The sequence below is a fragment of the Cupriavidus sp. 05T41 genome (assembly GCF_056396525.1).
In genome coordinates, this window is sequence record NZ_JBFTLQ010000035.1 from 1 (window position 1) to 57,671 (window position 57,671).

The following is a 57,671-nucleotide window of genomic DNA, read 5'->3' on the forward strand; positions in this document are numbered from 1 at the left end:
GGCCCATACGCTCCCCTACCGACGCTTCGCCTACCACCTCGCGGTGGCCTGCGCACGGCTCGGGGCCGATGTGGCTCGCTATTCCTTCATCGTAGTGGACTTGCACCACCAACTCCTTGCCGGTCTCCCGGCGCACTCAGTATATAAATGCGGTCATGACACCCGTCGACAGCCTCTGGCTCACCAATCCCACCCTCGCCTACGCCGATTGGCAGCGCCGCGAGGCGTCGGGCGCGGACCGGCGCCCTTTCGCGGCCCGCTCGATCATCCAGCATCAGGCCATGTTCGAGCATTTTCGGCGCCATCTGCTCGACGTCGACACCACCGTGGCCACGTTCGGCCCAGACCATATCGATACCTTCTGGCAAGCGCCCGACCCGCGCGGCTACAGTCCCGCCACGCGCATGCGCTACTTGAAACTGCTGGACCGCTTGTGTCGCCACCTGGTTGCCATCGGTGTGCGCAAGAGCAATCCAGCCCGCCAATTGGTCCGCGACGGTCATTGGCCGAAGGCCGAGCCGGACCCCATCTACTTGCCAGAGGAGGCGGACGCCCGCCTGCAGGCGTGGGTGCAGCCCCACGCCGGGGATGACCTGGCGGCCTTGCGCAACCGCGCCATCGTGGCACTCTTCCTCGGCACCGGCGTCACGGCATTGGAAGGCCGCACGGCCCGCCGGGAGGACCTGCAGCCCGATGTTGCCCCGCCCTACCTGCGCGTGCCAGCCCACGGCGCGCGTGATACCCGCACGATCCCTCTCGCCGCATTCGCGGTGCCGATCCTGACCAAGTGGTGCATTCGCCGGCAGACCCTTCCGGTCCTTGGCGACCTCGTGTTCTCACTCCGGGCCAGCGGCGAGCCGATCACGGATATGAGTCTTGGCAAGATCGTGCGAGCGGCGCTCGTCGCGATCGACTTCGAAGCGCAAGACATGAGCCCGCGGGTGCTGCGCAACACCTACTGCCGCCGGCGGCTACTTGCCGGGCGCGACCGCAATGAAGTCAGCAAGCTGCTTGGGCTGGCCAGCACGCGAACCTGTGACCGGATCAGGGCTACCATCGGCGCGCAGTTGTAATCGTTGGTTTCACGCACTCGCACACACCGCATGGAATTTGCTATTCTCGCGGACGCCTCTACGGCAACATATCAACGAGCAACCACGAAAGAATCCATGGCAACCAAAGCAAAAGCTGTCGTAAAGACCCCGGCCAAACCTGCCGCCACGAAGGCAGCAGCGCCCACCAAGAAGGCGGCGGCCGCACCGGCGAAGAAAACCACAGCGGCTGCACCGGTGGCAAAGCCGCTGAAGGAAACCTTCACCAAGGCGAGCTTGCTGGCCCACCTGGTCGCCCAGACCGAGCTGGACGCCAAGACCGTCAAGACCGTGCTGGCCCACCTGGAAAACACGGTCCTGAGCGCCGTGCACAAGAAGGGCGCGGGCGAATTCACGCTCCCAGGCCTGCTCAAGGTCGTGGCCACTCAGGTGCCTGCCACGAAGAAGCGTTTTGGCAAGAACCCGTTCACCGGCGAGGATCAGTGGTTCGCAGCAAAGCCCGCCACCGTCAAGGTGAAGGTCCGCCCACTGAAGAAACTGAAGGACGCCGCCCTGTAAGGCGTACCAGCCTGCTGAACGAATGGAGCCCGCGAGGCTCCATTTTTATGGATGCCCGGCAGGGAAAAGAATAGGCCCTTACGTGGCGGGGCGAAGGGTGGGCGCAGGGTGGACAAACGCAGCAGACGGCTGAGGCCGGCCATTAGCGGCCTTTCGAACAGTTACTCGAAAGCGGTCACTGACCGAAACAATTTGTCCCTGCACAGATACCCATGCGAAATATTGTTCGCCGCCTTTGGTATACTGACGCAGGCTCCGGCAGATTAACGCTGTGTACGGGTTTCAGTGATATAGCCTGACGCTGCTCACGCAAGAGTTGAATAAACTCTGCATCGATCTTACTCGTTTATCTGCAAACGCATGACGCCGGGCCAATCTTTTCGTAGCGCCTTGTGCATAAATCAACGCAAGTCAGTTGACTTAATACGTCAGACCAATTTTAAATGTCATGGCATTTGAAAAAACCGTAAAAGACCAAATTTCCCAATACATTGGCGCGCATATCGCCGATGAGGCTTGGCATATATCCTACTTTGACTTCATTGGTGAAGCTAACTTAGCCAAGCGGCTCGGTGAAGAGTTCATCTCAACGAGATATATTTATAAGCTCTTAGAAGGTTTGGAAGCAAATGATTGGCTTTTGCGAGCACAAATCAGGAATCAAGTTTTGTCTTACGCGTCGATCTATGAAGCAGTAATCCATCACATCCTGTTCGATGTTCTTTCAACAGAACCTTCAGTGATCGGTCTTACTGAGTTCCCGACGAAGAAGCGAATATCAATACCTCCCGCAAGTATGACAATCCTTGAGAAGCATCTCGAGCACGACGGAAAGAAGATTATCCCGACGTACGACGCCATAGGTCGAACAGACGAGTCGAAAGTCCGCTTCGATAAAAAGGCAGAGTGTGCGGAAACACTTGGCCTGATAGATCCATGGCTAAAAGATGAGTTGATTGAATTCTACGAGGCACGCAACGCGATTCACATTCACGCCGAAATTCGCAAGTCTCTCGATTATCAGCTTGATCTTTCCAAGCGCGCCTACATGCGCATGCAGCCATTCAAAGAGCAACTTACGGCGGGATTGGCGAATCGTGGACTAGTGGTCTAAGTTTCGGTTCAATCAACGCAACATTGGCGATGGCTTCGCCATTTTCCTCTCCAGCGTTGGCGCTCTCTGCGCTTCTCGCTCCCGCGCCGGCTATGGGCGCTTAGATCCGCATTTCCTTCTGACCAACGGAAACTATCCCTTGCGCCAGCGGCACGCCGCTGGCTTGCCAGCGCCGGAGCCCGACCAAACAACGGTCGTCCGCTGACCTAGCGGCATCAGCATCAGTTTGTGAATAATATTAATTCGGACGACCAAGGCATATATTCATTGTTGGATTAATCAGGAGGATCCTTGATCTACTATTGTGACCACTGTGAAAAGCATACCAACTTCCATCCATTGCAAGTGAATATTCTTCCCGAAGAAGGCCCTTCTGAATAACATACGTTCGCAAAGTGTGATGTTTGCAATAAGCCAGCGATATTTCTCCGTGAAGACGTAGGCGATGGATTCGAGAACGACTTTTACTATCGGCTATATCCGTCACATGACCGTCATATAGGCTTTCTGCTCCCACATGTTGTGCGTACTTCGTACGAGGAGGCAGTCAAATGCGAAGGGGGGCGGTCTCAAGAGTCAAGTGCAACGTTTAGCAAATCCAGCGATTTCCAATTCCTTGGCCATCGCTTCCTCGGGTGTATCCCAGCCAAGCGTCTGACGAGGCCGGCCGTTGAGCAATTTGGCAATGTCGTTGAGCTGGGTCTGTGTGACTGCCGATAGGTCGATGCCTTTGGGCAGAAACTGGCGCAGCAAACCGTTGGTGTTCTCGTTGCTGCCGCGCTGCCAAGGCGCATGCGGATCAGCAAACCAGATATCTAAACTCAGCCGCCTGGAGAGTTCGACATGGCAGGTCATTTCCGTTCCGCGATCGTAGGTCAAGCTCTCGCGCAGAAAGGCCGGCAGCTTCTTCATTTGGCGCGTGAAGCCCTCCAGGGCGTCCTGGGCCGTGCAGCCGTCCATACGGCACAGCACCACGAAGCGCGTCTTGCGCTCAACCAGCGTGCCCACGGCGGAACGATTGAACGCGCCCTTGATGAGGTCGCCTTCCCAATGCCCCGGCAACTGCCGCAGTTCAATCTCCTCGGGCCGGTGAACGATGCGCAGGGCCTCGGGCACGAATCCGCCGCCAGCAAGCGTGGTGCGTCGGCGTCCACGCACGGGCTTTTCCTGGCGCAATGCTTCGATCATCGCCTGCTTGAGTCCACCTCGCGGATGGGCGTATATCGCGGCGTAAATCGTTTCGTGGCTGACGCGTTGGTCGGGATCGTCGGGATACATACAGCGAAGTCTGGCAGCAATCTGCTGCGGCGACCAGCGCCAGTAGACCAACCGGTCATGCACATGCTGATACAGCGCGTTGCCGGCAAGCAGCTTGCGGCGACGCCCGCAACCTCGACGACGAACACGGTACGCCGACGCCGCACGCGTCGCATCATAGTGCGGTACAGCCGTATCGCGGTTGCGCGCCAGTTCACGCGAAACAGTCGAGGCACTTCGCCCAAGCAGTCGTGCGATCACTCTTGTGCCGCTGCCTTTCCGATGCTCGATCATGATGACCGCGCGTTCCTCTGCGCTCAGATGCTTGTACTTCGTCATCGCAACACCTTACTTGATTCAAGGTGTTGCACTTGAAGCTAGTGTAGCGTTCTGTAGCTTGCAGCCTGCCTCTGCGCTTTAATCGTTCAATCAGCCGTTGGGCCCGACAGGACGGGCCCAACTCGGAAGCACCGGTCACGAGCGCTCTAAAATTCCACGCCGTGGGAAAGGTGGGAGCGTTTCCCTCAGGGCTGTCGCAGGCTCCTTCGTTCCGTCGGTGTCAGCTGGCTGAGCGCCGCCTCATCGAGATTCATCTGCCCAAGTACCTGCACGGCAGCCTTGTAGTCGTAGGCCGGTGACTGCAGGCTGGCGCCTTCCCTGGGCCGGGCAGTCCCCTCCGCAGGCTCGTTGCCGGTGGACAGCACGCGCACCGTGAATACCGATGGCATGGCCTGACGCGCGGCCGACCGCTCGCGCTGCACCGCCTCCTGCGCCGCGCTCGCAGCCTGCGAAGCCGCGGCGCTGGCGTTGGTCAGCGCGCCCACGTTGACAGCGGCCACCACGGGGATGCCGGTGGCCTTGCCCTGCACCTGGATGTTCTCGGCGTTCACCACGCGCAAGGCGGCCAGGTTGACGTTGCCCGAGACGCGGATGCCCGCTTCGCCCGCGTCGATGGTGCCCAGCGGCGCGATCAGGTCGATGTCGCCGGGCGGCACCTCGGCGATCGGGTTCAGCGTAGCGATACCGGCGCCGGTGTTCGGCGTGGTCGGAGACAGCGTCACGCGGCCATAGTCGTCGTAGATGCGACGCTGCGACGTGTAGACCACGGTGGACTTCGAACCGCGGCCCGCGTTGATGTCGCCCTGCGCCGACCAGCCCAGGATATTGCCCCCGAACGTGGTGAAGATACGACTCTGGCCCAGCAGGATGCTGTCCCGCGCATACATCTGGATCTCGCCCGAACCCTGCGTGAGCACGCCCGAGCCATCGCCCGGCACAAACCCGCCATCCACCCCCACCAGCGTGCGGCCTCCCGGCGTGAGGATGCTGATGTCGCCGCCGAAGTCGGTGTGGATGCCCGAGTCGAGCACGTCGTAGTAGTGCACGCCCGCAGGATTGCCGAGCGCCACCCACTGGGGCCGGCTCACATAGGTCACGCCGGCCGCGGGCCTGGTGGTGACCGCCGGCTCGGAGCTGCCGGGCAGGTAGCGATAGTACTTCGCGCTGCTGAACATGGTCAGGTCGCCGTCGTAGTCCGGCTGGCCGCCCTGCCCACCTTGGCCATCCCGCGCCGGCAACAGCGTGGCAATCGCCTCGCGGCCGCGCAGGTAGCTGCCGGCGCGCGGGCCATTGGTGTCGTTGTACTCGCGCCCCGACGCCTTGAGTTCGGCGTAGTAGACGTTGCGCAGATACGCCCGCTGCTGCTCGGGCGGCAAGGCGGCAAAGAACGCACGCGCATCGGTCGTGGCGGCATCGAAATGCAGGCCCAGCCCGTTGCGGCCGCCGAATCGGTCGGTCAGCCAGTTCACCAGATAAAGCTGGCTGGCCAGCCCGTACTCGCGTTGCAGGTCGCGGTTGGCCATGTTGGTACCCGTGGCCTGCGTCTGCTGCCGTGCGCGATCGATATCGGCCTGGCGCGCGGCCAGGAATGCCGGTGCGCCGGCCTCGTCGCCGTGGTAGCCGAATTCCATGCGCAGCCAGTCGCTCAAGGTCAGGCTGCCGCCATAGATCGTCACGGCCTTGCCTGGCTGGCTGGCCAGCGCGCGGCCCGGATCTGCCTGGTTGGCCGGATCGAGGTAGCGCGCGGCAAACGCCTGGAAGCCCAGCCCGTCGAGCCCGCGCGCCCCCACGCCTGCGGCCACCGCGATGCTGGCGCCGCTGGAGCGGTCGCCCGCCTGCACATTGACCACCGGGCCGAGGCTCTTGAGTTCGCCCTTGTCGGCCAGGTAGAGGTCGCGTCCTGCCGTGATTTCCAGCAGGCCCGGGCCTGCCACGTAGAACGTGCTGCCCAGGATGTCGCGGCCTGCCGAGATCACGGAGACGTCGTCGGCGTTGTTGTGCACGATCAGGTTGCCGCGCACGGTGCCGGCGCTGTACCGCATGGGGCGCAGCGGCGAATTGGGCTGGCTGCTGTAGAACTGACCGAACCAGCCGAGTGCCTGCTCGGGAACCAGCTCGGTTGAGCCGAGTTCCGTGCCTGCGTTGACGATGTCGCGTCCTGCCCGGATGGCCACGGGGCCGCCACCTTCGTACCACGTCGGCAGGATGCCGCCCGCAGAGGTGATTGTGCCGCGACTCAAGATCGCACCGGTACGCAGGCCCACGATATCGCCTTCGTTGGCGTAGAAGCGCGCGGGCGGTTGTCCGGTCCTCGCATAGCCCGAAACCGTGGGCGCGGTCAGGCTGAACATCGGGAAGACCTGGCTGGGGCCAAGGCCTGCCCCGAACAGCACGCTGGGCGCCAGCCCATTCACGCTGACATTGTTGGCCGTGTAGCCGCCAAACCATGCCTGGCCCACCACGCCGGCAAAGCCGGGGTTGAACGGACTCGGCAGCGCCGTCGGATCGGCACCCGATTGCGTGACCGAATAGCCGCCGGCATAGATCGAGTCGCCGGCCAGCAACTCCAGCGCGCCGGTGCCCGTCACCGCGAAGTGCGGGCTGACCGGGGAAGGCGCCATCACCAGCCCCACCGGCGATTGCACCGGCTTCTGGGTTGTCGAATCCCTCGTGCCGGAACTTGATCCGCCGTAGTAGAGACTGCCGTTCGGTGCGGCGGCGCGCAGGATCGATGGCATCACGAAGCGGCCATCGGTGGCGCTGTGGTTGCCGCCGCGGAAATCCATCCACGCCATCGACGGCGTCAGGTTGCCGCCGGCGCTGAGCAGGTCGATGGCTGTGGACGGCGTCCACAGCGAGAACCAGCTCCAGCCTTCACCGGCATAGGACGCGCCATCGAGCGTGAATGGCGTGCCGTTATGCACCTGCGTCACGCGGCCCGGGTCGGCAACGCCGCCCACGGCCACATCACCGCGCGCATCGATGCGCACGCCCGCGTCGCCCGGCACCAGCACCGGCCCGCCGCCGGCGATGGCCGAGGTCGACACATACGGCTGGTACGCGCGCGATTCCTTGCCGTCCGATACGTCATAGCGCAGTTCGATGCCGCCCAGCGAGCCGGTGGCCACACGCATGGCACCGCGCAGGTTCGTCATGACGCCGGTCAGGTTCAGCCGCGCATTGTCGTAGCGGGTCTGTGGCGTCTCCCCGTCCGGCGTGTCCCTCGGCGAACGCACTTCCGCCACGGGGTTCAGCCCCCCGCCAATGCGGATGTCGAGGTCGCCGCCGCCGGTCAGGGTGAGCTGGCTGCCATCGGCCGATACACGGCCCGTGCTGGCCACCGCCAGGTTCAGGCCCTGGCTGCGCGACAGGATGCCGGACGCATTCCCCATGCGGGACTCCAGCATGCCCACGTCGCCACCGGCTTCGAACACCAGGTTGCCGCCACCGAGCGTGCCGATGCCGGTGAAGCCCACCAGGAACGGCGTGTCGCTGTGCTTGGCACTCCCCCCTGCAGCCACGGGGACATAGGTGCCGAAGTTGACCCACCACGCGGTCGGCAAGCCTTGGCCCGGCTGCGCGACGCTGCCCGTGCCCTGCCGCCACATCCAGTTGCCGACGGCGGACGTGTCGTTGTGGGCGCGCATCACGCCCAGTACGTCGTCGTTGCGGATCGAGTCGCCACCGCCGCCGATGGTGTCGCCCCGAACGTCGCCGCCCGCGCGCACCAGCACGTTGCCACCATGCTCCGGATACCAGGCCCGGTAAAGGCTTTGCGTGCCGCCGTTCACAAAGGGTTCGAGGAAGGCGCCCTTCGCACCCAGCACCGTGGTGCCGATGCCGTTGGTCCCGACCGAGCGGGCCTGGTTGTACGCGGCATCGACACCGATCGACTGCGTGCCCGCCGTATAGACGCCAAACGGCGACGACATCGTGAAATTGCCGGCCGACAGCACGTCGAGGTCGCCCGTGCCGGTACGCAGCACGCTGAACAATTGCTGGCGTGCCGGGGTATTCCTGTCCTCGTATTCGGGTGGCGTGCCGTCGGCGATCTTCTTTACCAGTTCGCCCAGGCCCCAGTTGTTCATGTCCAGCGCAGCGGCTTCCCCGCCCCAGACACTCAGATCGAGCAGCGTGCCGGGCTCGTAACCGAGCATCGCGGCGCCCGCCTCCGTCCAGACGAGCTGGGCTGGCAGGCCGGTACCCGGCTTCAGCACGGTATCCGGGGCCAGGCCATAGTGCGTGTCGGCCAGCAGCACGTGGCCGTTGGCACTGCGCGGCAGCAGCGCACGCGTATCGGCGGCTTCCAGGTCCGCACCCGCCACCAGCCGGATCGACCAAGATTGCGATCCCGGTGCCAGCATTGGCGCCAGCGCCCAGTTGCGGCCCTGGTTGCCATCGGCATCGGCTGCACGCATCTGCACGCTCTCCACGTCGCCGGGCAGCTTCACCACGGTTTCGCTCGGGATCATGGCGCCCTTGCGCAGCGTCAGCGCGCCGGCAAGCTGCACGCCGTTGACCGCGGCGAAGGTGTCGCCGATATCCTTGATCGCGCCATCGGGGAACGGCAGCGGCACATTGGCCGGCCACAGCATGGCCGCCACGCGGGCGGCGGTGGGCACCCGGTTGCCGGCATCGAGCTGCATGCCGCTGGCCAGCGTCAGCGCCTGCGACAGTACCGTGCCGGCGGCGTGGATCACGTTGCCGTTGCTGTCGCGTACAGCGCCACCGAGCACCGTGCCGGCCGGCAGCACCAGATCGGCGGTCAGCGTGGCCCGCGTGGCCAGCTGGGTGCCGGCGCGCAGCGTCATGGCCTGCATCGGCAGCGCATAGTTCAGCGTGTGGCCGGACTGGAAGAACGTGCCGTCGGCCAGCGTCACGGTGCCGTCGGTCGGCACGATGATGTCGCCGCCCCATGGAATGCGGCCCTTGACCAGGATCCAGCCCTGGTCGTCCGGCGTGGCCTTCAGCACCGAGCCGTCGAAGCCGTCGGTCAGGCTGCCGAAGATCTTGAGGTTGCCGCCCGCGCGCAGCACCAGCGCGCCCGCCTCGCCCGAGCCGTACACGCCCGTCATCCGCGAATGCGGGTTGACGCTCGTGTAGCGATAGCCGGACAGGTCGATATCGCCATCGATATGGAGATCGCCGCCCGGGGTGGCGCTGGCGATTTCCACGCCGGGGCGCAGATGGAACGCGTCGGCGTACTGGCGCAGGCCAGCCAGCTTGCGCGTCATCAGGTCGCCATTGGCCAGCGCGTGGCCCATGAACGCCACGCTGTCGTCGTGCAGGTCGTTCAGGTAGCCCTGCGTGATCGACTGGTAGTCGCGGCCATCGGGGGTGCCATCCTTCACCAGCGGCGCGTTGTCGTAGCGCTGGAAGGCGTTGACCGTGACGCTGCGCGCGCCATCGATCCGCACATTGCCCGAGGCGTCGATATCGACATCGCTGCCGCGCGCGCCGCCAATACGGCGGGCGCTCAGTTCCACCGTGCCCAGCGCCAGCGGCGTGCCATCGGTGCCGGCCCGTACGTCCATGCGCGCGCCATCGGCCAGCAACAGCGTGCCGTTGCGGCTGTCGATCTCGATGATGGCGCGGTTCGGCGCCTCGATGACCTGGCCGTAGCTGTCCTTGCGCAGCATGCGGCCATGCGCATCGAGCACGGCACTGCTGCCGATGGTCACGCCATCGCGCGCGGCCAGACGAATGCTGCCCACCTGTTCGCCGCTGGCATCGACCGTGCCGTTGACCAAGAGGCGACCACCATCGACCGAGACGTTGATCTCGCGCGCCTTCAGTTCGTCGCCCACGGTCAGGTCGCCCTGCTTGACCTGGAAGCTGCGGCTGCCGGTCATGTTGCCGTCGTTCAGGCGCTGGTTCAGGCCCGTGAAACCGGCAATACGCTGGCCGCGAATATCGGCGCCACCTGCCGCGAACGGCACCCATGTGCCACCTGCATCGTAACTGCCCGTGCTGCCGCCGACGAATTTGCCCTGCAGGTCGATCGTGCCCGCACCTTCGCCCAGCGCGATGGCCGTGAACCTGCCCGCGCGGTTTTCCAGCGCGGAGACGTCGATGCGCGAGCCGGCCGCCTGGCTGATATTGCCGCGCTGGCTCTCCAGCATCACATCGCCGCCCCAACTGTATTTGCTGACGTCGTAGAAGTCGAGCTTGCGTCCGGCCAGATCCAGTTGTGCACGGTCACCGAGCACGAGGTCGCCCTGCGCGGTCACCGACAGCTTGCCGCTCGGCAGCGCCACGGCGCTATCCAGCGTGACGCTGCGGCCTTCCAGCTTCAGTTCCGCGCCGAGCGCCGCCACCAGCGCCTCATTGGACAGCGCCGGCGCCGCAGCACCCTGTGGCGCGCTGACGACGATGTCGCCACCCGCGCGCAGCCGGTTCACCGAACCGGCGTGGCCGGTCAGCAGCGGCGTGTCGATGCGCAGGTTGCCGCCCGTGTACGCGTAGCCGTTGGTCGCGTCGTCCCACGCGCCACGCGACTGATAGACCGCGAGCGTCCCGCTGTTGTTGGCGGTGATGCGGTCGTTGGCCTTCAGGTTCACTTCGCTGAAGCCGAGCGCCAGCCGCTCGAAGTCGTGCACGCTGTCCACGCGCACCGACGGGGCAAAGCCAAACTCGATCTCGCGGGCATCGATGGTCAGCTTGCCCGAGCCGGTGCCAGCGCCGCCGGTGGCCACCTGGCCCGGCGCGTTGCGGGCGCCGTTCCACACCAGCACATCGGTCTCGATGCGCGCTTCGGCATTGGCGTCGCCGGCGCCATAGATGGCCGGCGTGGTCAGCACCAGGCGCTCCAGTGCAGACTTGCGGGTCACCGGGTCGAGTGTCGACAGCGTGATCGAGTCGTGGAAGTTCACCGCGTCGCGCGCAGTCAGGATCAGGTTTTTCAGCGCCGGGGCGCCGGTGCTGGTATCGCCTTGCAGCAGGCGGTTCAGCACATCCTGCGACAGCCGCAAGCCCGGCGGCAGCGCGCCACGCGTGGCGGCCGCCGCCAGCGCGGCGTCGCTGCCCACGTTGATGGCACCCACGGACAGCGACAGGTTGCGCGTACCGTAGCGCGCCGTATCGCGCAGCTCGAACGCCTGGTCCGTGACCGCGGCGATGGTGCCTTCGGAATAGAGCTGCGCCGCGCCTTTGCAGACCACGCCGGCCGGGCATGCGCCGATGTCGATCTTGCCCGGCGCGAAGCTGCCGCTGGCCGACGGCGCCAGCATGTCGATCCAGCCGTTGGACACCGCCAGTACCGAACGTTCGCCCGGATCGTAGACGTAGCCGTGGGTCGAGTCCCACGCCACCTTGCCCCGGCCCAGCGTATTGATGCCGGCGCCCTGTTCGACAACGATTCCGCCGTTCCTGTCGTTGGTGACCAGGAACACCTCGGGCGCCTTGAGTACAGCGCCGCTGCGCAGCACGATGTCGTAGGCGTTGTTGGCGAGGAAACCCAGCACATTGTTGCGCTGGCTGCCGCTGTTGTTGCCGATGACCTGCGGCAAGGCCCCGATGCCAAGGCGCGCAGCGCCGATGGCGTTCAGGTCGTCCGCATACAGCGACACCGGGATGCGGCTCGAGGCGCCCCACGGCGTGGGTTCGGCGCCCGGCCCCATGATTTCATAAGAGCCGCCGCCGGCCAGCACCAGCGCACTGCCGCCCAGCCCGCCTGCCGGCGTGTCGTACCGCGTGGTGCCGTCGAACTTCAGCGCCGGCAGGTCGCCGATCGCACCCTTGGCGTTCGCGCCGATAAAGTACAGCGCCAGCGTCTTGGCATCGCGCTCGATCAGCGAACGCGGCACGCCGCCGCGTTCCGCTGCCGCCACGGCGAAGTCCGCATAGCTGGTTTCGTTGTACTGCGAATAGCGGCGCAGCGTGTCGGCCGAGGTGATGATGGCCTGCGTCGGCAGGGCATCGCGGATGCCGGTATCGATCGTGCTCAGACGCACGCTGGCGGCATGCGAACCATTGCGCATAGCCAGCGCGCCTTGCGCCGACGGCGACGCCAGCGACGCCAGCGCCGGACTGGCCGCACCGTTGAGCTCGACGCGAAACGCGCCCGGCAGCAACGCGTACGTGGACGGCAGCAGCGTGTAGGTGCCCGGCGGCAGGCCCGGCACGCCCGCGCCGATGGTGATCTGGCGGCCGATGGCCGGATCGCCGGCACCCTTCTCCGCGATGATCGGCGCATAGCCGGCCTGCGCGCCGGGGACGATGGCATAGACGGGATTGGTGGACAGCCCCGGCAGCTTGAAGCCGCCGTTGGAGCCCACCTGGATCAGCGGATACATGCGGGCGTCGGTGGAACCGCCGCGCCCGCCCAGGAAGGCCGCGCCCGTGAGGCTGCCGCCACCGCTCATGTCCAGCACCGCGCCGTCGCGCACGTCCACCGCATGGCCAGTCAGCGTGATGGTCGGACCCGTGCCCACGAGGTCATAGGCCACGTCCTTGCCGTTGTACAGATAGCTCAGCCCGTCGAGCGTGCCGCCATACGGCATGGCCAGGCCCTTCGCACTGACCGACGTCACGCTGCCGGGCAGCAGGTTGATGGTGCCGGTCTCCCCGCCGTATTCGCTGGAACCGAAGCTGACCCGGCCCAGCGGCGCACGCACCACGCCGCTCTGATTGACGGTGGGGCCCGCCAGGCTGATCGTGCCGAAGACCGAATACGGTTGGGCAGGTTCCGCGTCGGTCGTACGCTCGATATTCAGGCTGCGGGTGAGGTCCGTACGGCGCGACAGGTTGCCCCACTCGTCGATATAACTCGTCACCCCGACCACGACCTTGCCGCTGTCGTTCGACGCGGGATAGATCTGCGAAGCGGCGAGCGTCAGGTTGCCCGGCACATACAGCTCCGCGGCGCCGGACATCCGCAGGTCGGCGCGGCTGCGCAGCGTGATGTTGTCGAACGCATTGCGCTCGACCTTGAGCGGATCGCCGTTGTTGACGACGATCTCGCCGCGTGTGCCGACCAGCATCGCGCCCGTCAGGTCGAGGAAGCCCGCGTCCACGACAAGGCTCGTGCCGTCGGCCACCAGCGGCACGCCCAGCGTGCCACCCACGCCGCTGGCGTTGCGCGAGCCAACCACGGCATTGGGCATGATGGTGTTGTCGACCTGCCGGCGCGTGGTGCCGGCAAGCTGCACGTAGGGCGCCGCCAGCGTCACGCGCGTGGCCGGATCGGCATTGGCCGCCAGGCCGATCGAGCTGGCCACCAGGCGCAGGCTCTGCTCCACGCTCAGGTCGACCGGGCCTTCGAAGCTGATCATGCCGTTGGCCAGCAATGCCACATTGCCGAAACCGCCGGCGTGGATGCGATCCACGCCGATGCGGCCCCGGCCATAGGCCAGCGCATCGGCACGCGCGCCGGCCACCAGGTCGCCGGGCAGCAGGCTGTCGCCCTGCAACCGTGCCAGGATCAGCTCGCGCGGCACGCGCACGGCATCCTCGATGTTCGCACCCTTGTACGTATTGCGGTCCACGCCCAGGTACACCGGCGTCTCCAGCGCAACGGCCAGCGTACCGCCCGCCGCACCGGCCCCGGCGCCCATCGCGCGCAGGTCGCCATCGATAAACACGCCGCGCATCGAACTGAGCGCGATAACGCCGCCATGGCCCGGCAGCGTGACGCGCCCCTGACCCGGCACATCGATATCCGCCGACGCACCGGAGGCGTCGATGCGCGCACCGGGGCGCACCACCACGAACGCGTCCGCCGCATCCACCTCGCGCGCGCCCGCCTGATAGGGCGCGCCGATCTCGATTGTGCCGCCACTCGCCGCCACGCCATGGCGCCGGCCCTGGCCGTCAAACGCCGTCACGGCGCGCCCCGCGGCATCGAGTACCGCATCGCTGCCGATCCAGATCGACTTGGCATCGGCCTTGCCGCTCGGCGTATCGGCAGCGCCCTGCCCCAGCGGGGTTTCGAGGATGGCGATCCTGCCGCCCCACGCGTTCAGCGTGCCATCGACCGTGATCTGGCCATTGCCCTGCACGGTAATGGCCTGGCCCGGATCGACCGTGACGGCGCTGCCCTTGCCGATCACCACCGGCGCGTGCGAATAGACGTTGCCGCCGGTCAGCACCAGGCCGGCGCCACGGCGCTGCGTCAGTACGCCATCCTCGGGGTGTTCCTCCCAGACTGGTGCCAGGTAGCGCTGCAGCACGTTGTCCGGCGGCGACCCCGTCGGGGCGGCATGCGCGGCCACCATGTCATGGCGCAGCACCGGCATGTTCACGTCGATCCGCGCGCCTTCGGCCACCTGCGCGCCCTGCTGTCCGATGATGTCGTAGTGACCGAAGCCGGTCTGGAACAGCTTGTCGCCCAGGACCAGCAATGGCTTGACGGCAACGTCGGTCACGAAGACGGCACCCGCCGGCAAACGGTCGCCGGCGGCGAGCGTGACCCCCTTGGAGAACGGCGTGCCGGCCTTGAACGTGGTGCTGAACTGGGCCACTGGCATGCCATTGGCGAATACGCCAGCCGGCACCACATAGCCAGGAGCCATGTCTTCCTGCGTGCTTGTCAGCACCGTGCCAGCCGGGACGGTCTGGCCCGATACGTAGAACCTGCCCGTATTGTCGTAGACCAGGAAAGACCGGAAGCCGATGCCCGGCGGCACCACCCAGTTGCCGAGCAGCGTCACGGGGTTGTCGCGCGATAGCGCGATCTTGCCCGGTGCCGCGTCGCCCGGCATGACGCGGCTCGACGTAAACGTGTAGTCCACCGGCAGCACCGTGCCGGCCGGCATGGTGAAGTCCTGCGCCAGCGTCAGCTGGATCGCCACGGACTCGCCGGCCTTGAGCACACCCTGCTCGGCCAGCAGCCCGCCACCAATGGCCACGCCGATGCCCGAATCGATCTTGAGCGTGCCGCCGCCGCGCACGCCGTAGCCGCGCAGTTCGCCGTCCATGCGCAGCGTGCCCGACCCCACGCCATCGAGGTCATACTGGTTGGCCAGCAGCGAGATATTGCCGCCGCGTCCACCAGTCAGCGAACCCTTGGGCTGCAGTGCCGCCCCGGACGAGACGTCGAGCACACTGCCTTTGCCGAGGTCGATATCGCCACGCGTGCTGATGAGGATGCTGCCGCCATTCACGTATGGCAGGCCACTGATGTCGTCGGCGTTGGTACGCAGGTTGGTCCAGACGCCGCTTGCATCGAGCGTGACGCCGTCGGCCACGCCGACCCTGGCCGGGGCCGTTGTCGAAATCGGCAGCGCAGTCCAGGCCGCTGCGTTCGGCTGGTAGGTGTCGACGATATTGCCCAGCGCGATCGTGCCGCCGCGCGCGGTCAGGTCCGCGCTGGCCGCCACGTCCGCCGCGTGCAGCGCCAGCGTGCCGCCATGGGCCACGGTCAGCGGCGCATCCACCGCAATGCCATCCTTGGCATAGACCTTCAGCGCGCCAAGCTTCTGCGTATTGAGCCACTCGCCATCAAGCCGGATACGGCCGGCCAGCGTGTCGGGCAGCGCATCGTCGAGCGACAGCCCTTGCGCAATGCGTTCCACCGTGCCGATCTCGACGCGCCTGGCCACCGCCACTGGCGAGTCGCGCAGCGTGCCCGACGCGGTGTCGTACACGGGTACCACCTTGCCGATCACCAGTGCGCCGGCCATGGGCGCGGCGAACTGCGACTGCCGGTAGCCATCGAGCCCGGCGTCGCGCGCCTGGCTCTGGCGCGCGCCCTGGTACACCGTGGCCTGGATATCGCCTTCCATCACGGCGGCGCCGGTGCCGACCACCACGCGGCCCGCATCGCGGCCCACGGTGTAGCCATTCTCCAGGCGACGATCCGGCGCGATCAGCGGGCTGTTGAACTGCTCGGCGGCCGTCTTGCCCCAGCGCTGGTGCTCGCTTTCGTAACCGCGGTACAGGCCCTTGTAGAGCACGTCGGCGGGCGCCTTGTCGAGGTTGTAGAGACGGCCATCCTCGCCGCGCAGCCAGCTCTGCCGGATGGTGCCGGTCTGCAAGTCCAGCGAACCGCCCGACACATTGACCGACGAGCCGGCCTGCGAGACCAGCGCGCCGCCATCGAACAGCACCGTGCCGCCCAGCGCGGCCCATTCGCCGATGCCATGGCCGCTGGTGCTCAGGTAGCCGCCCACTTCGAGCAGCCCCCCGCCCGTGTACCAGCGATCGGTGGTGTAGCCATTGGTGCCGGCCGCCACGCGCACCAGGTAGCGGCGGTCCACCCACATCGTGGTGTTGTTCAGGGTCTTCGAGTCGCGATTGCCGGGCGCGTCGCGCTGCTCGTTGCCCTGGACGTTGATCTCGACGTTGTTGGCGGCCATGGCCACGTTGACGCCAACCGCGCCGGCCACGTCGAGGATGGCGCGATTGGCCAGCTGCGTACGGCCCACGGCGTTGACGCTGATCTGCCCGCCCGTGGCCAGCGTCAGCGAATCGCCATCGAACAGCACGTCGCCCGCCGAGGCGATCTGCACCAGCGACTGGTCACGGCGGTTGTAGCCGCCCTCGCTGGCCGTGGCGGAGTCGCGCAGCAGCGCATCGCGCTGGACGTCGAGCGCCGTGGTCGTGCTCTCATCGAGCGCGATGACGCTGACACTGCCTGGCGCCAGCGTCACGCGGCTCTTGCCGTCGCCTTCCGCGCGCAGGTGAATGGTGCCGCGCGTATTGACCGACGTCGTACTCACCAGCACGCCCGTCTGTTCGACGGTGTGGCCCTTCAGCGTGATATCGCCGGTGGCCGCCTGGATCAGGCCGGTGTTGCTGACACGGCCCGCTTCGCTGCCCGCCAGTCGCAGCACATCGATCTCGTTGCCGCGCGTGGTGGACGTCTGGTTCGTATCGGTGCCGAAGCCGCGGCGGATGACGAAGCTGTCGCCTGCCGCCAGCGCGGTCTGGCCGCCGGGCGTCGTGATCGTGCCGTGGTTATGCGCCTCGCGCCCCACAAGCAGCACGTAGCCGCCACCTTGCGTAACGGACTCCGGCTTGCGCGTGGCAATGCGTGCGCCGGCTTCCACCACCACATCGCCGGTGGCCTTGCCGTTCGTCACGGCGGTGGGCGTGACCGACAGGTCGTTGGCGAACGTCGGCACGTAGCCAGTGCCGCGCGACTCGCTGAACAGGCCGCGGCCGAACTGGGCGTTGGTCATGCCGGCGGCGGCCGCCACGAGGTTGCGCGTATCGACCTGGCTCGTGCCGGTAAAGACGATGCCGTTGCGGTTCACGATCATGACCGTGCCGTCGGCCTTGATCTGCCCCTGGATCTTGCTGGGGCGCGCCTGCGGATCATTGACGCGGTTCAGCACCGCCCAGTCCTGCTTCTGCTGGAATTCGACCGTGGTGTTGCGGCCGACGTTGAACGTTTCCCAGTTCAGGATGGCTTTGTCGGCGGTCTGCTCGATGGTGACCTGCGTGCGGCCATCCGCCGTCTTCTGGGTCGGGTTCTTTGCGTTGAGCCAGCCGGCGGTCAGGCTGTTGGTGTCCACCTTGAGGCCGCCTTCGGCGAGACCGTCCGGCACCGGCGATTGCTGCTCGGCGGCCTGCCGTGCCGCCGCCTGCGTCGCCTGCATGGCCGCGATGCCCTGCGCGGCCTGGCCGAGATTCTGGATCGAGCGCTGCAATTGCTCGCTGGCGCGCTGCTGCTGCGCATTCGGGCTGGTCAGCGCCGCTGCGGGCGTACCGTTCGGCAGCCGGCCCGTGGCGGTTGCCGTGTCCTGCATCATGTTTTTCTGCGCCATCCACGCGCGGCTGAACGCCTGGTTGGCATGCGCGTGGCCCCAGAATCCGCCGGCCGCCACCAGCAGGGCCACGGTGCGGGCCAGCGGTCTTATCGTCGGCACCCGGGGTACCGTCATCGTGATCCTGCCTTTGTCCTGCGCCAGCAAGGTCTTCTGGTAAACGCGCTTCTGCATGGTGCCCCGATCCCGTCAAGCAAGTTTGCGGGCCAGTGCGCGTCGTCGTTCACGCGCCGCGTCGCGGCCCTGTCGTCATTGCCATCGGCGGCCCATGCCGCCGATGCTCCTGGGAACTAGACCCTTTTGCCCGTGCGGATCGGCAATGATTTCCTTGAAGATTTGGTGACAGGACCGCGACGGAATCAAGACAGCAGCACCACGCCGCCGGGCAGGTGGCGTGCGCTCAGGCCAAACGAATGCTGGATCTGCGCAATGGCCTTGTCGAGCGCATCGAGCTGGAAACGCCCGGTCACCGGACGCGTGGCCAGCTGGCTGGCCATCAGCACCAGCTTGCCGGTGCGGTAGCGATTGATTTCGTTCACCACGTCCCCGAGCGGAGTCTCCGCAAACCGCAGGAAGCCTTCGCGCCAGGCCGGCATGCGCGCGGCGTCGAGGTTGACCACGCGCGCCAGCTTGCGGTCGTCATAGGACACCTGCTGCCGCGCGGTCAGCGTCACCGAGCCGGACGGGTGCGCCACCTGTACCAGCCCCTGCACGCAGGTCACGCAGACCTGCCCGGCGACGTGGCGCACCTCGAAGCGCGCCCGCGCGCCCACCGCACGGCCGGCACCGGCCGAAACCGCGAACGGCAGCCGGGCGTCGGCCATGTCGATCGCCGTTTCGCCCGCAATCAGGTCGATGCCCGCCACCCGGCCACGCTGGCGTAGCGCGATGCTGGTGCGCGTATTCAGTTCGACGCCGACGTCGTCGCCGAGTGCCAGATGCCGCTGTTCGCCGGCCACGGTGCGATAGTCGGCACGCATCTCGCGCGCGGACGGCCACAGCCCCAGCGGCGGATAGATCATCGCGGCCGTCGTAGCGGCGACGGCACCCACGGCGCCACCCAGGAAAGCACGGCGCTGCCACTGCACGGGCGACGCCTGGATCTCCGGGCGCGACGCCAGCGGCTTCTCTGCAAGCAGCGCTTCACCGCCCTGCGCCAGCAGCTGCCATTGGCGTTGCGCCGTGGCAAATGCGGCCGCATGGGCGGGATTGGCCCGGCACCACTGGCGCAGCGCGTCGCCGTCGCGATGGGTCATCGGGCCGGCACTGATGCGCCGCACCCAGCGCATGGCCTGGCGTTCGATCCGGGTAAGGCGGCGTGGCCGTTGGAGCAGGCGGTTCATGGTGGGAGTCATGGCGTCAGGCGATGTTGCCGAGCAAGCTCGCATGACATCAAGACGGTTCTGGCACGCCGGATCGGCACGATTTCTTCGCTCATGCCTGGTCCATGTGCGCGACGCAGTACTCGTGCGCCCGCTTCAGTTCGAGACCGATCAACCGGGCGGACACGCCAAAGCGCACCGCCGCCTCCTGGTTCGACAGTTCATCGACGCGCACCGCCAGGAAGATCGCACGCCGGCGCGGCGGCATTTTCTCGATCAGCCTGGCCAGCGCCTGCACCTCGCCGCGCGCCGCCACCGTCTGCGCCGGTCCCGGCGCCGGATCGGCAATCTCCAGCATCAGCGTGTCCAACTCTTCCGCGCTCATGAAGCGACGGTCGCGCTGCAGGCGGTCCAGCGCCAGGTTCGTGGCCATGCGCATCAGGTAGGCCGCCGGGCTGGCCACCGGGCCATTGGCATCGTTGCGGTCTTCCAGATGCACCCAGGTGTCGTGCAGGGCATCGCTGGCCAGCTCCGCCGAGCCCAACCGCCACGTCAGGCGCCGCTTGAGATCGTCGTAGCGTTGCGTCAGCAGGTCGCGCAGGCTGGTGCGGATGGTCTCGCTCACTGAACGCTCCGTGGCGCATCGCAAGGCTTGGCGCAGGTCTCGCCCGGGGGGCATGCCACGGGCCGCACCAGCAGCACGAAAGGGTTCTCGGGATGCTCAGGCGCGCGGCCGATATCGGTCTGGCGCAGCGCATCGACAATCGCGGCATCGCGACGGGTGTCGCCCGTGCTGTCCAGCAAACGCGCGCGCTGCACGCGGCCGGCGCGGTCGAGGCGCACGGACAACGCAAGCCGGTAGGTGCCCAGCGCCAGCGCGGGCCGCGCGCACAGCGTCTGCCGTACCCGCGACTGCACCAGCGCGTCATAGGGTTGGCGGGGCACTGCGGCACCTTGCGCATCGGCGGTGGCCGGCGTCTCGCCCGTGGGGGTCAGCACGAAGGCGTCGCCAGCCGTGGCGCGGGCCGTCAGGCCCGTGCCTTCCAGCAACCGGTGCAGCGCCTGCGCAGGGGGCATCGCACCTTGCACCGCATGCGACCAGCGTCCATCGGCCAGTTCGGACGGGAAGAACACCGACACACTGGTCTGTGCGTCGTAGCGTGCGAGCGCCGATTTCAACGGCTGCGCCGGCAGGTCAAAGGCCATGCCAGTCTCGCCACGGGCCACGCATGGCCACGCCAGGCTGGCTGCGAGCGCGATGGCCGCGACGCGCCCCGACCTTGCGTGCGCGCGGATGGAGGCTGGCAGACATGCCATGAAGATCGAATGACCTGTTCATTGGGTGCGGGCCGGTCAGGTGCAGGGTGTGGTGTCCGGTCAGAGCCTGTGGATGCGGCCGGACCTGCCGGCGCAACACCGCTGCAGAGCGTATGAAGGTTGCGTGACATCGCCATGACAAAAAAGAGAACGGCGCGCCGAAGGGATCCCCGGCGTGCCGCCTCATCGGGTCACAATGAATGGAAAGCGTTCGGTGCCTCAAGCCTCGGCAATGGCAGTGGCAGTGGCAATGGCAGATTCAGCGGATGCAGCGGATGCAGCGGATGCCTCCGGGGTGGCCGCCGGGTTGACGTCATCCTGCCGGGCCTGCGCACGGTAGTTGCGCAGATGCAGGAAGAACTGGCCCATCACCTGGATCCAGACCTGCATGGCCACCGACAGGTAAGCCTCGGTCACGCCGCCGGTGACCATCACGTCCATCTCGAGCACGAGGAAATCACCGTGGGAGGCGATGCGCGCAAAGCGGCGGCTGCGGTGCCATTCGTTCAGCAACGCATCGGGAAGCTGGCCGCCTTCCACGCGCAGCGGGCAGCTCAGCGTGAAGTCGAGATACTGCACGTTGCTTACGCGATTGCCCCACAGCACCTGGAAGCCCACGCCATGGCTGGCGCTGTGCAGGCGCGCGGTGCCGTCTTCCTCCGCGAGGTTCACGGCGCAGCCGGCATTGCGGATGGCGTCGGCCACCTGCCCGGCGGTGACATGGGTCAGCAACGCGGGCGTTGCGCTATCGGCGGACGTGGTCTCTGGCGCGGCGTCGAGGGGGGTGGCTTCGGTCATGGGTACTCCTTGTTCGCGGATCAGGTTCGGGGAATCGGGGTTACTGCTGTTTGGGGGCGGCGTCGGACGGCACGGCGGCGGTAGCAGCCGCGGGTTGCGCCGGCGCTTCGGCGGACGGCTCCACGGCGCGGACATCGAAACGCCCCTCGTAAAGCTTGTCGCCGTAGTCCTGGGCGATCTGTTCGTAGCGCACACGGCTTTGCGCCGCGAACGGCTGACGCGCGGCCAGCACGGTGGTCATGTCCACGGTCTCGTACGCATGCAGGATGTCCTGCCCCACGCTGTAGAGGCGGGTATTGGCGCTCTCGCAACGCTTGAGCGCCGCCTGTCGCGCGCCGGCCTCGGCCACGAGGTTGCGGCGCTCGGCCTCCAGGCCCCGTGCCATGCGCAGCAGTTCGTCATAGGCCTGGCGATACTGGGCGATCTGGCTGCTGGCCTTCTCGACCACGCCCTGCGTCTGCAGCTGGGCCTGGCGCGCGCTGCCGGCCAGCTGCTCGCGTGCGCCACGCTCGGCCGCAAGCTGTGCGCGGGCGGCGTCTAGTTCCTTGCGCATGGCCGCCACGTCGCCACCACCGCCGCCACCACTGGCAGCGGCGGGGGGCTGGCCGGCCTTCAGCATCGCCAGTTCGTTCTGCGCCTGCTGCAACTGCGTGGTCGTGATGCGCAGCTGGTTGCGCAGGCGCTCTTCCATGCTGGGCGCCTGTTGCGCGTAGGCGCTGCCTGCCACCAGTGCGAGCAGCGGCAGCAGGCCCCGGATACGGCGGAAGGGGGTTGGGAACACGTCATCCTCCTCAGAAGCGCGCATTGAATTCGAACTGCAGCGTGTCGATGGCCAGCGGCGGGCCGAAGACTTCCTTGGTGGAAATCCAGCGGCCAGTCACCCATGCGTTCCTGTCCAGCGCATACGAGCCGCCCAGGTAGTAGCCGCGCGCATTGGTGCCGCCACCGTGGAACGTCGAGTCGTTGTAGCCGTCTGGCATCGCATCGGGCTCGATGCGCTTGTAGCCGGCCAGCACGTTCCAGTCGCCGCGTGCCGCAGGCGTCGGCTTGCCGAACGTGGCCTGGAACATGTAGGCATTGCCGCCGCTCTTGAAGTCTTCACGGCTGGTGCCGCCGCTGCCGCCGAAGTTGTTGACGATGCCGCCATTGGCCCGCGCCCACATCGCGCCTTCGTCATAGGCAAGGTTGCGGATGTAGTTGCCGTCCAGACGCAGCCCGTAGCCGGCCACCTTCGTATCCCAGCGCAGGTTCACGTCCATCAGCTGGAACTTCGAGGCCAGGCCGACGTACTGCGGTTGCGGCGTGTTGGCCGGGTCCAGCGGGTTGAGCGCGATATTGCGCAACAGCATCAGCGTGTTGCCCTTCTGCATGAAGGCCGGACGCGTCCAGTCCGTGTTGCAGCCATCAGCGCCCGCGTACAGCGCGCACGGCGACGACACCCGGCCGGTGACGTTGTGGAAGTCGTAGTACGCCAGCGCGCCACGCAGGCGGTTCTCGTTGTTTACCTTCCAGTCAGCGCCGAACTGCGCGCCCAGCAGGTACTTGGTCTCGCTCGACATCTTGTCCTGGCTGTTCGACGGCGCGTTGTCCTTCGAGTACTCCAGCGGGATGAAGCCCAGCGTGCCGAACAGCGTCACGTCGCGGTTCGGCAATGTCTTGTCGAACTGCGCGGCGATACCGTCGAAGTTCAGGTCGTACGAGAACAGCGTGTCGGTGGAGACGAACGGATTGCCGAAGCGGCCGCCCGTCAGCTTCATCCACTGCGTCGGCTGGTACGACAGCCATGCCTGGTCGAGCCACACATCCTTCTTGGCCAGGCCGCCGCCCAGCGTCTGGTTGGTGGAGACCGGGCTGTTGTCATTGCCCGTGGCAAGGCGCACGCCGGCCTTCACGCTGTCCGTCACGTCGGCCAGCACGCCCAGGCGGGCGCGGGCGCGCCACTGGTTCGGCCGGTTCTGGCGCGTATTGAGCAGCGGCGGCAGCGACAGGTTGGTGTTCGGGTTGACGTCGAAGCCGTTGCCCGAATTGATGGCGGCCCAGTCGATCTGGATATCGCTGTTGCCACCCGAGTAGAAGCGCGACTCGTTGCGCAGGCGCACGTCGCCCTCCACGCGGATCCGCTTGGTCCATTCCGGTGTTTCGTTCGGCGCGGCCCAGCCTTCGGCCTTGGCCTGGGCCATGACCTCGCCCTTGACCTCGTCGCGGATCTGGTCGCGCACGGTTTCGGGGATATACGGCACGCGGACTTCGCCGGGTACGGCCGCAGTCGCAACGGACCCTGCGGCGGCACCGGCTGCCACGCCCGCGGCGGGCGCGGGACGCTGCACCAGTTGCGTGGCCATGGCTTCGGTCTGGGCCTGGGCCAGCAGCGCCTCGCCGGTGTTCTTGTCCAGCGCGCCGCTCTGGATCAGGCCACGGATCAGCTTGATCATGGCGCTTTCGGACGGCGCGGCGTCCTGCGCATGGGCAGTGCCAGCCGTGGCCAGGCAGGCCATTGCGACAGCCAGCGCCAGTACATTGGCACGCACCGCATGGCGCGGGGAGTGAGCGAATGGTTTCATCGTTCTTTTCAGGATGCTGTTGGGATGAAGGCAGACATGCGCTACGGCCGCCGCCCCTTGATGGACAGCCGCATCGGGAAGCGCAGCGATGCAGGCGGCTTCTCGTCGGCACGGAAATCACGGACCATGGCCAGTACCGCGTCGTCGGAGTCGGCATTGCCCGAGCCGCCCACCAGTTGCACGCGGGTGACACGGCCATCCGTGTCGAGCCAGATTTCGATGCGGATGTCGTCGAACGCCAGCTGGCGCGTGCGTTTGTCGCGCACGAATGCCTGCTGCAGGGCGCCGGAGACATAGGCCGAGTACGAGCGGCTGCCCAGGCCGCCGCCGCTGCCCGTCATGCCGCCACCGCCGCCGGCCTGGATGCCGAACGCATCGTTGCCGGCCTGGGCGGCGCCGTCGATGGTGACGGCCTGCCCCAGGTCCTGAGACGGGCTGGGCGGGGCGTCATCCTGCGGGGCCTCGGTGGGCTCGGCGGGCTTCGGCTCGGGCTCCACCACCTCGGGCTTGACGGGCTCGGGTTCGGGCAATTTTTCCGGTTCGGGCGGCGGCGGGGGCGGCGGGGGCAACACCAGCATCGGCGTGCCGGGCACCTCGCGCCGCGTGGCGGCGGTGTCCGACAGCAGATGCCAGAACAGCAGCACCACCGCACCGAGCACCAGTGCACCAGCGCCAAACCCGCCCCAACGCCGCCACAGCAGCGCGGCACGGCCGCCGGGTGCCAGCGAGGGTTCGTGACGGTTCACGCTCATCGCTCCTCAGGCCGGCTTGCCGGTCACCAGACCGATCTGGTTGAGATCGATCCGGCGCAGCAGGTCGAGCACCTCCACCACCCTGGCGTACTGCACCGACGCATCGCCGCGCACGATCACCGGAAAGTCCGGCGTCAGCGCCTTCTCGGTACGCAGCCGCTCTTCGAGCTCGGGCAGCGACACCGGATAGGCGTCCAGGAACACCTGGCCGGCGTTGTCGATCGTGATGGCCTTGGTTTTCGGTTTTTCCAGCGCCACCGACGCGCTGGCCTTCGGCAGATCCACCTTGATGCCCGGAATGCTGGCGTTGCTGGTCAGGATGAAGATCACGAGCACCACCAGCAGCACGTCGACGAACGGCGTGATATTGATGCCGCCGCTGCGCTTGCGCACACCGAACCTGTTTGCGTTTGCCATGATCGCGGCTCCGCTTCAGGCGCGTTGCAGGACGGGCGCGTGACGGCCCTCGCCCTGCTCTTCGGCCAGGCGCGTGGCGAATTCGTCCACGAACACGGCCATGTCGGCGGCGATGGCGTCCGAGCGCGAGGCCAGCCAGTTGTAGCCGAACAGCGCGGGAATGGCCACGCCCAGGCCGGCAGCCGTACACAGCAGCGCCGCCGCCATGCCCGGTGCCACCGAGTTGATGTCCACCGCGCCGGCCATGGCCGCCACCACGAACACCAGCATGATGCCGATCACCGTACCGAACAGGCCCACATAAGGCGCGCCCTCGATCGTGGTGGACAGCCAGTTCATGCGGCTTGCCATGCGTTCGCTCTCGCGCACCATCACGCCATCCATCGATGCGCGGATGGCGCCGATCGTGGCGGCCCCCACGGCGCTGGTGTCGTAGCCCATCTGGTGACGCCGGTGCAGCTCGTCCACGGCTATTTCATAGAGACGCCACAGCGACGAATGCTGCTTGACGTCGGCCGTGACGCGGCCCGTCTTGGCCAGGTGATCGAGCGATACGCGCGAGGCTTCGCGGAACTGCGCCATGAAGGCCACGTTGGCGCGGGCGTTGGCACCGAAGGCGCGGCCCTTGGTGATCATGATGGTCCACGAGGCGGCCATCATCAGGCCCAGCAGGCCCACGACGACCCAGGCGTCCAGCGGCATGGCGGCGAGGATGTAGCCGAAATGGCTCTTGCCGGCCTGCTGCTCGTCCGGGCCGAACGCCGTCAGACGCGAATCGGCGCCCTGCGACACCGCATCGGCCAGCAGCATGGCAGCGGGACGTGCCACCTTCGACACGCGCACTTCGTCGATCGCACCCGGCAAGCCATGCGCGCCTTCGCTGTCGGCACCGATAAAGGCTGGCGAATTCAGCGCCGGCAGCGCGGCCGGGAGCGAGGCGGCAGCCCGGCCACCCACGAACAGCGTCACCGTCTTGCCATCGGCATTCACCGCCACATGCGACCACTGGCCGGCCTGCACCGGTTGCCCCGGATTGCTGCGCTGGCCGTTGACCTGCACGAACGGCACGCCCTGGTCCACGCCAATCAGCAGTTCGCCGGCGCCATCGCGGCGGGCGTAGATCAGTTGCTGTGCGCCGAGCTGGTCGGGACGTACCCACGCCGAGAACGCGAACGTGCCGCCTGCCTGCACCGCCAGCGACGGCGATGCCGGCAGCGCCAGCGAGGCGTTACCCAATTGCGCGCCCTTACCGATGACCGTGCCATCGATGCTGACCACGGCCGTCTGGCTGTTGTTGCCGTACGCCGTGCTGTCGCGCGCCGGGACGCTGCCCTCGGCGAAGTGATAGACCAGCGTGAAGTCCGGATCGAACACGCGCTGGCCGTTGCCCGATGCGGGCGCCTTCGGGTTGCCGTAGTACATCCAGAACTGCTGCTTGCCATTGGCCGCACCGGCGGACACGGCGGGCACATCCACCCACACCAGCGCGATGCCGAGCAGCGGATCGAACTGCTCGACCTGATGATTCAGCACGGTCTTGTCGTCTGCGGCCACGAAGCGGAGATCGGCACCGGTGTCGCTCACGCCCTCGAAGCTGAAATTGCCCGTATGCAGCCGCAGCAGCACCGGCGTGCGGCCGGCGTCGCCGCCGATATTGCCGCCTTGCGGACCGGCGTCGATGGTCACCGGCTTGCGATAGGCCCAGTCTGGCTGCCACCAGGCATGGGCCAGATTCGGCAGGAGCGTGCTCGCCAGGGCGAGCAGCAGGAAGAGGGAACGTCGCATGACAATGGTTCTCCGTTGGCTTTCTTCGGAATGCTGTGTTTGGGGGTGGCGCCGACCGCCGGCCGCGCCACGGAATCAATTGGCGATCAATAGGTGGCGATCACGCTGAAGTTCAGGCGCGGGTCGTAGCGTTCGGTGCGCTGGCCGTTCTTGAGCGGGAAGCCCAGGTCGAGCCGGCCGTTGACGTAGCGCGCCAGCCGGAAGCTCGTACCCAGGCCCACCGACGCCAGCGAGAAGCGGCTTTCCTGCTCGGGCAGCGGATCGCGCAGGCGCAACTGCCCGGCATCGGCAAACGCATAGACGCGCCAGTCCTCCACGGTGCCGCCGAACAAGTCCAGCGGCGGCGTGCGCAGTTCGACCGAGCCCACCACACCGTAGTCGCCCGTGCTTTCGGCCGACAGGTAGCCGCGCACCGAATTCATGCCGCCGGCGGCAATCTGCTCGCTGGAGACCAGCGGCGAATCGGTGATCTGCCCGGCCAGCCGCCAGGCAAGCTGCGCGTTGCCCGCGAAGCTGTAGGTGCCGTTGGTATCGCCCTTGAGCAGCAGGAAGCTGGGCGATGCCTTGTAGCGCTTGTAGTCGAATTCCTTCCAGTCGCTGCCGTAGCCCAGGAAGCTGCGCGTACCGGCCACCATCGCCACGTTCAGGCCATACTGGCCGCGCGTGGTCTGCGTGAAGCCGGAATAGGACAGCGTGATCGGTGCGTACTTGAGCGGCACGGTGTCGCCGGCGTTGCCGAGCCGCGTGACTTCCTTGTTGTCCTTGAAGTCGACACCTAGGCTCAGCGCGTGATACCAGTCGCCGGTGTTCGGCACAGTGTAGGTACCGCGTACCCCGATCGAGTGGCCCTTGCCCAGCACGTTGGTTCCGCCCGTGGTGGCGACGTTGCTGTCGGACAGGTAGCCCGACACCTCGGCGCCCCAGTTGGTGCCGCGAATCGGCGCCAGGTACGAGCCCGACCACACCTGCGTCTGGTTCAGGTCCTGCGGCGAGCCGAAGAAGCTCAGCGAGGCACTGTGCCCCAGCTGCCAGAGGTTGTCATGGCCGATGGACGCCAGCGCGCGCAATTCCCTGGTATCGGCGCTGTAGTCGTTGTTCACGCCGATACTGCCGCGCCAGGGACTGCTGTCCTCGACCTTGAGATCCACGTCCATGGTGCCCGGCAGCGCGCCCTGCTTCACCAGCGGCATGACCTGCCGCTTGCCGCCCCGGTTCAGCTCGGTCAGCTGCGCCTGGGCCAGCGTGAAATCGGGCACCGCGCCTTCGGCCAGCGCCGGCACCTGCTCGCGCACCTCGCGCGGCGACTGGTACTCGGTACCCACCACGCGCACCCTGCCCACGCGGGTTTCGCTCACCTGCAGATAGACCACGCCACCGGTGACCTGCTGCTCGGGCAGATCCACGTAGACGGACTGATAGCCCTTGGCCTGATACGCGGCCAGCAGCGCGTCGCGTGCGGACTCGATGTCCTTCAGCGCGCGCGACGGCCCCAGATACGGCGTTACCGCGCGTTCGATCGTGCGCACGTCCAGCACGGTATTGCCGCGCACCACGTATTCACTGACGTCGACACGGCGCTCCGGCTGAACGTCGGCTCTGCTTTCCGCCTGCACGGCGGCGGCTGCACCGGGCTTCGCCCCGTCGGGCTGCGCCATTGCCACACCCTGTGTCCCCAGTCCAATTACCGCCGCGCACACTGCCTGCCATGGCGGCGACGCGCCCTTCTTCTTCCTGACTCGCATGAGTTGACTCGGCCTTCTTGTATCGATTGCTAGCCCCGCGTGCCATGGTCCCGACCAAGGACAGCACTACTGGGGGCATCACGCCGCGAAACATGATCACCAGTCCTCATGTCAGCGTTACGCACAGATGCCTAGACGGTCAGTAATTGGCAGATATGTCGTTTGTCACGGAAACTTCATGTTCGGACTCGGGACGTGGCACGACACTGACGGCAGACATGCGTGCGTCAGAATGGAGAGGCTATGTGGAAGCGGATTGCGGTGATGGCGATGGTATTCGCCGGTAGCCAGGCATGGGCCGATATGCCGGCCAGCCCGCCCAGGCGGGCCTGTGTTGAGGTTGAAGTCAACGGCGAGCGCGCGCCATCTTATTCCTGCCTGACGCAGGAACTGATGCCCCCACGCAATGACACGGCCGAACAGCGGCAGCTCGGCTCGGAGTCCATCGCAAAGCGTCCGTCCAACCAACTCGGCCTATATAACCGCGCCGCAACGGAACACCGGATGGGCAACACCTTCGGCAGTTCTGTGTTGCCGCAGCGGCCAGCCGGCAACACCCACGGGATGCCCGCGGTGCCGACACCCGCCCCACTGAAGTAGGGATCCGAGGACTGGCCTGGGTCGCAGAGGACGTTTGACGAGGAACAACGACCGTTTCCGGGGCGGAACCGCCTCAGATCGCACGAACTACATGAGCAAAAAACGTCGTCGTTCCAACGCAGGAGCGACTACGAACCTCTTGCGGGCAATGCGAGTCGCGCAACCTCAGCGAAATACCTGGCGCCGACGGTCAGAACATCATCGTTGAAATCGTAGCGACTGTTGTGCAGCGGTACACCTCCCGCCATCCCCGACTCGCCATTACCGATGAAAACGAAAGCGCCGGGCACCACCTGCAAGAATGCGCCGAAATCTTCGGAAATCATCATCGGATCGACCGCACCGTTCACGCGGTCCTCGCCGACAATATTTCTCGCCGCTTCCATTGCAACTGGCACGCACTGTTCCCAATTAACAGTCGGCGCAAACTCGTGGGTGTACTCGAATGTGCATGTCGCACCGTGCATGCGGCAAATACCCTCGCTGATTTCCCGCATGCGGGTTTCGAGCAAAGACTGGACCGCAGGCGTGTAGCTTCGCGTATCGCCCTTGATAATGACATTCGTCGGAATGGCATTGCGAATGCCGTCTGTGATGAACTCGGTGCACGAAATCACCGCTGGCAGGCTGGGGTCGACATTGCGCGCAACGATGGTTTGCAGCGCGAGCACGATTTCCGAGCCGATCACGATGGGGTCGACACCCATATGCGGCCTGGCCGCATGCGTGCCGTGCCCTTTCACATGAATCACGAAATTGTCTTCGCTGGCCATGATGCCGCCTGCACGCGTTGCGATGTTGCCGGCCGCCAGGCCCGGCATATTGTGCGCACCGTAGATCGCCTCGACCGGGAAACGATCGAACAGGCCATCCTGCATCATCGCCTTTGCACCGCGGCCATGTTCCTCGGCAGGCTGGAAGATGAAGCGCACCGTCCCATTGAAGTTCCGACGCTCACTGAGCAACTTGGCGGCGCCAAGAATCATCGCCATGTGGCCGTCGTGGCCGCACGCATGCATTTTTCCTTCGGTCTTCGACGCGTGCGCACGCTCCGGAGCATTCTCGTGAATGGCCAGCGCATCCATGTCGGCGCGAAGCCCAATGACACCCTGACCGCCTCCCGCCTTTAAGTTCGCGACCAGGCCGGTGCCACCTATACCGCGATGCACCTCCATCCCCATGCCGCTGAGCAGCTCTGCGACAAAGTCCGAGGTTCTCAGCTCCTCGAAGCCCGTCTCCGGATGTCGGTGAAGCTCGTGTCGCCATGACATGAGCAGGTCGAGAAGGTCTTTATCAGCGTACATGGGAATGTTCTTTGCGATCGGGGGACCGTTGCATCTTACGAGCGCTGCCCCGCAAGATTCCAGCGTTCTTGTCGGGCAAAATGAAACGTACTTGCGTTGAAGGGTAAGATTTGGCGTCGATCACAGCTATTATTAGGGCGAAAATTGCGCCACGTCAGATTCGTCCAGGAAAGAACTCATGGCTTTGCAACTAGATGCATACGATCGAAAGCTCTTGCAGCTACTTCAGACGAACAACAGGCTGTCACAACGCGAACTCGCCGATGCGGTAAACCTGTCGCCATCAGCGGTGAATCGTCGCATTGCCGCGCTGGAGGCTGACGGAGTCATCATGGCGAACACCTCGGTGGTCGACCCGGCAAGGGTGGGTAAGCCCATTACAGTGCTGGTCCAAGTGAAACTCGAAAGTGAGCGCCTGGACCTTCTTGACGAGGTGAAGAAGCGCTTCGTCGACTGTCCGCAGGTCCAGCAGGTCTACTACGTCACGGGGGACTTCGATTTCCTGCTGGTTCTGGCTGTCGCCGACATGACAGAGTACGAGCGGCTCACGCGTGAGCTCTTTTTTGTCTCCGGCAACGTCAAAAGCTTCCAGACACACGTGGCCATGCAGCGGGCGAAGGTAAGTCTTGGCGTAGCCATTGAATCCTAGGGAAATGCGGCGGGCGAACCCGCCGCATTTCTAGGCGAACTCCCTCGACTCTGCCGCGCTGCTTTCCGACAAGTAAGCGGTTCGGCGGCCGCTTCGAACGCCCCAGCGGTAGAAGACCAGGCCAATTGCGGCAACGACCAACATGTCCCAGCCTGCGGGGATGACTCCCTGCCCGCCGAATTCCTGGCCGCCCAGGTACGAAAGCAGCGCAATTGCAGGCAGATACAAGATAAGCCACCAGGCCGAGCGCAATTCCTCGCCGAAGCCACGCCATCCGGCCTTTGCCTGGTAATAGAGGTATAGCGGCAAGGCTGCGACCATCAGGACGATGACCTGGCCGGTCAGGGGCCACCGCGCCCAGTAGAGGACCAAGGTGGCACAGACGAACGCAAAGGGCGCAATCGGCGACATACCCCGGGTATGCAGCGGCCTATGTATGTCATTGGCATGTTCTCGCAGCGACATCAGACTGACGGGGCCGGAAAGGAACGAGATGACGACCGCAACTGAAATCACGGCGGCCAGGGCACCCCAACCGCGGAAGAAGAACAGGAAGATGAAGGACACCGCCAGGTTGAACCACATGGCTTCGCGCGGCACGCCAAAGATGGGATGGGTGTTGCCAAAGAGCCGGGGCATGGTGTCGTTGCGCTCCATGGCATGGATCATCCGGGCCGTCGTTGCCGTGTAAATTGCGCCGGTTCCCGACGGGCTGATGAAGGCATCCACGTACAGCACCATGGCCAGCCAGTTCAGGTTCAACGCCAAGGCCAGTTCGGCAAACGGAGACGTGAAGTTCAGATGCGACCACCCCTCGCGGATGCTGGCCGGGCTCACCGCTCCAATAAAGGCGACTTGCAGCAGCGCATAGATAAACAACGCCACAAGAATCGAACCGACCACAGCAAAGGGGATGCTACGTGCTGGGTCGCGGGCCTCGCCAGCCAGGCTCACAGGACTCTGGAAGCCGTTGAAACTGAAGACGATACCGCTCGTGGCTACCGCTGTCAGGACCGCCGACCATCCATAGGGCGCAAATGCCGCGCTGGTGCCAATGGCAAAGTTCTCGGTATGGAAGCCCCCCCAGACCAAGCCGACAACCGTTAACGCCGGAACGGCAATCTTGAAGACCGTGATGGCCGAGTTCGTCTTCACGAAGAGCTTGACACCCCAGTAGTTGAGCAGGAAGTAGACGATAACGAGCGCAGCGCTGGCAACCAGGCCAGGCATCGTTAGCTCGCCTTCGGTCATGAGCCCCTGCGCCCATGGGTATGGCCATGAAGCCATGTATTGCACCGAGGCGATGGCCTCAATCGGATGACCACAGCGCCGATGACCCAGGCCAGGATAGCGGCAGGTCCGGCGATCTTCGCCGTGTGCCAAGCACCGAACAGCCAGCCGGAGCCGATGATGGACCCGAGCCCTGTGAACATCAGGGCAATCGGCCCAATACTGCGCTTCTGTGTCGAACTCATTGCTGTCTCCATTTCGTATGGACGCACGTATCCCCGACGATGAGGAGAGCCTCATCGCCGCGGTGTGCGCTTCTTAGTGGGTGATGTGTAGGGTATCGACCGAATCAGCGCGCGAGCCAGGCGGCCTGGCGTGCGAGCACCGATTCATGCGACTCGCCCACCAGTTGCTGGTAGACGGATGGCGCCGTAGCGCCTTCGGTATTGATGAGCAGGACGCGTGAGGTTGCGTCGAGTCCTGCCTCTACGGATAGCGCTGCATTCGCGCGAAGGACGGCCAGGCCGGCCAAGCCTGCGGCACCAGATTCACCGGCGACGACTGGCATGTCACCGGTCTGCTTCCCAGCGAGCTGGTGCATTGCCGTGACCGCATCGTCGTCGGAAATCGTCATGAAGACATCCACGCTGTGCTCGAGGAAACGCCACGCGAGAGGCGACGTCTCGCCACAGGCCAGGCCCGCCATCACGGAGTCGACCGAGCCGGTGGCGTTAGCCGCCTTGCCTTGCAGCGCGCTTTGATACAGGCAATCAGCCTGAACGGGCTCGACGACAACAAACGTGGGACGACTCGCGCCAAAGAACTCCCAGAAATAGCTGGCAATGCCGGCGGCCAGTCCGCCCACACCGCCCTGCAGGAAGACATGCGAGTATGGGGACGGCTGGCCAGGCGCGACTCCTGCCTGCGTCATGATTTCTGCGGCGATGGCGCCGTATCCCTGCATCACGTCACGCGGGATGTCCAGGTAGCCCTCGTAGGAGGTGTCGGAGACGACAGTCCAGTGGTTGGCTGCAGCCAGACGGGCCGCTTCTTCGACGGATTCATCGTAGTTGCCAGCGATTCGCACGATGGTTGCGCCGTATGCCGCGATGGCATCTTCGCGCTCCTGGCTGACATTGGCGTGCAGCACAATCACGCATTGGCAGCCGAAGGACCTGGCCGCAGACGCGAGGGCGCGACCGTGGTTGCCATCAGTCGCACTGATGACCGTGAAGTCCTTCAGCAGGTCTGCATACTTTCCGTCAATCAGCGCCAGCGGCTCCAGGTGCCGCTCTGGGTAGATGCGGAGAATCAGCCGAACCAGGGCAATCGGCGCACCCAGCGCCTTGAAGCTGCCCAGCGGCGAGCGAACCGATTCGTCCTTCGCGCTCAATTGGGCGATGTTCAGGCTGGCGGCAAGCTTGGGGAGGTCGCGCAGCGGCGTGGGGCCGGCGTTCAGTTGGTCCCAGCGAGAGAGCCAGGTGCGGCTGCGCTCGGCTTGCTCGATGCTCATGATGTCTTTGAGCTCGGCGGGATACGCGGTCCGGCGGGCATGCGAATTCTTGGTCAGCATAGGTACTCCGATGGGATGGAAGTTCAGGCCTGAGCTTGGCCGAGGCGATTGAGCACGACGTCGAGCAGTACTTCAGCACCCATAACAAGCTGATCGTCGTCGGTGTGCTCGCGCGGGTTATGGCTGATGCCACCCTTGCTAGGCACGAAAATCATCGCTGCAGGCGCGATGCGGGCGATCATCTGAGCGTCGTGGCCGGCGCCGGAAGTCATGCGCCGGTGAGTCAAGCCAAAGCGGTTTGCCGAAGCTTCGATGCAATCCACGAGGCTGGCATCGAAGGCGACAGGTTCAAAGCGTGCCAACCGCTCGGTGGTGACTTTTACACCCTCCTGTTGGGCCACCTTTTCGAGGAATTCGGCGAAGCGCTGCTCGGCCAGCTTCAAGCGCTCCTCGTCCGCGTCGCGGAGGTCTACTGTGATCGTGGCGCGGCGCGGGATAACGTTGATGACGTTCGGTTGGACGCTCAGGCAGCCCGCGGTTGCCAGTGTTGTGCCACCAGAGTCGCGCGCCAGTTCGCGCAGGAACGTCACCATGGATGCCGCCACGAATCTGGCGTCGTGCCTTAGGTGCGTCGGCGTCGTGCCGGCGTGGTTGGCATTGCCCTGGATGGTCACCTGCTGCCATGAGATGCCTTGCAGGCTTTCGACCACGCCAATCTGGATACCTTCCGCTTCCAGAATGGGGCCCTGCTCGATGTGGAGCTCGACGTATTCGTGTGGGACGATGGCACCCGGCTCCAGGTTGCCGGCATAGCCGATGCGCACCAGCTCGTCGCCGAGGCGCGTGCCGTCCGTGCCAATGGTGTTCAATGCCTCGTCGACCGAAAGGCCGCCTGCGTAGACGAGCGACCCCATCATGTCCGGCTGATAGCGGATGCCTTCCTCATTGGTGAAGGCACCAATCAGGATGGTGCGGGCCGGTGCGACGCCGGATTGCCGATAGGCCCGCGCCACGGCCAGGCCCGCCAGCACGCCGTAGCAGCCATCCAGGGCGCCGGCATTCGTCACGCTGTCGATGTGCGAGCCCATCATCAGCGGAGTCTGGGCGCCGTCATCGGTTGGCGAACGAAGGACACCAAACACGTTGCCGATACGGTCTACGACGACCTCCAGTGCCAGTTCGTGCATCCAGCGGGCAACCAGGTCCCGTCCCGCCTTCTCGTCGTCGGTAAGTGCGATGCGAGTCCGACCACCAGCCTCGCTGTCGGCGCCAATTTCCCCGAGTTCCTTTAGCTGGCGCAGCAATGTGGCACCATCAAGGTGAAGGCGGCGCGGCTTCGGTGTGGTGGTGTTAGACATTCAACGTCTCCAATCCCATGACATTCGTTGTCCAGCGGGCCACTGGGCGCACCGGAATGTCTGCAATGTTAGAGCGTTGCTGCGCAACAGCGTCCCACTTTGCCAGACCCATACGCAACAACCTTGCGTAGTTGGGAAGCAAATCGCAGTGATGCTCTGCTGAAAGGCTCAAGGGCGCGTAGCGGCAGGTCTCTGGCCGCTTCGCCGCTCATTTCGGCCATCGGTAGGAAGCACGGCGAATGACGCAAAAGGGGTCGGCAACCGCCAATGACCGCAGTCGGTCATCGAATACGCTGAGCTAGAATCCCACATCCCTCGCGCCCCATTCTCCCGACGATGAATCCCGGACCGCATGACGTCCTGAGCCGTATCCTTTCCGCATGCAAGGCCGAACGCGCCGTGACGGCAAGTTTCCGGCTCCACGCACCGTGGGCGTTGTACTCGGCCGGCACCGAGGGCGCGCTGATCCGCATGTGTACCGGGCACGGGTACTGGATCTGCGCCGATAGTGGCACGCCTGTCGAGATTGGTCCGCGCGATATCGTCATGCTGCCGCGCGGCACGCCGCATACGGTGTCATCGAAACGGGACCCCGGTGATGGCGTCATGCCCTTCGCCGATCTGCTGAAGGCGCACATGATCGGCCGCCATGGCGGCCATCCGATCGAACTGACATATGGCGCAGACGGCACGGGCACCGCGGACGTCCCACCCACGCAACTGTTCTCCCTTCACCTGTGGATGCCCACGCTTGACGTGGGCGCTATCCCAGCGGAATTGCCAACGCTGATCGTGCTGCGTGCCGACGAGCTTCCGCTGGCGCACACGCTGGCAAACACGATGGAACTGCTGGTGCAGGACTCGCTGTCTCAGCGTCCGGGCTGGCAATTGTCCGCGGCACGCATGGGCGACCTGCTGCTCGTGCATATCCTGGGCGAGTATCTGCGCACGCCCGCCGCCGCGCGCCAGGGCACGCCGAACGTCCTCGACGACCCCGGCATTGCGCGTGCGGTTGCGGCCATGCACGAGGCGCCGCAACAGGACTGGAGCATCGGCCAGCTCGCCGCCGTGGCATACCTGTCGCGCACGGTGTTCGCCGAGCGCTTTTGTGCGCTGCTGGGCGTGCCGCCGATGCAGTACCTGAGTGCATTTCGCATGAACCTGGCCGCCGAACGGCTGCGCCAGCCGCATGTACGGATCGCCGAGGTCGCCGAAGCGACGGGCTATGCCCAGCAATGCCACCTCCTTGTTTGCCAGCGAGGGCGATTGAGGGGAATTATTGGGCGGTGGCCATGCTGTGCTCAACCTCCGGAACGCCGGATTCGGGCACTGATCGTCCGGATCTGCAGCGTGTGGCCGCGCGGAGGCGTCAGGGCGCCGATGCGTCGCGCCGATATTGGGTGGGCGATACGCCAATCCAGCGTTGGAACGCGCGTGAGAATGCTTTCTCGGATGCACTGGCACAGGCTGGTGTGCGGGTGACGATGCTAGAGAAGCAGCAGGAATGGCGATTCCAAAGTTCCGGCATCTTTATCTATCACAACGGACTTGCGGCGCTCGGCAGCCTCGGGGTACTGCCGGAGATCGTGTCGAGTGGCTTTGCCATTGCCGATGGCCGGAATATCTACCTGGACGAGCGCGGCCAACCGATCACCGAAACTTTCTATCCGTCCCGTCATCCGGACATTGCGCCGATCGTCGGTATTCGCCGGGCCGAAATGCACCGCATCTTCGCTAGCCGACTCGATGCGCTGCGCGTCGATATCCGCTTGGGCACCACCGCTGTCCGGATCGACCAGAAAACGGCAGAGCACGTCACCGTTGCACTCTCCGATGGCACCTCGGGCCAATACGATCTTGTGGTCGGGGCGGAAGGCATTCGCTCGGAGATCCGCCGCCTGGTCGCAGGCCCGCTGGAAGGTCTATACCGGACTCGGCGTCTGGCGCAGCGTGCACAGGCGACCGAAGGACCTCCTCGAAAAAATCATGATGATGGGTACCGGCAAGCGGCTCGGCATCATGCCGATCAGCGATGACCAACTGTACTTGTTCGGCACGCTGCCTGAGCCCGCCGGGCAATGGTATGAGCGGACCGATTGGCCGGCGCTGATGCAAGCCCGTTTTGCGGAGTTCGGCGGCCCGGCGCGCCAGTTCCTGGACGCGCTCTCTGCCGACGCCGAAGTGCTCTACACCGCCGTGGAGGAGGTCGCTGCCCCGCTGCCCTGGCACCGTGGCCGTGTAATCATGATCGGTGACGCTGCGCACGCCTCAACACCCTTCATGGGACAAGGCGGCGCGATGGCACTCGAAGATGCGGTGCTGCTGGCGGAGATGCTGTCGCGCGACGTCGACGTGGAGGCCACGCTGCGAGCCTTCGGTGAGGCACGCTATCCCCTATGCAAGTTTGTGCAGGACACCTCGCGTAAAGTCGGCGAGGCCGGGGCACAGGAAGACGCGGCCATCCTGGGGGCGCGCAACGAGACGATGCGGCGCACCGCACAGCGGCCGGTGGACGAATTCTACGCGCGGATGGATGCGCTACGCAGTCAATTGCCCTCGGCGCAGTGCGTCTGACAGAGGGGTACAGCCGCACCTCCCCGCGCAGACTCGAGCTTGCTGTCGTCCTCGCGATGGTGGCCGACGAATTCGATCACCCCGTCGAGGTCACGCATATCTCAGATGCATGCCTACTCCCCAGTCGCTAGCGCAGGCGCAGCAAGAAGGCACCGCTGCCCGAACGGTGGGACAGGTGGGGCGCTGCGAGCGACTGAGGGGCCGAATGGGCGCGCACGTCCCGTTTCCTTGGGGGACCGCGCCGTGATCCGGCGCAGCCCCGTTTCCTTCCGCGCTTAGCCCATGTGTGCGCCGGTGACGGCAACCACCTTGGCCCAGCGCGCGATCTCGCCTTGCAGGAACTGCGTGAACTGGGCGGCGTCGTTGCCCACCGGCGTCAGGCCTTCGCCGGCCAGCCGCTTGCGCATCGCCGGCGACGCCACCGCGGCACGTACCGATTTCTCGAGTTGCGCCACCAGGTCCGCCGGCATGCCGGCAGGGCCAAGCAAGCCATACCACGAGCTATATTCGAAGTTCGGCACCACGTCGGCAATCGGAGCCAACTGCGGGAACGCGGGCAGCCGCTTCAGGCTGCTGACCCCCAGCCCCTTGACCTTGCCGGCCTGCAACAGCGGCTGCACCGTGGCCACATTGCCCAGCAGCAGGTCCGCCTGGCTGGCCACCACGTCAGCCACGGCGGGTGCCGCGCCCTTGTAGGGCACGCTGACGAGATCGATGCCGGCCTCGTGCTTGAGCATCTCGCCAGCCAGGTGGTTGGCGCTGCCAATGCCGGCCACGGCAATGCTGAGCTTGCCGGGCCTGGACTTGGCCAGCGCAATCAGCTCGCGCACATTCTTCACCTCCAGGTCAGGCCGCGACACCAGCAGCAGCGGCGAGGTGGCAATCAACGAGATCGGCGTGAAGTCCTTGAGCGGATCGAATGGCTTCTTGTCGAACAGCGCCGGATTGATCGCATGGCTGGTGTAGCAGAGTAGCAGCGTGCTGCCGTCCGGATCGGCCTTGGCTACCGCCGTGGCGGCGATATTGCCGGCCGCGCCACCGCGGTTCTCGACGATGAAGGCATGCTTGCTGCGTTGTTCCAGTTCGGCGGCCAGCGCGCGCGCCACCAGGTCGGTGCCGCCGCCCGGCGTCGCGCCGACCAGCAGTTTGGTGACTGCTGGCGCGGCGCGCAGGCTGGCGGGCAGCATCGCACCGGCGGCCAGCAGGGCGAGGAAGTCGCGTCGTTGCATGGTTTGTCTCCGTTTCTCTCGTTATCGTCTTGCGATTGGGGGATCGCTTGTGCGCGCGGTTCAGTCAGGAAATCCGTACAGCAGGGCCGGGTTGTCCACCAGGATGCGGCGGCGGACATTGGCGTCCGGCACCCAGCCGGTGAATTCATCGATCAGCGCACCGTCGTCGGGCACCTGCTGCGGCGCATTGAGCGCCGGATGCGGCCAGTTAGTGCCGAACAGCAGGCGGTCAGGCCGGGTCTCGACCAGCGCGGCGACGATCGGGGCCATGTCGGCATGCCCCGGGCCGGCGTCGGAGCGGCGATACCAGCTCGAGATCTTGGTCCAGCAGTCGTCGCGCTCGCGCAGCAGCCGCAGCATGGCCTGGAAACCACGGTTGCCCGGGCCCTCCGCGCCACGCACGCAGCCCATGTGATCGAACACCAGCGGCACCGGCAGCCGCATCAGCTGCGGCTCCAGTTCGGCGATCTCGTCGGCATGCAGCACATGCACCTGCACGTGCCAGCCGAATGGGCGGATCCGTTCGGCGAAATGGGCGATGGCCTGGGTCCCGCCATAGCCTTTCACATGCGTGGAGACGCGAACGCCCCGCATGCCGCCGGCATGCAGGGCCTCGATCTCAGCCGGGGTAATGTCGGGATGGAGCCCGGCCACGCCGCGCGCCCGCTGCTGGCCGATCGCCGGGATGACGTCCAGCGTAAGCCGGTTGTCGGCGCCGTAGACGCTGGCGCTGACCTGCACCGTGCGCGTCAGGCCGACCAGCCGGCACATCGCGAGGTATTGATTCAGCGTGGCGGGCGCGGGCGTGTACGAGCGCTGCGCCACCAGCGGATAGATGCGCGGATCGTCGTAGACGTGGCAGTGGCAGTCGGTTGACCCGGGCGGCAGCACCAGCGCAGGGCGCGATACCTGCACGCGCGGTGGCAGGCAGACCGGCGGCTGCGTGTCGATTGTCTCGGTCATACAGCCCCTCCTAGTTCGACACGGTGATATGGGCGTCGCCGATCACCTGGCTCCATTTGGCAGTCTCCTGCCGCAGCGTCTTGTCGAAGTCCGCAGGCGGGCCAGCCTGCACGTCGGCGCCAAGCTCACGGAACTGCCTGGCCGTACTGTCGCGCGCCAGCGTCTTCTGCAGCGCCGCGTTGACCCGTGCCAGCACTTCCGGCGGCGTGCCCTTGGGGAACATCAGTCCGGTGGTGGTGGCGGCCTCGAAGCCGGGCAGGCCGGCTTCGGCCAGCGTGGGCAGGTCCGGCATCAGCGAAGAGCGTTGCGCGGTGGTCACGCCCAGCGCCTTGAGCTTGCCGGCGCGGATCTGTGTCAGGGTGGAGGCGAGCTGGTCGAAGGTCAGGTCGACGTGGCCGCCGAGCAGGTCGGCCACCGCGAGGCTGCTGCCCTTGTAGGGCACGTGCAGCAGTTTTGTGCCGCTCTGCTTCTGGAAGTATTCACCGGTCAGGTGCGCGGCGGTGCCAACACCGGCAGTCGCCAGCGTCAGCTTGCCAGGCCGCGAGCGCGCATAGGCGATGAAGCCGGCCAGCGTGGTGGCCGGCACCTTGGGGCTGACTACCAGCACCAGCGGTGCGCGCGCAATCGGGCCTGCCGAAACCAGGTCGCGCTCGGGTGTCAGCGTGGCGGCGGGATTCAAGGCCTTGAGCGGAGCCAGCGCACCGGTGGACGCGAGCAGCGCGGTGTAGCCGTCGGGCGCGGCGCGCGACACCGATTCCGCGCCGACCAGGCCGGCGGCGCCGGCGCGGTTCTCCACCACCACGGTCTGGCCGAGCGATTCGGACAGGCCGGCGGCGACGATGCGCGCAGTGGCGTCGATATTGCCGCCGGGCGGGAACGGCACGACCAGCTTGATGGGCTTGTCAGGGTAGGCGGCGGCCGCGGTGGCGGCGACCGCACAGAGCATGGCGCCAAGGAAAGCGTGCAGGCGGTTGGTCATATTGTCTCCCCCAATGTCGTTCTGGGTCTGGTAATGGGTGCGGCGGGACGGCCCGGATGGGTCAGTCGTCCTCCGCATAGCGGCGGCCGGCATCGAGTAGTTGAGGCGTGCCGATCAGCCGGTTCAGTGCGTCGAAGTCGTTCATTTCCTCCATGAAGGCGCGCGTGCTGCCGTCGGCCCTGAGCCCGGCGAAGTAGCGCTGCAACTGGTGCGAGGCGAAGCGCACGGTGCCGCCCGGGTATATGACGATGCGGTACCCGCGCTCGCCCAGCTCCGACGCGCTCTGGATCGGCGTCTTGCCGCCCTCGACCATATTGGCCAGCATCGGCACGCGCGCGGCGAAGCGGCCGCAGACGCTGTCCATATCGCCGGCCGACACCACGGCTTCGATGAAGAGCGCATCCACGCCGCAGGCGAGGTAGGCCTCGGCGCGTTCGATGGCGGCGTCCAGGCCTTCTACGGCGACCGCGTCGGTGCGCGCGAGGATCAGCGTGCCTTCATCATGGCGCGCGTCCAGCGCGGCCCGCAGCTTGCCGCACATTTCACGCACCGGCACCAGCGACTTGCCGGCCAGATGGCCGCAGCGCTTGGGAAAACCCTGGTCTTCCAGTTGGATCATCGCGGCGCCGGCGCGTTCGAAGGCGCGCACGGTGCGTTGCGTATTGAGCGCGTTGCCGTAGCCGGTGTCACCGTCCACGATCACCGGCAGCGACACGCGATCGGTGATGCGCGCCAGCACGTCTGCGGTCTCGGTGGCGGTGGTCAGGCCGACGTCGGAACGGCCCAGGAGGGTGTAGGCGACGGCGCCACCCGACAGATACAGCGCCTCGAAACCGGCCTGCTCGGCCAGCAGTGCGCTGAGCGCATCGTAGACCCCCGGCGCCAGCACCGGCTCGCGCCGGCGCAGGCGCTCCTTCAGCGAAGGCACAGGCTTGGCGGCGGCGTTCATGCGGCAGCTGCCTCGGATGCGCTGGCACCCTGCCCGGCCAGGATGCGTGCCATGTCTTCCTGAATCAGTTGCGGACGCCAGGTTTCGAACAGCATGCCGAGCGCGGCCGCCTGACGTTTCTCGTAATCCAGGAAGGCCTGCGTGATGGCGCTGCCACGCACGCCGCCGCGCACCGATCCGGCACGCACGTCGCCGTAGTACTCCTTCCAGTCCTCGGGCAGCGGTTGCGAGCCCGGCACGGCCAGCCACAGGCGGAACAGGTGACGCTTGCGGTCCGGCTCGTCATGGTCTTCGAACGGCGTGCGCGAATGCAGCGTGACGTAGTTGTTCAGCAGCTGCATGTCGCCTTGTTCCAGCTCCATGGTGAAGCAGAGCTCGTCGCTGGGCATCAGTTCGTCGAGCAGGTCCAGCGCCTCGACCTGTGCCGGCGTCAGGCGCGGCAGTTCCGGGAAGTCGCGCTGGGCAGCGACGGTGTTCTTGCGGTTGGTGCGCGCCGAGAAGAATTCAGGATGGCTGCCGAAGATCGCGCAGCGGTAGTACGGTGGCTGCGACGGATCCTGTGTGCTCTGGTAGCTGTGGAAGAACGGGCCCTTGAGCACCGGGATCAGGTCGGGGCGGCGCCGCTGCACTGCCTCATACAGTGCAATCGAGCTGATCACCTTGCTGGTGCCGCCGGACCTGGCCGTGCGGCGGCACAGCAGGCCCACCACATCGCAGGAGTCCTGGTGGAAGTCGAGCCCGGCATTGGTGTTATAGCCGCGACCGCCCTTGACCTTGTACTCGCCGCCCTCATTGCGCACGTCGTTCATGAACTGGCTGGCGCGGTTCTGCGTGCGGCCCACGCCCATGTAGAGGCTCATGCCCCAATAGGCCAGGCGCGCTTCTTCCTCGTTCCACTCGTCGACGGGGAAACCCTTGACCAGGCACATGCCCCAGCCGCCCTGCGTGATGTCGATGGCCCGCTCGAGCACGCCGCGCGCGGCCTCGTTCAGCGGGAAGTCGGCCTGTTCCATGTCCAGCAGCGGCTTGCCCAGCGCCCTGGCATGGTCGAGCGCGTCGCGCATGCCCTGGATCTCGGCCTCGGTCATGCGCAGGATCCAGCTACGGTCTTCGCGGGCCTGGCGGGCGGTCCAGGGCAGAGGGCGTTGGGATGTGGCGATGGCTGACATGTCTGGGGTCTCCTCCGTTTGTGTGCGTGACGTTGGAAGCCAGTCTATCGATGTCGCCTATCATTAGAAAAGCGAACATATTTGAGTTTCTTCGTAAGAGTTTTTGATGAAGATTGAGACCTTCCATACCCTTGAGGCGGTGCTGCAGACTGGCACCTTTGCGGGCGCAGCCCGCCAGGCCAACGTCACGCCAAGCGCCGTCAGCATGCAGATGAAGCAGCTCGAGCTGTATCTGGGCAAGCCGCTGTTCGATCGCTCCGGGCTGCAGGCGCGGCCGAACCAGCTTGCCCACGAGGTGGCCGACACCCTGCGCCAGGCGCTGCAAGGCCTTGAGGCGTTGCGGGCCGGCGGCGGGCTCGTGGTGGAAGGCGTGGTGCGGCTGGGGGTCATCGAATCGCTGCAGCCGATCGTGCTGCCCGGCATCGTGCGCTATGTCCGGGAGCGCCATCCCCGGCTCGAACTGCGCCTGGTGCGCGGGCGCAGCAGCACGCTCACGGCCTCGGTCAAGGCCGGGGATATCGATGCAGCACTGGTGGCGCAACCGCCATCGGGCGGCTCGGCCCGGCTGCGCTGGACGCCAATGTTGCGGCGCGAGCTGGTGATGATTGCACCGCCCGGCGCGACCGAGACCAACGTGGCGTCCCTGTTCCGCCTGTACGACTGGATCCGCTATGACCGCAATACCGTCTCGGGCGCGATGGCGGCGCAATTCGTGCATGCGCACGTGTCCGAGATCCGCGGCACCCTGGAATTCGACAGTGCGCCGGCCATCGTGGCAATGGTCAGCGGGGGGCTGGGGGTGTCGATCCTGCAGGGCCCCGATCCCACGCTGGTGCAGAACTACCCCGTGCGCCTGGTACGGCTGGGCCGCGCGGCGCCGGTGCTGACCTTGTCGATGGTGACGCGCAAGGGCGATGACGATAACCGCTCGGTGGAGGCGGTGCGCGATGCGATGCGGCTGACGCTGGGTGCCTACCAGCGCCAGCAGGTGGCCGGGCGGCACTGAGGCGCGCCGGGACCCGTCTCATGAATGTCCGCTTAGGGTCCCCGCCATTTCGACAGGTCTACCGCGCGTTCAGCCGCTTTTCTGACAAGGCGTCGAGTCGGATCACGAGATCGACGCCGCTTTCCATGAAATCGATCGGTAGTCCGCCCCGTCGAACTTCCGCCAGGTCACCCAAGCATCCGCAACAGATCGGTGTATGAGACCAGCTTGCGTTTCTCATTGGAAAGCGTCTTTCGTTTGGGCGCCGGGCGGGTTGGTTGGCCGCGCTCAAACTTGGCGGCGGCGCGAGCGCCCTCGCGCGCGTAGGTCCGCGCGGCCTTGGCTTCCGCCTTCAGGCGTTCGGCTTCTAGCCGCGCAGCAGCGCGTTCCTCCCGGACAACATCCTGCACGGCCGACATGATTTCGGCTCTTAGCAGATCGCGCCTTTGCTTGGCAGCGGCACGGGCAGCCTGCAATTGCTCTTTCCTCTGCCGCAGCCAGTCTTTCCGGTTGACCGGTGCAGGCCTGGCCTCTGGCGGCACGCTCAGGCGCAAAGCCCTGCTGATTGCAACTCTCTCGGTCCGCAGCGTCCGCCGCGTTTCCTGCTTCGCATCACTCACGCTGCATCACTCCCAGCATCACATAGATGCGGTCCATGCGTCACCAGTTGAAGTCCATGAACTCACCCGGCCAACCTTACCATAGGACGCCATTTCGGGCTTGGATGACGGAGGCTAGACATCGGCAAACCGCGGCGACCGGCGGTTCCCGGCCTCGGCCATTCGTCCGCCGAGCTTCCGATGATCAAATCAAGGTCTTGATCGGCATAGGGGGCGGCGGCTACCCGCCGAAGGTGGCGCTGTCGAATCTCGTCGCGTCGCTGAAGGGCGTGTCATCACGTATGCTCCGACAGCAGTTTGGAGACTTTCATCTGTGGCTGAAGCGGCGGGGCGTGTTGTGGTCGCCTTCCTATATCGCGTCATCGTGCGGCGGTGCGCCGATAGATATCCTTCGGCAATACATTGAGGAACAGCAAGCGCCCTACTAGGACGCCTGCGGCGTCCGTGCTCTCGACACCGGACTAAACTCCGGGGCTTCCCGCACATCTGGTGAGCGGTCACGGGCCTGAAAAGTGAGGGCGCAACTGGTTCTAGTATTTCCCCCTCAACATCGCGCCGTGCCATCCAAGTTACGTTAAAATCACTTAAATGCGCGCCATTGGACAGGCGCAATCATTCGCTTGGCGTTGTCTGCCGTGTTTGCACGGCGGCGGCGCAGAAACATGCTCATCAGCGCGCGAAATCTCCGGTTTGCGACAGGTCTGCTCGCTTATCCAGCAGCGATTCCCACGGTACGCCAGCGTCCCAGCGCTCCACCAACAGATCGATGAAGGCCCGGATGCGTGGGGACATGTGTCGCTTGCTGGGATAAAGCACACGGATAGGGTCGGGTTGGGGACGATAATCCTCCAACACCTCCACCGCGTTGCGTCTTTGCTGGAAAGTGGCGAACTTGTGGAGAAGATGACGACCGATCCGCGCGAGCCGACCGTGTCGTATGTCGCGTGGCGCAGTGATCGAGAAGGACGCGCACTGCAGTGGTGGCTGGAGAAGTTGCGGCAGCCCCGATTTGCCGGGCGCTTGCTGCGCGGGACGGCATGACAGGCGCAACAACGATAGTGATGCGATATTCTGGACCGGCGGCTGACAAACACCGCGCGGAATGGCTGAAACCGGTCTTATGACGCCAGTCGTCAGCGCAGAGCGAGACTCCCGCGCACCAGGTACGCGTGACGTCTGCTCATCCCCAATAACTTCACTACGGCGTGATATTCCCGGCACGGGCTATCGCCTTGTTCGCTTCGATGCCCTCGTTCACAGCGGCGGCGAAATCTCGGCCGAACAAATTACCAGGCGTGGAGGACTGCTGCTCGCGCGCGTCACGACGCGCCAGTAGCCATCGAAGTGCTTAAGCGGCACATTTCCAGCCGGTCGCGGCGCGCCCGCGAGAAACCAACGCGAAATCTGCCGCTAATTGGGAGTGAGCGGGCGGCATATTTTCACCGCGCAGTTGAGACGCGGAAATCGCTAACGCTTTCGAGTAGCGAGGCGAGGTGACGAATCGTCGACTCAGCCTGCCGACCAGACACCAGTTGGACGTTGATCGGCATGCCTTCTCGGCTGGTGGCCGAACCGGATAGACAAGCCCGGAAGACCCGTCACGTTCCATTACGAAAGATCGGTCGCTTTGTCGATAACGAGCCTGTACTGGAACGAAGCGCCGGTGAGCGGTCGCTTGCAGGCCAATCCAACATTGGAACGTAGGCTCAATGACTCATGTGGCTCGGACACGGCGGGTCGCCGTCTATATCGCCGCTCCCCCAGCGGTAGGCGTTACAGCAGTGTCCGGACAACTTCCTGCGGAATGTACTGAGCGCGCAGTCGCCTTCCGAGATCATGGTCGCCCTCGGTTGCGCGGCAGGGTACAGGGGGGCGGGCGAAGTTGACGGAAGACTGTTAATGGACTATATTCGGTCTACCCATGCCATCCACAGGAGCCGTGCGATGCGAATCGCCGATCACGTCAAGCCGATCAGCTATCTCAAGAGTGAAGCCGCACAGATCGTCAAGGACCTCGCTGAATCCGGTGAACCGTTAATCATCACCCAAAACGGCGAAGCCAAGCTTGTTGTCCAAGACGTACGCAGCTACGAATCCGACCGGCAGACATTGGCCCTGCTGAAGATCCTGGCCCTTGGGCAAAAGCAGATCGAGCAGGAAAAGTTTTCCGACATCGATGATGTGTTCGCAGAACTGGACGAACTGGACCGACAAGAGAAGCGGCGCTGATGGCCTCCAAATTGCTGCGGGCGAAGCTTCTCGACAGCGGTAAAGCCGAACTGAGGCGGGTGCGCCGCTACGTTGTGGACGCATTTGGAATGACCGTCTGGGAAGACTCATATGCTCAGATCCAGGCGTCCATAACTCGCATCCGGGAGTTTCCGGAATTCGGTCACATTGTCGATGAACTCAGTGGGCTAACCGCGAACAGGTTCCGCGAAGTGCATTGCGGAAAGAATCGAATTATCTATGAAGTCAGGGACGACACCATTTATGTGCACTTGATCATAGATCAGCGTCGGGATCTAACTGCCCTGCTGCAAAAGATCATCCTGCATGTGTGAGAAGAGACGATCGGCGTCGCGATCGGTTGGTATGGATTATTTTCCCTGAGTCGAAGGCTCACCGCTACAGAACGGTGAGGCTCTCTTTTTCAACTAGCCAAGGCAAAGGCCAATCACCCTAGTTGGGCCGGTCGAAAAACGACGAATTTAGTGGGGCTTTCAACAGGACGGGGCCGATTGGGCGCGACAGAAGCGTCGCCACGGCGCCGCCCACATGCCAGCCATCCATCTCGGACTCGTAGTGGTTATGCACCAGTCGATCCAGGCATAGCACTTCCACGCCGTCGGCGTTCACCGTGCCAAGCACTTTGGCTACCGTCAACCGACAGCTGCTGCCCTTGCGCTTTACCATCACAATGCCGTCTCCAACGGTGATGGCGTATTCGCCGACTTTCACCGGGAAGAAATGACCGTCAAAAAGCTGACCTGAACCGCGCCTTTCTCGACGTGGCATTCGGCGAGATTCGTCGCCAGATCGAACAAGAGCGTGTGGTATGGGACAACGCTAGTGACGGCGGATCGCTTCTTTCCTAGCTCAAAGCGTTGCCCATGCTGCGGTGAGGTAAATTCGGCTTTGGCGCTAAAGGATCGAGAGGCTTCGGCCTGGGAAATGCGTACCCGTTTCTGCGAGGTCACGGAAGTGTGCTCGCGGTCCGAGCCTGCCGCACCAGCAGGGTGTTCATCACCGAATACCAGGGAAGGCCGCCTGCATCGTGAGAAAGAAGTAGTGGTCATCCTGGAAGCCGTAGGCCACGCGCTTGACCACCTTGATCCGGTCTCGAGCTCGCAGGCTGTATTCATATTCATGACCGCTGCACGTAGCCGGGCACATCCGTCAGGGCCGCGCCGATCAAAGAATTGGGCGGATGTCCTCGCGCGAACGCCCATGCTCCACCCACAGCACCCGCTTGCTCGACCGCTCGCCAATGACCGTGGCGTAGCGGCGTCCATTCTGAATGGCAAACTCGTGCATGGCGAGAACCGTGACGCCGCTCAGGTCCGCCGGCCCCAGTTCCTACTCGAAGTGGCGCTGGTCATGAAGAGAGTCTCTTCAGAACCCTTTTCACCACCGGGAATTACCGTGCTCAGATGTGGCAAGCACTGTGCCTAGACGAAACAACGTGGAGCTTGGAAATCGATTACGCCACGGACAATCTCGCGCATCGCCAGAATCAACGGCCGGGTGTCATCACGGCGCCACTGCACTGCATAGTGAAGCGGCTCCAGAGCGTCGCTATCCGGCAAGATTCGGAGTGCTCCCCGTTCGACAAGTGCGTCAGCCCACAACCTCGGAACGAATCCGAAACCGAGCCCTTCAACCAGCATTCCAACGACAGCGCCCCAGCTATTGCACATCAGGCGCCGCCCGACCATGAGCCCACGGCGCGCCAGCCATTGGTCGAGCACTCTCGTCCCCCCGGCACCAACGGGGAGCGTCAGCAACGTCTGCGCTCCCATGAGCACCCGCGGTTCGTCAGTGCCGGCCATCTGGAGGAACGACTGGCTAGCGACCCACGCAAAGTCCACCTGACCAATCCTCTCGGCTGCCAAGCTGCTGCGGGTGGACGGCCCGGCGAGAACGCCGATATCCAGCTCCCCGTCATGGAGGCGCTGCTCAAGGACCTGCCCGATATCGAGATGGGGCTCCAGCAATAGGCCCGGGTGGCGTGACGACACTTCACGCACGAGCTTGGGCAACCAGGTAAGTCCGCTCAACTCGCCCAAGCCGATACGGCATCGTCCAATCAAGCCCTGACGCTGCCCCGCCGATTGCCGCAACTCTGCGGCGGCGTGCAGCATCGCGCGAATCTGCGGCAGCATCTGCTCGCCCTGGACGGTCAGCTCGGCGCTTCGCCCGCTGCGGTCGAACAGCGCTACGCCCAATGACGCCTCCAGCTCGGCAATCCGTTTTGAGAGAGACGAGACCGACAGGTGGACGCGCTCCGCCGCCACCGTGAAGTTCACGCAGGTTGCCGCCCAGTAGAAAGCTTCGAGTTGCTTAAGCGTCATGGCAAGTCCCAACGACCGATGGTCGATATTTTCCAAAAAGCGAAATTATATCTTCGTTATTTTTCGCTTTTATCGTTGCGTGCAGGTTGTTAGATTTGCTCCAACCTATAGGAATCGCTCCCATGTCAGCCGCTCCCCTCGACGAGGCCGCACAGACTACTGCACTTCAACCCGGTGGCAAGGATACGGTTGAAGCAAGTGACCACGACATCGCCTGGCTGAAGCAGCAGGTGTTGTCGCTGAAGGACTTCGAGCCGCTGGCTCGCAAGCGGCTGCCCAAGCCGCTGTACGCCTACGTAAGCGGCGCGGTCGAGGACAACATCTCCCTGGGTCAGAACCGACGGTCGTTCGAGGAAATCGCACTGCGACCACGCGTGCTGGTCGGCGTCTCTACGCGGGACCTGAGCTTAACCTTGTTCGGCCAGCGATATGCCGCGCCATTCGGTCTCGCACCCATGGGCATCTCCGCGCTGTTCGCGTACCGCGGGGACGTCATCATGGCCCAGGCAGCTTGCCAGGCGTCCGTGCCGGCCATCATGAGCGGTTCGTCCCTGATTCGGCTCGAAGAGGTCATGGAAGCCGCTCCAGGGACCTGGTTCCAGGCCTACTTGCCCGGTGACATGCGCCACATCGAAGGCCTGCTTGCGCGGGTTGAAGCGGCCCGGGTCGAGACCCTCGTCATCACAGTGGATACGCCCGTGGCGGGCAACCGCGAAAACAACGCACGCGCGGGCTTTTCCACGCCGCTACGGCCTAGTGCAGCCCTTGCCTGGCAAGGAATCACCCATCCGCGCTGGCTGCTCGGCACCTTCGCCCGAACCCTGCTGCGCCACGGCGTGCCGCACTTCGAGAACGCCTACGCCCACCGCGGTGCACCCATCGTCTCGCGCGACGTGCTGCGGGATTTCTCGGACCGCGCCCATTTCACCTGGGACCACCTGGCGACCATCCGTCGCCGCTGGCGGGGGCAGCTAGTCGTCAAGGGCATCCTGACCGCAGAAGATGCGCGCCTCGCTCATCAGCACGGCGTCGACGGCATCATCGTGTCCAACCACGGTGGCAGACAGCTTGATGGCGCCATCGCTTCAATGCGAGCCCTGCCTGAAATCGTCGAGGCTGTCCCGCAACTGCCTGTGATGCTCGACAGTGGCGTGCGTCGCGGCACCGATGTCATCAAGGCACTCGCCCTGGGTGCCCGCTGCGTTTTCATTGGACGACCGTTCGCCTATGCGGCGACGGTCGGTTCCCGCCATGGCGTTGCACATGGCATCGACCTGATGCGAGCCGAGATTTCTCGCGACCTGGCCATGCTGGGCATCACTCGCGTGACAGATGTTGATGCGCATTGCATCCAGCGCCCCCTTCTTAACCGAGTTGCAACTTCCAATTGATTCCAACAGGCCCTTCACGGCCGACACAGGAGACAGAACAATGACTTCGCCGCATGGTTTTCGCATCCACCCGCGTCCCGCACACCTTGTCAGTTCCTCGCTGATGGAACGGTACCGGAATTTCCCCGTCGCCAATGTCAGCGACGCGATGAGCCGCACGACCGGAACCAGTCAGCTGCGCCCGTTTCACCGCCGCGATGGCAACCTGGTCGGACGAGCGCTTACCGTTCGCACGCGTCCGGGCGACAACCTCATGGTCCACAAGGCGATTGACCTCTCTGGCCCTGGTGACGTTATCGTAGTAGATGCGGGTGGCGTGGGACCCAATGCCATCATCGGCGAGATCATGCTTGCGCTCGCAATCTCGCGCGGAGCCGCCGGCTTTGTCATCGATGGCTTGATTCGCGACAGTGACACGATTGGCAAGGAGCCACTGCCTGTCTACGCGCGCGGTGTCTCGCACCGTGGCCCCTATAAGGATGGTCCGGGTGAGCTCCACGTACCGGTCTCCATCGACGGCATGGTGGTCCGACCTGGCGACCTGATTATTGGCGATGGTGATGGACTGCTGGTGGTTCCCGCCGAAGAAGCCGAAGCGATAGCGGTCCACGTGGAAGAGGTACAGCGAACCGAAGCCCGCATTCTTGAATCGATTGCACAGGGCCGCGCGGACCGCGCCTGGGTGGACCGCTCGCTGGTTGACAAGGGGGTACTGTGAGCCAGTCCATCACAACAATTCAAGGGCAGCGTCAGGTAGTGCGCTTTGACTACTGGCTCGACCCCGCCTTTAACCGGATTGTGGGCGAACACCCAGGCGTCAGTCTGCACACATGCCAACGCGAAGGCGCCGACGACGAGGCTTGGGCACGCCTGTCTCAGGCACACGTGTACCAGATTACGGCCGCCAAGGACGAACTGCCCCGACGCTGGTTCGTTACCGCGGAACTGCTTGCGCGTTGCCCGAATCTCATCGCGGTGTCATCAAGCGGGTCCGGCTGCGACACGATTGACATCGATGCCTGCACGGCGGCGGGCGTTGCCGTGATGAACCAGGCCGGCGGAAACGCCGATTCTGTGGCTGAAATGGCAATGGGATTGATGTTGTCCGTCATGCGACGCATCGCCGAATCCGACCGCCGCATGAAAGCGCATGGCACAGGAAGCCGCGAAGACCTGATGGGCCACGAACTACGCGGGCGCACGCTGGGTCTGGTCGGGGTCGGACATGCAGGAAGTCGTGCTGCAGCACTTGGCCGTGCTTTCGGCATGCGCGTGATTGGCTATGACCCCCTTCTCGATAGTGCGGAGATGGCCAGGCGAGGCGCCGAGTTTGTCTCCTTCGGCGAGTTGCTGCGCACCGCTGACATTGTTTCACTGCACTGTCCCCGGGACGCCAGCACCCTGGGGATGATGAATGCCGACACCTTCGCGACAATGCGCCGTGGAAGCATATTCGTCAGTACGGCGCGTGGCGGCATCCACGACGAACAGGCCCTATATGCCGCGTTGTCGTGCGGCCATCTTGCCGGAGCCGGTCTGGACGTCTGGGACCAGGAACCGCCACCGCCAGGCCATCCGCTCCTGACCCTTGAGAACGTCGTTGCCACCTTCCACACGGCCGGAGTAACGCATGACGCTCGTCGCAGGAACGCGACGTTGGCCGCCACGCAAATCGTGGAGCTGCTCGCAACAGGCGAGAAGCCCGAGCGCCTTGTGAATCCCGAAGTCTGGCCCAGAGCGAGGCAACGGATAGAGGCCGCCTTGCTCGCTGCCGCCAACTGACTAAGCAATAGCCACAACAATACGCCGGCTTCATGAGGGCCGGCGAGGAGACCAAACCCATGCATCCCACTCCCGACTCCCGTCGTCGGCGTCTATCCGTCCTCCTGGCTGCGTGCTCGCTCGCCGGCATGGTTGGCGCTCTGGCGCCAGTCGCAGCCAGGGCCGAAGCCGCACCATGGCCGAATCGCCCAATCGAGATGATTGTCGCGTACGCTCCTGGCGGCGGCACCGACCTGGTTGCCCGCTTGCTTGCACGACATCTCGAGAAGGAGCTAGGCGCAACCATTGTGGTCCAGAACAAGCCAGGCGCGGGTGGCGCCATTGGCTTTGCCGAACTGGCACGCGCCGCACCGGACGGCTACACCATCGGCTTCATCAACACGCCGAACCTGCTGACTATTCCGATTGAGCGCAAGACAACGTTCACCTGGAAGAGCTACGACCTCATCGGCAACCTGGTGGACGACCCGGGCGCATTCACCGTCAGCCAGTCCAGCAACATCGATTCTTTGGCCACGCTCGTGAAGTACGCCAAGGCGAACCCGGGCGCGGTCACTGTAGGCACCACGGGCGTGGGCTCAGACGACCATCTCGCCATGCTGTTGTTTGAAAAGGCTTCCGGCGTAAAGATGACGCACGTGGGCTACAAGGGCGCCGGCGAAGTCCGTGGCGCCCTGACTGGTCAACAGATTACGATTGGCGCCATCAATGTGGGCGAGGCATTGGCGTACCAGAAGGGTGGCACGCCACTTAAGTTCCTGGGACAGATGGGAGCTGCACGCGCGGTACTTGCGCCCAATGTGTCAACCTTCCGCGAGCAGGGCTACAACATCGAGCTGGCATCCTTGCGCGGGCTCGCCGCGCCCAAGGGCCTGCCGGAACCGGTAAGGAAGAAGCTTGTCGCCGCCATGGCGAAGGTTGCCGCGGACCCGCAGTTCAAGCAGCAAGCCGATGCCATGTTTGCACCGCTGCGCTACCTTGGTCCTGCCGCGTATGGCGCTGAACTCGAGCGAGGTGAGGCGGGCTTCCGTCAACTGTGGAAGGAGATGCCATGGCAGGAAATGTAAGTCGGCTTCTCCGGACAGCGGCTGGCTCCGCGACACTCGCCTGGTCCACTCTCTTGTTGGCGCAGACGGCGTTGCCGCCCGGCCCGATTACCATGGTCGTCGGATGGCCTGCGGGTGGCCCCTCGGACGCCGTTGCCCGTCTGGTGTCTGCGCAAATGTCCAAGGCGCTGGGGCAGTCCATCGTCATCGACAACCGTGCGGGGGCGGGCGGCAACATCGGCACGGATGTCGCCTCTCGCGCGAAACCGGATGGCAGCACCATCATGCTTGCCACGGTCGCCTCGCACGGCCTGAATTCCGCGCTTTACAGCCGGCTGAACCACGACCCGATCAAGGACTTTGCGCCGATTGGCCTGATTACGACCTCACCGGGCGTGATGCTCGTTCCCAAAGACTCTCCCTATCGCTCTGTCCAGGAACTGATTAAAAAGGCGCGCGCTCAGCCTGGTCAGCTGAACTTCGGCTCAGGCGGTGTCGGCTCAAGCCAGCATCTCGCGGGCGCGGTGTTCAGGAAGCTGGCCAACGTCGACATAGCACACATCCCGTTCAAAGGCACCGCCCCTGCAATGACCGACCTGATGGCCGGCCGAGTCGACTTCGTCATCACGACGGGAGCGCTTCCCTTCATCCGCTCTGGCAAGGTTCGTCCGCTTGCTGTTGCCGCGCACCAGCGACTGCCAGCGCTTCCCGACGTGCCAACCTTCGACGAAGCCGGTGTGAAGGCGTTCTATACCGATTCCTGGTACGGGTTGGTGGCGCCAGCGAACACGCCAAGGCCGGCGCTGGAGAAGCTAAACGCTGCGCTGAACCAAGCATTGCGAGACCCTGAGCTTCAAAAGCAGTTCTCGGAGCAAGGCTCATTGCCAGTCGAGCCGATGGGTGTCGATGCGTACTGGACCTTCGTCAAGAAGCAGATGCCTATCGCTGCAGAACAAGTTCGCATCTCCGGGGCAAAGGCGGACTAGAGAAGACTCGACAATGGGAATGGCTTGGGACGCCGGCGTTGACGCCGCGTCCCTCGCCGGCGAGCCAGCCAACCGAGAGTTGGCGCTCGGCGTCGGACATCCTGACATCGGTACGCGTTGCCCGGTGCAATTCCGGGACGACTGCTGCCTGCTGGCTGGCGAACTGCACCAAATGCCGGGAACTCCGGCACGAGGCTCTCCATCATGTTGAACACCAACTCGTACAGCGCGACCTCCACCACCTGGCCTTCGCCGTCATTGCATTCGCGAGCCGCAAGTTAGCAGGAGGACTCGGCATCCGAGCCCCCTTCGTTTGTCAGAACGACCTTGGCATGCCAAGAATGTGTTCGCCGACATACGACAAGATAAGGTTTGTCGAAATCGGCGCAACTTGATAAAGACGCGTCTCGCGGAACTTGCGCTCTACATCGTATTCCGCGGCGAAGCCGAAGCCACCGTGGTACTGCAAGCAGGCGTTGGCGGCTTCCCAGGATGCATCGGCTGCCAGCAGCTTGGCCATGTTAGCTTCCGCGCCGCAGGGCTGATGCTCGTCGAACAGCCTGGCAGCCTTGAAGCGCATGAGACTTGCCGCCTCCACATTGACGAATGCCTTGGCGATGGGGAACTGGACGCCTTGATTCTGGCCGATGGGGCGACCGAACACCACGCGCTCGTTGACGTACTTGGTCACCTTGTCGATGAACCAGTAGCCGTCACCGATGCACTCAGCTGCAATCAGCGTACGTTCGGCGTTCAGACCATCCAGGATGTACTTGAACCCCTTGCCCTCTTCGCCGATGAGGTTCTCCGCCGGAATCTCCAGATTGTCGAAGAAGAGCTCATTGGTCTCATGGTTGACCATGTTGATAATGGGCTGGACCGTCATGCCGTTCCCAATGGCTTCGCGCAGGTCCACGAGGAAGATGGACATCCCTTCTGACTTCTTCTTGCATTCCGCCAACGGGGTGGTCCGCGCCAGCAGAATCATGAGGTCGGAGTGCTGGACACGCGAAATCCAGACCTTCTGCCCGTTCACGACATACTTGTCGCCTTTACGCACCGCTGTAGTCTTGATTTTTGTCGTATCGGTGCCGGTCGTCGGCTCCGTAACGGCCATCGATTGCAGGCGCAATGCTCCGCTCGCAATCTTCGGAAGGTATTCCTTCTTTTGCGCTGCCGAGCCATGGCGCAGGAGCGTACCCATGTTGTACATCTGCCCGTGGCACGCGCCGGAGTTGCCCCCGGCGCGGTTGATTTCTTCCATGATGACCGACGCTTGCGTCAGGCCGAGACCCGACCCGCCGTACTCCTCGGGAATCAGAGCAGCTAGCCAGCCGGCGGTCGTCAGTGCATTGACGAACTCTTCCGGATAACCCCGGACTTCGTCAATCTTGCGGAAGTACTCCGAAGAGAACTGACCACACAAATCGCGGATAGCTTCGCGGATTTCTTGATGTTCATCGACTTTGTTCAGCACGACAGTCTCCCTGTAAGTTCGTTTAGCCAAGTTCGGCAGTAGCAGTCATCGCAAGGGCACCGCCATCCTGGCGAATCCACAGTTCAACAGACTTCCCGTCCACGCTTCGCTTCCCGCAGACGTAAAAACGCTGGGGCACGAAGGTGGGGCGAACTCCCTTGAAGGAGAAACTGCTGACCGTGGCGTCAGGCAAGTTCCTGCGCACCAGGTCAAGGAGCAGCACGGCTAACAACGGGCCGTGCACAATGAGGTCAGGATAGTGCTCGACAGCAGTCACATACGGGTGGTCATAGTGAATTCTGTGACCGTTGAAGGTCAGGGCGGAGAATCGGAACAGCAGCACTGGGTCTGGCACCACTTCGCGAGACCAGTCTTCGTCGGTACGCGCAGCAACCGGCTCCGGACCCGTCGCATTTGGCGAGGCTTCTTCCCTGTAGACGATGTCATGCTCTTCGGTCACCGCAAGACCCTGCGCCCCGGAATACTGGTGCTCCACGGTAACGAAGGCCAGCGACCCCGTCCGCCCTGTTTTGGCATTCACGTCCAGAATGGTGGACTTCTTCGATACCGTCTCACCTACGCGCAGGGGCTGATGAAACCGCAACCGCCCGCCAGCCCACATGCGTCGCGGCAGCGGCACCGGCGGCAGGAAGCCGCCTCGCTTGGCATGGCCGTCAACGCCCAGCTCCGACTGCCTGTGCAACGGCAAGAAGTACAGCCAATGCCAGAGAGGGGCGAGTGCGTCTCCGGGAACCGGTGCGGGGTCTTCACGGTCCACGGTCGCGGAGAGCGCCTTGACGGGGAACGCGGTTATCTCGTCGTGGGACTCGGTTGAATTACCGACCCACTCCTTCAGCTTGGCAGTGTCCATGAACGTCTCTTCGGTCTGTTTTCCTAGGCTCCCACTATGCACGGGCTACAGGCAACTTCCCATTCGCAAGTTCGGAACGAGCCTTTCGGCTGCACAGAAAACATCGAGCATGCGCTTATCCGAATGGCGCGTTCGGAAAAATCGGATTTACGTAGCGCGAAACTGTGGCCAAGATTGGCTCAAACCATCCGACTCAGCAAACCCCATGCGCGTCCAGATTCGTTGTCGCTCCCGAGTGGCGCTCCACAGACTCGTGCCGGCATTTCCCATGCGGATTACCTCCTGTCACGGCGAACATGTCCTTACGCGACGCGGCTTTTCGCGCACTATGCGAACGGACCGTGCTATCGACATTCCAGCTTTCGAATCCATCGACCTGCAACTCGGCGGCAGCGTGTTTTTCGCGTCCAGCTGTTATCTGGAACTCGCCGATGGGAACCCAAAGGAAATTGCCCTGGGCCCATCGCACCCAGGCGCGGAAACACCCTCATGGGCGCCGCTTCTGCGGGACATGATTTCGGGAACGGTCTTTCACCATCCGCAGGAGAACTGGAATGCGCACACGGTTGCTCATGCGCTGAGCACGACGCCCGAGCGGATCCGGACCGCTCTGTTCACGCAAGGCATGGCCTTCACGCATATATGCCGGACGCAACGTCTCATGCGCGCGCTGTTCGAGTCGATACAGTTCGAGCTCTC

At 64.8% G+C, this 57,671-nt stretch carries 44 protein-coding genes and 4 pseudogenes (1 of these 48 running past the window's edge); 19 read left to right on the forward strand and 29 right to left on the reverse strand.

Annotated elements, in window-relative coordinates; genetic code table 11:
- Positions 1-155 precede the first annotated feature (155 nt).
- From AC1DKV_RS20795 to AC1DKV_RS20805, 3 genes are all read left to right on the forward strand, one after another.
- Complete coding sequence (locus tag AC1DKV_RS20795; protein ID WP_441620016.1) at positions 156-1,073, forward strand: tyrosine-type recombinase/integrase; 918 nt, start codon at positions 156-158, stop codon at positions 1,071-1,073.
- A gap of 96 nt (positions 1,074-1,169) precedes the next feature.
- Positions 1,170-1,610 (forward strand): HU family DNA-binding protein, encoded by a 441-nt coding sequence (locus tag AC1DKV_RS20800; protein ID WP_441620014.1) that lies wholly within the window; start codon positions 1,170-1,172, stop codon positions 1,608-1,610.
- A 448-nt stretch (positions 1,611-2,058) separates the two neighbouring features.
- Positions 2,059-2,724 (forward strand): hypothetical protein, encoded by a 666-nt coding sequence (locus AC1DKV_RS20805; protein ID WP_441620012.1) that lies wholly within the window; start codon positions 2,059-2,061, stop codon positions 2,722-2,724.
- Positions 2,725-3,300: 576 nt separating this feature from the next.
- Here AC1DKV_RS20805 and AC1DKV_RS20810 read toward each other — a convergent pair.
- From AC1DKV_RS20810 to AC1DKV_RS20865, 12 genes are all read right to left on the reverse strand, one after another.
- Positions 3,301-4,320: an IS30 family transposase gene (locus AC1DKV_RS20810; RefSeq protein WP_441620010.1), complete on the reverse strand. Its 1,020-nt coding sequence runs from the start codon at positions 4,318-4,320 to the stop codon at positions 3,301-3,303.
- 185 nt (positions 4,321-4,505) lie between these two features.
- Positions 4,506-18,203: a filamentous haemagglutinin family protein gene (locus AC1DKV_RS20815; RefSeq protein ID WP_441643440.1), complete on the reverse strand. Its 13,698-nt coding sequence runs from the start codon at positions 18,201-18,203 to the stop codon at positions 4,506-4,508.
- A 185-nt stretch (positions 18,204-18,388) separates the two neighbouring features.
- Positions 18,389-19,372 (reverse strand): FecR family protein, encoded by a 984-nt coding sequence (locus AC1DKV_RS20820; protein WP_441620006.1) that lies wholly within the window; start codon positions 19,370-19,372, stop codon positions 18,389-18,391.
- Positions 19,373-19,463: 91 nt separating this feature from the next.
- Positions 19,464-19,976 carry an RNA polymerase sigma factor gene (locus AC1DKV_RS20825; RefSeq protein WP_441620004.1) on the reverse strand — a complete coding sequence of 171 codons (513 nt, stop codon included), beginning with the start codon at positions 19,974-19,976 and terminating at the stop codon, positions 19,464-19,466.
- Entirely contained in the window at positions 19,973-20,557 is a 585-nt protein-coding gene (locus tag AC1DKV_RS20830) for a secretin and TonB N-terminal domain-containing protein (protein WP_441620002.1), read from the reverse strand. Before AC1DKV_RS20830 ends, AC1DKV_RS20825 begins: the two co-directional genes overlap by 4 nt.
- A 330-nt stretch (positions 20,558-20,887) precedes the next feature.
- Positions 20,888-21,466: a YbjN domain-containing protein gene (locus tag AC1DKV_RS20835; RefSeq protein ID WP_441620000.1), complete on the reverse strand. Its 579-nt coding sequence runs from the start codon at positions 21,464-21,466 to the stop codon at positions 20,888-20,890.
- A 40-nt stretch (positions 21,467-21,506) separates the two neighbouring features.
- Positions 21,507-22,247: a hypothetical protein gene (locus AC1DKV_RS20840; protein WP_441619998.1), complete on the reverse strand. Its 741-nt coding sequence runs from the start codon at positions 22,245-22,247 to the stop codon at positions 21,507-21,509.
- 10 nt (positions 22,248-22,257) lie between these two features.
- Positions 22,258-24,027, reverse strand: a complete 1,770-nt coding sequence (locus AC1DKV_RS20845; RefSeq protein ID WP_441619996.1) for a putative porin — start codon at positions 24,025-24,027, stop codon at positions 22,258-22,260.
- 41 nt (positions 24,028-24,068) lie between these two features.
- A complete protein-coding gene (locus AC1DKV_RS20850; RefSeq protein ID WP_477116346.1) occupies positions 24,069-24,773 on the reverse strand; it encodes an energy transducer TonB family protein in 705 nt (234 codons plus the stop codon).
- 12 nt (positions 24,774-24,785) lie between these two features.
- The gene (locus AC1DKV_RS20855) at positions 24,786-25,196 is read right to left on the reverse strand and encodes an ExbD/TolR family protein (RefSeq protein WP_441619992.1); all 411 of its coding nucleotides are present in this window, start codon (positions 25,194-25,196) and stop codon (positions 24,786-24,788) included.
- A 15-nt stretch (positions 25,197-25,211) separates the two neighbouring features.
- Positions 25,212-26,981, reverse strand: a complete 1,770-nt coding sequence (locus tag AC1DKV_RS20860; RefSeq protein WP_441619990.1) for a DUF2341 domain-containing protein — start codon at positions 26,979-26,981, stop codon at positions 25,212-25,214.
- An 86-nt stretch (positions 26,982-27,067) separates the two neighbouring features.
- Positions 27,068-28,636 carry a ShlB/FhaC/HecB family hemolysin secretion/activation protein gene (locus AC1DKV_RS20865; protein WP_441619988.1) on the reverse strand — a complete coding sequence of 523 codons (1,569 nt, stop codon included), beginning with the start codon at positions 28,634-28,636 and terminating at the stop codon, positions 27,068-27,070.
- A gap of 330 nt (positions 28,637-28,966) precedes the next feature.
- Here AC1DKV_RS20865 and AC1DKV_RS20870 point away from each other — a divergent pair, with 330 nt between their 5' ends.
- Positions 28,967-29,323 (forward strand): hypothetical protein, encoded by a 357-nt coding sequence (locus AC1DKV_RS20870; protein ID WP_441619986.1) that lies wholly within the window; start codon positions 28,967-28,969, stop codon positions 29,321-29,323.
- Between the two features lie 128 nt (positions 29,324-29,451).
- Here AC1DKV_RS20870 and AC1DKV_RS20875 read toward each other — a convergent pair whose 3' ends face one another.
- Positions 29,452-30,627: a M20 aminoacylase family protein gene (locus tag AC1DKV_RS20875; protein ID WP_441619984.1), complete on the reverse strand. Its 1,176-nt coding sequence runs from the start codon at positions 30,625-30,627 to the stop codon at positions 29,452-29,454.
- Positions 30,628-30,805: 178 nt separating this feature from the next.
- On the opposite strand from AC1DKV_RS20875, the gene AC1DKV_RS20880 reads away from it, so the two are divergent.
- On the forward strand, positions 30,806-31,276 hold the full coding sequence (locus tag AC1DKV_RS20880) for an Lrp/AsnC family transcriptional regulator (protein ID WP_441619982.1): 471 nt from the start codon (positions 30,806-30,808) through the stop codon (positions 31,274-31,276).
- Positions 31,277-31,306: 30 nt separating this feature from the next.
- Here the strand turns inward: AC1DKV_RS20880 and AC1DKV_RS20885 are convergent.
- The 3 genes and pseudogenes from AC1DKV_RS20885 to AC1DKV_RS20895 all read right to left on the reverse strand — a co-directional run bounded on the left by AC1DKV_RS20885 (position 31,307) and on the right by AC1DKV_RS20895 (position 35,377).
- Positions 31,307-32,751, reverse strand: a pseudogene (locus tag AC1DKV_RS20885) (APC family permease).
- 104 nt (positions 32,752-32,855) lie between these two features.
- Complete coding sequence (locus AC1DKV_RS20890; RefSeq protein ID WP_441619980.1) at positions 32,856-34,079, reverse strand: diaminopropionate ammonia-lyase; 1,224 nt, start codon at positions 34,077-34,079, stop codon at positions 32,856-32,858.
- A gap of 23 nt (positions 34,080-34,102) precedes the next feature.
- A complete protein-coding gene (locus AC1DKV_RS20895; RefSeq protein WP_441619978.1) occupies positions 34,103-35,377 on the reverse strand; it encodes a Zn-dependent hydrolase in 1,275 nt (424 codons plus the stop codon).
- Between the two features lie 336 nt (positions 35,378-35,713).
- On the opposite strand from AC1DKV_RS20895, the gene AC1DKV_RS20900 reads away from it, so the two are divergent.
- Genes AC1DKV_RS20900 through AC1DKV_RS20910 form a run of 3 tightly spaced genes read left to right on the forward strand, consistent with a single transcriptional unit; the run spans position 35,714 to position 37,951 of the window.
- On the forward strand, positions 35,714-36,859 hold the full coding sequence (locus tag AC1DKV_RS20900) for an AraC family transcriptional regulator (protein ID WP_441619976.1): 1,146 nt from the start codon (positions 35,714-35,716) through the stop codon (positions 36,857-36,859).
- Positions 36,860-36,861: 2 nt separating this feature from the next.
- Entirely contained in the window at positions 36,862-37,413 is a 552-nt protein-coding gene (locus tag AC1DKV_RS20905) for a Rossmann-fold NAD(P)-binding domain-containing protein (RefSeq protein ID WP_441619974.1), read from the forward strand.
- Positions 37,364-37,951, forward strand: coding sequence for an FAD-dependent monooxygenase (locus tag AC1DKV_RS20910; protein ID WP_441619973.1), 588 nt, complete (start codon positions 37,364-37,366; stop codon positions 37,949-37,951). Before AC1DKV_RS20905 ends, AC1DKV_RS20910 begins: the two co-directional genes overlap by 50 nt.
- Positions 37,952-38,226: 275 nt before the next feature.
- On the opposite strand, the gene AC1DKV_RS20915 is transcribed toward AC1DKV_RS20910, so the two are convergent.
- From AC1DKV_RS20915 to AC1DKV_RS20935, 5 genes are all read right to left on the reverse strand, one after another.
- Positions 38,227-39,180 (reverse strand): tripartite tricarboxylate transporter substrate binding protein, encoded by a 954-nt coding sequence (locus tag AC1DKV_RS20915; RefSeq protein WP_441619971.1) that lies wholly within the window; start codon positions 39,178-39,180, stop codon positions 38,227-38,229.
- 60 nt (positions 39,181-39,240) lie between these two features.
- Entirely contained in the window at positions 39,241-40,143 is a 903-nt protein-coding gene (locus AC1DKV_RS20920) for an amidohydrolase family protein (protein ID WP_441619970.1), read from the reverse strand.
- Positions 40,144-40,153: 10 nt separating this feature from the next.
- On the reverse strand, positions 40,154-41,122 hold the full coding sequence (locus AC1DKV_RS20925) for a Bug family tripartite tricarboxylate transporter substrate binding protein (protein ID WP_441619968.1): 969 nt from the start codon (positions 41,120-41,122) through the stop codon (positions 40,154-40,156).
- Between the two features lie 61 nt (positions 41,123-41,183).
- Positions 41,184-42,071 (reverse strand): isocitrate lyase/PEP mutase family protein, encoded by an 888-nt coding sequence (locus AC1DKV_RS20930; protein ID WP_441619966.1) that lies wholly within the window; start codon positions 42,069-42,071, stop codon positions 41,184-41,186.
- Positions 42,068-43,240, reverse strand: coding sequence for a TauD/TfdA family dioxygenase (locus tag AC1DKV_RS20935; RefSeq protein WP_441619964.1), 1,173 nt, complete (start codon positions 43,238-43,240; stop codon positions 42,068-42,070). Before AC1DKV_RS20935 ends, AC1DKV_RS20930 begins: the two co-directional genes overlap by 4 nt.
- Positions 43,241-43,346: 106 nt before the next feature.
- Here AC1DKV_RS20935 and AC1DKV_RS20940 point away from each other — a divergent pair, with 106 nt between their 5' ends.
- On the forward strand, positions 43,347-44,246 hold the full coding sequence (locus AC1DKV_RS20940; protein ID WP_441619962.1) for a LysR family transcriptional regulator: 900 nt from the start codon (positions 43,347-43,349) through the stop codon (positions 44,244-44,246).
- A gap of 167 nt (positions 44,247-44,413) precedes the next feature.
- On the opposite strand, the gene AC1DKV_RS20945 is transcribed toward AC1DKV_RS20940, so the two are convergent.
- Positions 44,414-44,845: a hypothetical protein gene (locus AC1DKV_RS20945; RefSeq protein ID WP_441619961.1), complete on the reverse strand. Its 432-nt coding sequence runs from the start codon at positions 44,843-44,845 to the stop codon at positions 44,414-44,416.
- 179 nt (positions 44,846-45,024) lie between these two features.
- On the opposite strand from AC1DKV_RS20945, the pseudogene AC1DKV_RS20950 reads away from it, so the two are divergent.
- Positions 45,025-45,273: pseudogene (locus AC1DKV_RS20950) on the forward strand (transposase); the annotation flags it as partial.
- 241 nt (positions 45,274-45,514) lie between these two features.
- Here the strand turns inward: AC1DKV_RS20950 and AC1DKV_RS20955 are convergent.
- On the reverse strand, positions 45,515-45,637 hold the full coding sequence (locus AC1DKV_RS20955) for a hypothetical protein (protein ID WP_441619959.1): 123 nt from the start codon (positions 45,635-45,637) through the stop codon (positions 45,515-45,517).
- Between the two features lie 66 nt (positions 45,638-45,703).
- Here AC1DKV_RS20955 and AC1DKV_RS20960 point away from each other — a divergent pair.
- From AC1DKV_RS20960 to AC1DKV_RS20970, 3 genes and pseudogenes are all read left to right on the forward strand, one after another.
- Positions 45,704-45,886, forward strand: a pseudogene (locus AC1DKV_RS20960) (LysR family transcriptional regulator); the annotation flags it as partial.
- A gap of 903 nt (positions 45,887-46,789) precedes the next feature.
- The gene (locus tag AC1DKV_RS20965; protein WP_029049528.1) at positions 46,790-47,074 is read left to right on the forward strand and encodes a type II toxin-antitoxin system Phd/YefM family antitoxin; all 285 of its coding nucleotides are present in this window, start codon (positions 46,790-46,792) and stop codon (positions 47,072-47,074) included.
- A complete protein-coding gene (locus tag AC1DKV_RS20970) occupies positions 47,074-47,409 on the forward strand; it encodes a type II toxin-antitoxin system RelE/ParE family toxin (RefSeq protein ID WP_441619957.1) in 336 nt (111 codons plus the stop codon). Before AC1DKV_RS20965 ends, AC1DKV_RS20970 begins: the two co-directional genes overlap by 1 nt.
- 118 nt (positions 47,410-47,527) lie before the next feature.
- Here the strand turns inward: AC1DKV_RS20970 and AC1DKV_RS20975 are convergent, their stop codons facing one another.
- The 3 genes from AC1DKV_RS20975 to AC1DKV_RS20985 form a co-directional block, all read right to left on the reverse strand.
- The gene (locus AC1DKV_RS20975) at positions 47,528-47,863 is read right to left on the reverse strand and encodes a hypothetical protein (protein ID WP_441619955.1); all 336 of its coding nucleotides are present in this window, start codon (positions 47,861-47,863) and stop codon (positions 47,528-47,530) included.
- A 396-nt stretch (positions 47,864-48,259) separates the two neighbouring features.
- A complete protein-coding gene (locus AC1DKV_RS20980; protein ID WP_441619953.1) occupies positions 48,260-48,382 on the reverse strand; it encodes a hypothetical protein in 123 nt (40 codons plus the stop codon).
- Between the two features lie 134 nt (positions 48,383-48,516).
- On the reverse strand, positions 48,517-49,419 hold the full coding sequence (locus AC1DKV_RS20985; RefSeq protein ID WP_441619951.1) for a LysR family transcriptional regulator: 903 nt from the start codon (positions 49,417-49,419) through the stop codon (positions 48,517-48,519).
- A gap of 122 nt (positions 49,420-49,541) precedes the next feature.
- On the opposite strand from AC1DKV_RS20985, the gene AC1DKV_RS20990 reads away from it, so the two are divergent.
- Genes AC1DKV_RS20990 through AC1DKV_RS21010 form a run of 5 tightly spaced genes read left to right on the forward strand, consistent with a single transcriptional unit; the run spans position 49,542 to position 54,624 of the window.
- Positions 49,542-50,810 carry an alpha-hydroxy acid oxidase gene (locus AC1DKV_RS20990; RefSeq protein WP_441619949.1) on the forward strand — a complete coding sequence of 423 codons (1,269 nt, stop codon included), beginning with the start codon at positions 49,542-49,544 and terminating at the stop codon, positions 50,808-50,810.
- A 40-nt stretch (positions 50,811-50,850) separates the two neighbouring features.
- A complete protein-coding gene (locus tag AC1DKV_RS20995; RefSeq protein WP_441619947.1) occupies positions 50,851-51,528 on the forward strand; it encodes an RraA family protein in 678 nt (225 codons plus the stop codon).
- Positions 51,525-52,592, forward strand: coding sequence for a hydroxyacid dehydrogenase (locus AC1DKV_RS21000; protein WP_441619945.1), 1,068 nt, complete (start codon positions 51,525-51,527; stop codon positions 52,590-52,592). The genes AC1DKV_RS20995 and AC1DKV_RS21000 overlap by 4 nt, the downstream gene beginning before the upstream one ends.
- A gap of 59 nt (positions 52,593-52,651) precedes the next feature.
- Entirely contained in the window at positions 52,652-53,659 is a 1,008-nt protein-coding gene (locus AC1DKV_RS21005) for a tripartite tricarboxylate transporter substrate binding protein (protein WP_441619943.1), read from the forward strand.
- A complete protein-coding gene (locus AC1DKV_RS21010) occupies positions 53,644-54,624 on the forward strand; it encodes a Bug family tripartite tricarboxylate transporter substrate binding protein (RefSeq protein ID WP_441619941.1) in 981 nt (326 codons plus the stop codon). Before AC1DKV_RS21005 ends, AC1DKV_RS21010 begins: the two co-directional genes overlap by 16 nt.
- Positions 54,625-54,722: 98 nt before the next feature.
- Here AC1DKV_RS21010 and AC1DKV_RS21015 read toward each other — a convergent pair.
- The 3 genes and pseudogenes from AC1DKV_RS21015 to AC1DKV_RS21025 form a co-directional block, all read right to left on the reverse strand.
- Positions 54,723-54,902, reverse strand: a pseudogene (locus AC1DKV_RS21015) (CoA transferase); the annotation flags it as partial.
- Between the two features lie 38 nt (positions 54,903-54,940).
- A complete protein-coding gene (locus AC1DKV_RS21020; RefSeq protein ID WP_441619939.1) occupies positions 54,941-56,101 on the reverse strand; it encodes an acyl-CoA dehydrogenase family protein in 1,161 nt (386 codons plus the stop codon).
- A 22-nt stretch (positions 56,102-56,123) separates the two neighbouring features.
- The gene (locus AC1DKV_RS21025; protein WP_441619937.1) at positions 56,124-56,972 is read right to left on the reverse strand and encodes an HTD2 family dehydratase; all 849 of its coding nucleotides are present in this window, start codon (positions 56,970-56,972) and stop codon (positions 56,124-56,126) included.
- Between the two features lie 268 nt (positions 56,973-57,240).
- On the opposite strand from AC1DKV_RS21025, the gene AC1DKV_RS21030 reads away from it, so the two are divergent.
- A protein-coding gene (locus AC1DKV_RS21030; protein WP_441619935.1) for a hypothetical protein crosses the window boundary here: on the forward strand, positions 57,241-57,671 show its 5' portion. The gene runs 121 nt beyond the window's last position; 431 of the gene's 552 nt are visible here — the first part of the coding sequence; it begins with the start codon at positions 57,241-57,243; its stop codon lies off the right edge, out of view.

Coding starts and splice junctions, on each gene's coding strand:
- AC1DKV_RS20795 (WP_441620016.1), top strand. CDS start 156: ATGACACCCGTCGACAGCCTCTGGCTCACCAATCCCACCCTCGCCTAC.
- AC1DKV_RS20800 (WP_441620014.1), top strand. CDS start 1,170: ATGGCAACCAAAGCAAAAGCTGTCGTAAAGACCCCGGCCAAACCTGCC.
- AC1DKV_RS20805 (WP_441620012.1), top strand. CDS start 2,059: ATGGCATTTGAAAAAACCGTAAAAGACCAAATTTCCCAATACATTGGC.
- AC1DKV_RS20810 (WP_441620010.1), bottom strand. CDS start 4,320: ATGACGAAGTACAAGCATCTGAGCGCAGAGGAACGCGCGGTCATCATG.
- AC1DKV_RS20815 (WP_441643440.1), bottom strand. CDS start 18,203: ATGCAGAAGCGCGTTTACCAGAAGACCTTGCTGGCGCAGGACAAAGGC.
- AC1DKV_RS20820 (WP_441620006.1), bottom strand. CDS start 19,372: ATGAACCGCCTGCTCCAACGGCCACGCCGCCTTACCCGGATCGAACGC.
- AC1DKV_RS20830 (WP_441620002.1), bottom strand. CDS start 20,557: ATGGCCTTTGACCTGCCGGCGCAGCCGTTGAAATCGGCGCTCGCACGC.
- AC1DKV_RS20835 (WP_441620000.1), bottom strand. CDS start 21,466: ATGACCGAAGCCACCCCCCTCGACGCCGCGCCAGAGACCACGTCCGCC.
- AC1DKV_RS20845 (WP_441619996.1), bottom strand. CDS start 24,027: ATGAAACCATTCGCTCACTCCCCGCGCCATGCGGTGCGTGCCAATGTA.
- AC1DKV_RS20855 (WP_441619992.1), bottom strand. CDS start 25,196: ATGGCAAACGCAAACAGGTTCGGTGTGCGCAAGCGCAGCGGCGGCATC.
- AC1DKV_RS20860 (WP_441619990.1), bottom strand. CDS start 26,981: ATGCGACGTTCCCTCTTCCTGCTGCTCGCCCTGGCGAGCACGCTCCTG.
- AC1DKV_RS20865 (WP_441619988.1), bottom strand. CDS start 28,636: ATGGCGCAGCCCGACGGGGCGAAGCCCGGTGCAGCCGCCGCCGTGCAG.
- AC1DKV_RS20870 (WP_441619986.1), top strand. CDS start 28,967: ATGTGGAAGCGGATTGCGGTGATGGCGATGGTATTCGCCGGTAGCCAG.
- AC1DKV_RS20875 (WP_441619984.1), bottom strand. CDS start 30,627: ATGTACGCTGATAAAGACCTTCTCGACCTGCTCATGTCATGGCGACAC.
- AC1DKV_RS20880 (WP_441619982.1), top strand. CDS start 30,806: ATGGCTTTGCAACTAGATGCATACGATCGAAAGCTCTTGCAGCTACTT.
- AC1DKV_RS20890 (WP_441619980.1), bottom strand. CDS start 34,079: ATGCTGACCAAGAATTCGCATGCCCGCCGGACCGCGTATCCCGCCGAG.
- AC1DKV_RS20895 (WP_441619978.1), bottom strand. CDS start 35,377: ATGTCTAACACCACCACACCGAAGCCGCGCCGCCTTCACCTTGATGGT.
- AC1DKV_RS20900 (WP_441619976.1), top strand. CDS start 35,714: ATGAATCCCGGACCGCATGACGTCCTGAGCCGTATCCTTTCCGCATGC.
- AC1DKV_RS20905 (WP_441619974.1), top strand. CDS start 36,862: ATGCTAGAGAAGCAGCAGGAATGGCGATTCCAAAGTTCCGGCATCTTT.
- AC1DKV_RS20910 (WP_441619973.1), top strand. CDS start 37,364: ATGATGATGGGTACCGGCAAGCGGCTCGGCATCATGCCGATCAGCGAT.
- AC1DKV_RS20915 (WP_441619971.1), bottom strand. CDS start 39,180: ATGCAACGACGCGACTTCCTCGCCCTGCTGGCCGCCGGTGCGATGCTG.
- AC1DKV_RS20920 (WP_441619970.1), bottom strand. CDS start 40,143: ATGACCGAGACAATCGACACGCAGCCGCCGGTCTGCCTGCCACCGCGC.
- AC1DKV_RS20925 (WP_441619968.1), bottom strand. CDS start 41,122: ATGACCAACCGCCTGCACGCTTTCCTTGGCGCCATGCTCTGTGCGGTC.
- AC1DKV_RS20930 (WP_441619966.1), bottom strand. CDS start 42,071: ATGAACGCCGCCGCCAAGCCTGTGCCTTCGCTGAAGGAGCGCCTGCGC.
- AC1DKV_RS20935 (WP_441619964.1), bottom strand. CDS start 43,240: ATGTCAGCCATCGCCACATCCCAACGCCCTCTGCCCTGGACCGCCCGC.
- AC1DKV_RS20940 (WP_441619962.1), top strand. CDS start 43,347: ATGAAGATTGAGACCTTCCATACCCTTGAGGCGGTGCTGCAGACTGGC.
- AC1DKV_RS20955 (WP_441619959.1), bottom strand. CDS start 45,637: ATGTCCCCACGCATCCGGGCCTTCATCGATCTGTTGGTGGAGCGCTGG.
- AC1DKV_RS20965 (WP_029049528.1), top strand. CDS start 46,790: ATGCGAATCGCCGATCACGTCAAGCCGATCAGCTATCTCAAGAGTGAA.
- AC1DKV_RS20970 (WP_441619957.1), top strand. CDS start 47,074: ATGGCCTCCAAATTGCTGCGGGCGAAGCTTCTCGACAGCGGTAAAGCC.
- AC1DKV_RS20975 (WP_441619955.1), bottom strand. CDS start 47,863: ATGCCACGTCGAGAAAGGCGCGGTTCAGGTCAGCTTTTTGACGGTCAT.
- AC1DKV_RS20980 (WP_441619953.1), bottom strand. CDS start 48,382: ATGCACGAGTTTGCCATTCAGAATGGACGCCGCTACGCCACGGTCATT.
- AC1DKV_RS20985 (WP_441619951.1), bottom strand. CDS start 49,419: ATGACGCTTAAGCAACTCGAAGCTTTCTACTGGGCGGCAACCTGCGTG.
- AC1DKV_RS20990 (WP_441619949.1), top strand. CDS start 49,542: ATGTCAGCCGCTCCCCTCGACGAGGCCGCACAGACTACTGCACTTCAA.
- AC1DKV_RS20995 (WP_441619947.1), top strand. CDS start 50,851: ATGACTTCGCCGCATGGTTTTCGCATCCACCCGCGTCCCGCACACCTT.
- AC1DKV_RS21005 (WP_441619943.1), top strand. CDS start 52,652: ATGCATCCCACTCCCGACTCCCGTCGTCGGCGTCTATCCGTCCTCCTG.
- AC1DKV_RS21010 (WP_441619941.1), top strand. CDS start 53,644: ATGGCAGGAAATGTAAGTCGGCTTCTCCGGACAGCGGCTGGCTCCGCG.
- AC1DKV_RS21025 (WP_441619937.1), bottom strand. CDS start 56,972: ATGGACACTGCCAAGCTGAAGGAGTGGGTCGGTAATTCAACCGAGTCC.